General features: G+C 53.9%; 50 protein-coding genes (1 of these 50 cut by a window edge). 17 read left to right on the top strand and 33 right to left on the bottom strand.

What is annotated here, in order from left to right:
• From HV477_RS13055 to fkpA, 9 genes are all read right to left on the bottom strand, one after another.
• The coding region (locus tag HV477_RS13055) for a GTP-binding protein (RefSeq protein WP_000031677.1) at window positions 1-270 on the bottom strand (270 nt) is incomplete at its 3' end.
• Window positions 271-341: 71 nt separating this feature from the next.
• On the bottom strand, window positions 342-2,456 hold the full coding sequence (gene fusA, locus HV477_RS13050) for an elongation factor G (protein ID WP_000124693.1): 2,115 nt from the start codon (window positions 2,454-2,456) through the stop codon (window positions 342-344).
• A gap of 96 nt (window positions 2,457-2,552) precedes the next feature.
• Window positions 2,553-3,023 (bottom strand): 30S ribosomal protein S7, encoded by a 471-nt coding sequence (gene rpsG / locus HV477_RS13045; RefSeq protein ID WP_175065041.1) that lies wholly within the window; start codon window positions 3,021-3,023, stop codon window positions 2,553-2,555.
• Window positions 3,024-3,118: 95 nt separating this feature from the next.
• Entirely contained in the window at window positions 3,119-3,493 is a 375-nt protein-coding gene (gene rpsL / locus HV477_RS13040; RefSeq protein ID WP_000246815.1) for a 30S ribosomal protein S12, read from the bottom strand.
• Between the two features lie 125 nt (window positions 3,494-3,618).
• On the bottom strand, window positions 3,619-3,906 hold the full coding sequence (gene tusB / locus HV477_RS13035) for a sulfurtransferase complex subunit TusB (RefSeq protein WP_000903398.1): 288 nt from the start codon (window positions 3,904-3,906) through the stop codon (window positions 3,619-3,621).
• Window positions 3,907-3,913: 7 nt separating this feature from the next.
• Window positions 3,914-4,270 carry a sulfurtransferase complex subunit TusC gene (gene tusC, locus HV477_RS13030; RefSeq protein WP_000820705.1) on the bottom strand — a complete coding sequence of 119 codons (357 nt, stop codon included), beginning with the start codon at window positions 4,268-4,270 and terminating at the stop codon, window positions 3,914-3,916.
• The gene (gene tusD, locus HV477_RS13025) at window positions 4,270-4,656 is read right to left on the bottom strand and encodes a sulfurtransferase complex subunit TusD (protein ID WP_001268011.1); all 387 of its coding nucleotides are present in this window, start codon (window positions 4,654-4,656) and stop codon (window positions 4,270-4,272) included. Before tusD ends, tusC begins: the two co-directional genes overlap by 1 nt.
• A complete protein-coding gene (locus HV477_RS13020) occupies window positions 4,656-5,378 on the bottom strand; it encodes a transcriptional regulator (RefSeq protein WP_000091471.1) in 723 nt (240 codons plus the stop codon). Before HV477_RS13020 ends, tusD begins: the two co-directional genes overlap by 1 nt.
• Before the next feature lie 276 nt (window positions 5,379-5,654).
• Window positions 5,655-6,473 (bottom strand): FKBP-type peptidyl-prolyl cis-trans isomerase, encoded by an 819-nt coding sequence (gene fkpA / locus HV477_RS13015; RefSeq protein WP_000838225.1) that lies wholly within the window; start codon window positions 6,471-6,473, stop codon window positions 5,655-5,657.
• A 219-nt stretch (window positions 6,474-6,692) separates the two neighbouring features.
• On the opposite strand from fkpA, the gene HV477_RS13010 reads away from it, so the two are divergent.
• Window positions 6,693-6,911 carry a protein SlyX gene (locus HV477_RS13010; RefSeq protein WP_001152701.1) on the top strand — a complete coding sequence of 73 codons (219 nt, stop codon included), beginning with the start codon at window positions 6,693-6,695 and terminating at the stop codon, window positions 6,909-6,911.
• A gap of 188 nt (window positions 6,912-7,099) precedes the next feature.
• On the opposite strand, the gene slyD is transcribed toward HV477_RS13010, so the two are convergent.
• The 4 genes from slyD to kefG form a co-directional block, all read right to left on the bottom strand.
• Complete coding sequence (gene slyD / locus HV477_RS13005) at window positions 7,100-7,690, bottom strand: peptidylprolyl isomerase (protein WP_000861341.1); 591 nt, start codon at window positions 7,688-7,690, stop codon at window positions 7,100-7,102.
• A gap of 94 nt (window positions 7,691-7,784) precedes the next feature.
• Window positions 7,785-7,985, bottom strand: coding sequence for a YheV family putative zinc ribbon protein (locus tag HV477_RS13000; RefSeq protein ID WP_001007735.1), 201 nt, complete (start codon window positions 7,983-7,985; stop codon window positions 7,785-7,787).
• 10 nt (window positions 7,986-7,995) lie between these two features.
• Window positions 7,996-9,801, bottom strand: a complete 1,806-nt coding sequence (gene kefB / locus HV477_RS12995; protein ID WP_000398133.1) for a glutathione-regulated potassium-efflux system protein KefB — start codon at window positions 9,799-9,801, stop codon at window positions 7,996-7,998.
• Window positions 9,801-10,352, bottom strand: coding sequence for a glutathione-regulated potassium-efflux system ancillary protein KefG (gene kefG / locus HV477_RS12990; protein WP_000081820.1), 552 nt, complete (start codon window positions 10,350-10,352; stop codon window positions 9,801-9,803). The genes kefB and kefG overlap by 1 nt, the downstream gene beginning before the upstream one ends.
• 264 nt (window positions 10,353-10,616) lie before the next feature.
• Between kefG and HV477_RS12985 the strand changes: the two genes are divergently transcribed.
• Window positions 10,617-12,524, top strand: a complete 1,908-nt coding sequence (locus tag HV477_RS12985; protein ID WP_000634758.1) for an ABC transporter ATP-binding protein — start codon at window positions 10,617-10,619, stop codon at window positions 12,522-12,524.
• A gap of 162 nt (window positions 12,525-12,686) precedes the next feature.
• On the top strand, window positions 12,687-12,908 hold the full coding sequence (locus tag HV477_RS12980; RefSeq protein ID WP_001054039.1) for a LysR family transcriptional regulator: 222 nt from the start codon (window positions 12,687-12,689) through the stop codon (window positions 12,906-12,908).
• A gap of 1 nt (window position 12,909) precedes the next feature.
• Here HV477_RS12980 and HV477_RS12975 read toward each other — a convergent pair whose 3' ends face one another.
• Window positions 12,910-13,221, bottom strand: a complete 312-nt coding sequence (locus tag HV477_RS12975) for a monooxygenase (RefSeq protein WP_000047689.1) — start codon at window positions 13,219-13,221, stop codon at window positions 12,910-12,912.
• Between the two features lie 197 nt (window positions 13,222-13,418).
• Between HV477_RS12975 and HV477_RS12970 the strand changes: the two genes are divergently transcribed.
• Genes HV477_RS12970 through HV477_RS12960 form a run of 3 tightly spaced genes read left to right on the top strand, consistent with a single transcriptional unit; the run spans window position 13,419 to window position 15,622 of the window.
• The gene (locus HV477_RS12970) at window positions 13,419-14,486 is read left to right on the top strand and encodes a hydrolase (RefSeq protein WP_001214115.1); all 1,068 of its coding nucleotides are present in this window, start codon (window positions 13,419-13,421) and stop codon (window positions 14,484-14,486) included.
• Window positions 14,483-14,701 carry a YheU family protein gene (locus tag HV477_RS12965; RefSeq protein WP_000586568.1) on the top strand — a complete coding sequence of 73 codons (219 nt, stop codon included), beginning with the start codon at window positions 14,483-14,485 and terminating at the stop codon, window positions 14,699-14,701. The genes HV477_RS12970 and HV477_RS12965 overlap by 4 nt, the downstream gene beginning before the upstream one ends.
• A gap of 51 nt (window positions 14,702-14,752) precedes the next feature.
• Entirely contained in the window at window positions 14,753-15,622 is an 870-nt protein-coding gene (locus HV477_RS12960) for a phosphoribulokinase (RefSeq protein WP_001274690.1), read from the top strand.
• 95 nt (window positions 15,623-15,717) lie between these two features.
• Here HV477_RS12960 and HV477_RS12955 read toward each other — a convergent pair whose 3' ends face one another.
• Complete coding sequence (locus HV477_RS12955; protein ID WP_001148919.1) at window positions 15,718-16,122, bottom strand: OsmC family protein; 405 nt, start codon at window positions 16,120-16,122, stop codon at window positions 15,718-15,720.
• A gap of 307 nt (window positions 16,123-16,429) precedes the next feature.
• Here HV477_RS12955 and crp point away from each other — a divergent pair, with 307 nt between their 5' ends.
• Together crp and HV477_RS12945 are read left to right on the top strand one after the other, a co-directional pair.
• The gene (gene crp, locus HV477_RS12950; protein WP_000242758.1) at window positions 16,430-17,062 is read left to right on the top strand and encodes a cAMP-activated global transcriptional regulator CRP; all 633 of its coding nucleotides are present in this window, start codon (window positions 16,430-16,432) and stop codon (window positions 17,060-17,062) included.
• Between the two features lie 48 nt (window positions 17,063-17,110).
• Window positions 17,111-19,198: a YccS/YhfK family putative transporter gene (locus HV477_RS12945; protein WP_000269311.1), complete on the top strand. Its 2,088-nt coding sequence runs from the start codon at window positions 17,111-17,113 to the stop codon at window positions 19,196-19,198.
• 42 nt (window positions 19,199-19,240) lie between these two features.
• Here the strand turns inward: HV477_RS12945 and HV477_RS12940 are convergent, their stop codons facing one another.
• From HV477_RS12940 to ppiA, 5 genes are all read right to left on the bottom strand, one after another.
• Window positions 19,241-20,458, bottom strand: a complete 1,218-nt coding sequence (locus tag HV477_RS12940) for an aspartate aminotransferase family protein (protein ID WP_001582879.1) — start codon at window positions 20,456-20,458, stop codon at window positions 19,241-19,243.
• Window positions 20,459-20,543: 85 nt separating this feature from the next.
• Window positions 20,544-21,107, bottom strand: coding sequence for an aminodeoxychorismate synthase component 2 (gene pabA / locus HV477_RS12935; RefSeq protein WP_000601878.1), 564 nt, complete (start codon window positions 21,105-21,107; stop codon window positions 20,544-20,546).
• 31 nt (window positions 21,108-21,138) lie between these two features.
• Window positions 21,139-21,741: a putative adenosine monophosphate-protein transferase Fic gene (locus HV477_RS12930; protein ID WP_001280666.1), complete on the bottom strand. Its 603-nt coding sequence runs from the start codon at window positions 21,739-21,741 to the stop codon at window positions 21,139-21,141.
• Complete coding sequence (locus HV477_RS12925; protein ID WP_001620545.1) at window positions 21,731-21,898, bottom strand: YhfG family protein; 168 nt, start codon at window positions 21,896-21,898, stop codon at window positions 21,731-21,733. Before HV477_RS12925 ends, HV477_RS12930 begins: the two co-directional genes overlap by 11 nt.
• A gap of 108 nt (window positions 21,899-22,006) precedes the next feature.
• Window positions 22,007-22,579, bottom strand: coding sequence for a peptidylprolyl isomerase A (ppiA, locus tag HV477_RS12920; RefSeq protein WP_000920482.1), 573 nt, complete (start codon window positions 22,577-22,579; stop codon window positions 22,007-22,009).
• 276 nt (window positions 22,580-22,855) lie between these two features.
• Here ppiA and tsgA point away from each other — a divergent pair, with 276 nt between their 5' ends.
• From tsgA to HV477_RS12885, 7 genes are all read left to right on the top strand, one after another.
• A complete protein-coding gene (tsgA, locus tag HV477_RS12915; RefSeq protein ID WP_079898849.1) occupies window positions 22,856-24,037 on the top strand; it encodes an MFS transporter TsgA in 1,182 nt (393 codons plus the stop codon).
• Between the two features lie 316 nt (window positions 24,038-24,353).
• Window positions 24,354-26,897, top strand: a complete 2,544-nt coding sequence (gene nirB, locus HV477_RS12910) for an NADPH-nitrite reductase large subunit (RefSeq protein ID WP_000049248.1) — start codon at window positions 24,354-24,356, stop codon at window positions 26,895-26,897.
• On the top strand, window positions 26,894-27,220 hold the full coding sequence (nirD, locus tag HV477_RS12905) for a nitrite reductase small subunit NirD (RefSeq protein WP_000084817.1): 327 nt from the start codon (window positions 26,894-26,896) through the stop codon (window positions 27,218-27,220). Before nirB ends, nirD begins: the two co-directional genes overlap by 4 nt.
• Before the next feature lie 183 nt (window positions 27,221-27,403).
• The gene (gene nirC / locus HV477_RS12900) at window positions 27,404-28,213 is read left to right on the top strand and encodes a nitrite transporter NirC (protein WP_000493576.1); all 810 of its coding nucleotides are present in this window, start codon (window positions 27,404-27,406) and stop codon (window positions 28,211-28,213) included.
• Between the two features lie 11 nt (window positions 28,214-28,224).
• Window positions 28,225-29,598 (top strand): siroheme synthase CysG, encoded by a 1,374-nt coding sequence (gene cysG / locus HV477_RS12895; RefSeq protein ID WP_079898850.1) that lies wholly within the window; start codon window positions 28,225-28,227, stop codon window positions 29,596-29,598.
• A 326-nt stretch (window positions 29,599-29,924) separates the two neighbouring features.
• Window positions 29,925-35,819, top strand: coding sequence for an autotransporter adhesin BigA (gene bigA / locus HV477_RS12890; RefSeq protein ID WP_131535271.1), 5,895 nt, complete (start codon window positions 29,925-29,927; stop codon window positions 35,817-35,819).
• Window positions 35,820-36,011: 192 nt separating this feature from the next.
• Window positions 36,012-36,182: a YhfL family protein gene (locus HV477_RS12885; protein WP_000472323.1), complete on the top strand. Its 171-nt coding sequence runs from the start codon at window positions 36,012-36,014 to the stop codon at window positions 36,180-36,182.
• Between the two features lie 144 nt (window positions 36,183-36,326).
• Here the strand turns inward: HV477_RS12885 and trpS are convergent, their stop codons facing one another.
• The 12 genes from trpS to HV477_RS12825 form a co-directional block, all read right to left on the bottom strand.
• Window positions 36,327-37,331, bottom strand: coding sequence for a tryptophan--tRNA ligase (trpS, locus tag HV477_RS12880; protein ID WP_000165562.1), 1,005 nt, complete (start codon window positions 37,329-37,331; stop codon window positions 36,327-36,329).
• Entirely contained in the window at window positions 37,324-38,082 is a 759-nt protein-coding gene (gph, locus tag HV477_RS12875; protein ID WP_175065040.1) for a phosphoglycolate phosphatase, read from the bottom strand. Before gph ends, trpS begins: the two co-directional genes overlap by 8 nt.
• Window positions 38,075-38,752: a ribulose-phosphate 3-epimerase gene (gene rpe / locus HV477_RS12870; RefSeq protein ID WP_000816287.1), complete on the bottom strand. Its 678-nt coding sequence runs from the start codon at window positions 38,750-38,752 to the stop codon at window positions 38,075-38,077. Before rpe ends, gph begins: the two co-directional genes overlap by 8 nt.
• A 17-nt stretch (window positions 38,753-38,769) precedes the next feature.
• Window positions 38,770-39,606, bottom strand: a complete 837-nt coding sequence (gene dam / locus HV477_RS12865) for an adenine-specific DNA-methyltransferase (RefSeq protein ID WP_000742132.1) — start codon at window positions 39,604-39,606, stop codon at window positions 38,770-38,772.
• Between the two features lie 180 nt (window positions 39,607-39,786).
• Window positions 39,787-41,064 carry a cell division protein DamX gene (gene damX, locus HV477_RS12860; RefSeq protein ID WP_079898852.1) on the bottom strand — a complete coding sequence of 426 codons (1,278 nt, stop codon included), beginning with the start codon at window positions 41,062-41,064 and terminating at the stop codon, window positions 39,787-39,789.
• A gap of 97 nt (window positions 41,065-41,161) precedes the next feature.
• On the bottom strand, window positions 41,162-42,250 hold the full coding sequence (aroB, locus tag HV477_RS12855; protein ID WP_079898853.1) for a 3-dehydroquinate synthase: 1,089 nt from the start codon (window positions 42,248-42,250) through the stop codon (window positions 41,162-41,164).
• A gap of 56 nt (window positions 42,251-42,306) precedes the next feature.
• Entirely contained in the window at window positions 42,307-42,828 is a 522-nt protein-coding gene (gene aroK / locus HV477_RS12850; RefSeq protein ID WP_000818621.1) for a shikimate kinase AroK, read from the bottom strand.
• A 464-nt stretch (window positions 42,829-43,292) separates the two neighbouring features.
• On the bottom strand, window positions 43,293-44,531 hold the full coding sequence (gene hofQ, locus HV477_RS12845; RefSeq protein WP_023165842.1) for a DNA uptake porin HofQ: 1,239 nt from the start codon (window positions 44,529-44,531) through the stop codon (window positions 43,293-43,295).
• Complete coding sequence (locus HV477_RS12840) at window positions 44,446-44,847, bottom strand: HofP DNA utilization family protein (RefSeq protein ID WP_000868832.1); 402 nt, start codon at window positions 44,845-44,847, stop codon at window positions 44,446-44,448. The genes hofQ and HV477_RS12840 overlap by 86 nt, the downstream gene beginning before the upstream one ends.
• Entirely contained in the window at window positions 44,837-45,310 is a 474-nt protein-coding gene (locus HV477_RS12835) for a hypothetical protein (protein ID WP_079898854.1), read from the bottom strand. Before HV477_RS12835 ends, HV477_RS12840 begins: the two co-directional genes overlap by 11 nt.
• Window positions 45,294-45,833, bottom strand: coding sequence for a PilN domain-containing protein (locus HV477_RS12830; protein ID WP_079898855.1), 540 nt, complete (start codon window positions 45,831-45,833; stop codon window positions 45,294-45,296). The genes HV477_RS12835 and HV477_RS12830 overlap by 17 nt, the downstream gene beginning before the upstream one ends.
• The gene (locus HV477_RS12825) at window positions 45,833-46,612 is read right to left on the bottom strand and encodes a hypothetical protein (RefSeq protein ID WP_058108031.1); all 780 of its coding nucleotides are present in this window, start codon (window positions 46,610-46,612) and stop codon (window positions 45,833-45,835) included. The genes HV477_RS12830 and HV477_RS12825 overlap by 1 nt, the downstream gene beginning before the upstream one ends.
• Before the next feature lie 120 nt (window positions 46,613-46,732).
• On the opposite strand from HV477_RS12825, the gene mrcA reads away from it, so the two are divergent.
• Complete coding sequence (gene mrcA, locus HV477_RS12820; RefSeq protein ID WP_000673819.1) at window positions 46,733-49,285, top strand: peptidoglycan glycosyltransferase/peptidoglycan DD-transpeptidase MrcA; 2,553 nt, start codon at window positions 46,733-46,735, stop codon at window positions 49,283-49,285.
• 95 nt (window positions 49,286-49,380) lie between these two features.
• On the opposite strand, the gene nudE is transcribed toward mrcA, so the two are convergent.
• Window positions 49,381-49,944 (bottom strand): ADP compounds hydrolase NudE, encoded by a 564-nt coding sequence (gene nudE, locus HV477_RS12815; protein ID WP_000045725.1) that lies wholly within the window; start codon window positions 49,942-49,944, stop codon window positions 49,381-49,383.
• Between the two features lie 322 nt (window positions 49,945-50,266).
• Between nudE and igaA the strand changes: the two genes are divergently transcribed.
• Window positions 50,267-50,761: the 5' portion of an intracellular growth attenuator protein IgaA gene (igaA, locus tag HV477_RS12810; protein ID WP_079898856.1), read on the top strand. Its footprint extends 1,638 nt past the window's final position; only the first 495 of its 2,133 coding nucleotides appear in the window; its start codon is at window positions 50,267-50,269; its stop codon lies off the right edge, out of view.

The raw sequence follows: 50,761 nt of genomic DNA, 5'->3' as shown, positions 1-50,761 counted from the left end.
TTTAACATAGTCGGCGTGCCCCGGGCAGTCTACGTGTGCGTAGTGGCGGGTCGGGGTATCGTATTCAACGTGAGAAGTGTTGATGGTGATACCACGCGCTTTTTCTTCCGGAGCGTTATCGATCTGGTCGAATGCACGAGCAGCACCGCCGTAGGTTTTAGCCAGTACGGTGGTGATTGCAGCGGTCAGGGTAGTTTTACCGTGGTCAACGTGGCCGATGGTGCCGACGTTAACGTGCGGTTTTGTACGTTCAAATTTTTCTTTAGACACGGCTATATTCCTTACTATAGCGCTCTCCCCTTCAGGAGAGAGCACGGGATTTTGGTTTTTAACCCTGCGGCTTATTTACCACGGGCTTCGATTACGGCCTGAGCAACGTTGTTCGGCGCATCATCATACTTCAGGAATTCCATAGTGTACGATGCGCGACCTTTGGTCAGAGAACGCAGCTGAGTTGCATATCCGAACATTTCAGACAGCGGTACTTCAGCGTGGATCTTAACGCCTGTAACTTCAGATTCCTGACCTTTGAGCATACCACGACGGCGGCTAAGGTCGCCGATAACGTCACCGGTATTCTCTTCAGGTGTTTCTACTTCAACCTTCATGATCGGCTCAAGCAGAACTGGTTTTGCTTTCTTAAAGCCTTCTTTAAAGGCGATAGACGCAGCCAGTTTAAACGCCAGCTCAGAGGAGTCAACGTCATGGTAAGAACCGAAGTGCAGACGCACACCGAGATCAACTACCGGATAACCCGCCAGCGGGCCAGATTTCAGCTGCTCCTGGATGCCTTTATCAACGGCCGGGATGTATTCGCCAGGAATTACACCACCTTTGATGTCGTTGATGAACTCGTAACCTTTCGGGTTAGAGCCCGGCTCCAGCGGGTACATGTCGATAACAACATGACCATACTGACCGCGACCACCAGACTGTTTCGCGTGTTTACCTTCGATGTCGGTAACTTTCGCGCGAATCGCTTCGCGGTAAGCAACCTGAGGTTTACCCACGTTCGCTTCAACGTTGAATTCACGCTTCATACGGTCAACGATGATATCCAGGTGAAGTTCACCCATACCAGCGATGATGGTCTGGTTAGATTCTTCATCAGTCCATACGCGGAATGACGGGTCTTCTTTCGCCAGACGGCCCAGAGCCAGACCCATTTTTTCCTGGTCAGCTTTGGTTTTCGGTTCTACCGCGATGGAGATTACCGGCTCAGGGAATTCCATACGTTCCAGAATGATCGGGTTTTCCGGATCACACAGGGTGTCACCGGTAGTCACGTCTTTCAGGCCGATAGCAGCCGCGATGTCGCCCGCGCGAACTTCTTTGATCTCTTCACGTTTGTTAGCGTGCATCTGAACGATACGACCGAAACGCTCACGTGCGGTTTTCACGGAGTTCAGTACGGTATCACCAGAGTTAACCACACCGGAGTACACACGGAAGAAGGTCAGGTTACCCACAAACGGGTCGGTAGCGATTTTGAACGCCAGCGCAGAGAACGGCTCGTCGTCGCTTGCGTGACGCTCAGCCGGAGTATCTTTACCGTCGTCCAGAATACCGTTGATCGCAGGTACGTCTACCGGGGATGGCAGGTAATCAATTACCGCATCCAGCATCGCCTGAACACCTTTGTTCTTAAATGCAGAACCACAGGTTACCAGGATGATTTCGTTGTTCAGAACGCGCTGACGCAGAGCTTGTTTGATCTCTTCTTCAGTCAGTTCTTCACCACCCAGGTATTTTTCCATCAGCTCTTCAGAAGCTTCTGCGGCGGACTCGATCAGGTTCTGGTGCCATTCGTTAGCCAGGTCCTGCATGTCAGCCGGGATATCTTCGTATTCGAAGGTAACGCCCTGGTCGGCATCGTTCCAGTTGATGGCTTTCATTTTCACCAGGTCAACAACGCCGGTGAAACCTTCTTCAGCACCAATTGCCAGCTGCAGCGGAACCGGGTTCGCGCCCAGACGGGTTTTGATCTGACCAACAACTTTCAGGAAGTTCGCGCCCATGCGGTCCATTTTGTTAACGAACGCAATGCGCGGAACTTTGTATTTGTTTGCCTGACGCCATACGGTTTCAGACTGCGGCTGAACACCACCAACTGCGCAGTAAACCATTACCGCACCATCGAGAACACGCATGGAACGTTCTACTTCGATAGTGAAGTCAACGTGCCCCGGGGTGTCGATGATGTTGATGCGATGCGGTTCATACTGCTTAGCCATACCAGACCAGAATGCAGTAGTCGCTGCGGAGGTGATAGTAATACCACGCTCCTGCTCCTGCTCCATCCAGTCCATGGTAGCTGCGCCGTCATGAACTTCACCGATTTTGTGGTTTACACCGGTGTAGAACAGAATACGTTCGGTAGTAGTGGTTTTACCGGCGTCGATGTGCGCACTGATACCGATATTACGGTAGCGTGCGATGGGTGTTGTACGAGCCATTTGATTCCTCGTTGATATCTTTAGGCGTTCAGTTAAGTTATCCAAAACGGGCGACTTACCTGAAGCGCCCGCCTGGTGACTATGACTCCGAAGGGATTACCAACGGTAGTGTGCGAACGCCTTGTTGGCTTCTGCCATACGGTGAACGTCTTCACGTTTCTTAACTGCAGTACCTTTGTTTTCTGCAGCGTCAAAAAGTTCGTTCGCCAGGCGCAGAGCCATGGATTTATCACCGCGTTTACGAGCAGCTTCTACGATCCAACGCATTGCCAGAGCATTACGACGGACCGGACGGACTTCAACTGGTACCTGATAAGTAGAACCACCTACACGGCGGGATTTAACTTCTACAGTCGGGCGAACGTTTTCGAGAGCGACTTCGAAAGCTTCCAGTTCAGATTTACCAGAACGCTGAGCCAGGGTCTCCAGCGCGCTGTATACGATTGATTCTGCAGTAGATTTTTTACCATCTACCATCAGGATATTGACAAATTTAGCCAGCAGTTCTGATCCGAACTTCGGATCCGGCAGAATTTTACGCTGACCAATGACGCGACGACGTGGCATGGAAATACTCCGTTGTTAATTCAGGATTGTCCAAAACTCTACGAGTTTAGTTTGACATTAATTTAAAACGTTTGGCCTTACTTAACGGAGAACCATTAAGCCTTAGGACGCTTCACGCCGTACTTAGAACGAGCTTGCTTACGGTCTTTAACGCCGGAGCAGTCAAGCGCGCCACGAACGGTGTGGTAACGAACACCCGGGAGGTCTTTAACACGACCGCCACGGATCAGGATCACGGAGTGCTCCTGCAGGTTGTGACCTTCACCACCGATGTAGGAAGTCACTTCAAAACCGTTAGTCAGACGAACACGGCAAACTTTACGCAGTGCGGAGTTCGGTTTTTTAGGAGTGGTAGTATATACACGAGTACATACGCCACGTTTTTGCGGGCATGCTTCCAGCGCAGGCACGTTGCTTTTCGCAACTTTGCGAGCACGTGGTTTGCGTACCAGCTGGTTAACTGTTGCCATTAAATAGCTCCTGGTTTTAGCTTTTGCTTCGTAAACACGTAATAAAACGCCCTCACACAATATGAGGACGCCGAATTTTAGGGCGGTGTCGAAAAGGTGTCAAGAAATATACAACGATCCCGCCATCACCAGGCCATCTGGTTGGCATACTTAACCGTGAGTCTGACAAACTCAGTATAGTCAACCCTGACGACACTGTCTGAAATTTGACCACCCAGGCCACGGGCGTCAATGTCTTCTTTCAAGGCATAGACCGTTATGGGGGCATCGCGCAGACTTTCAAGGAAGCGGTTACCTTCAATCGCGACGGTAACGCCATCCTGGAGCAACAAAAGCGCATCGCCCTCTTTTAGCAGGCGCAGCAAAGCGGGAAAATCAACGCCCGAGGCGCAATGAGGTAAGGTATGCAGCATAAACGCCTCAGAATCTCAGGATGACATCATAGTTGCCAAGCTCGCGGCGTAACGCCACGGGTTCCAGCGGCGTGGCGTCTACCACAAAATTAACGTTCTCCAGACCACGCTCGCGCAGCGATGCCGCGCAGATCCAGCATTGATCAATATCGTACAAATCAAAGAGCTTGAAAGTAGCAATATAGTCACGCGCCAACACAGCGTCTGGTTTTTGTCCCGGTAATAACTGAAAGACGCCGTCGCTGATAAAAAAGACGCCCAGCGCTTCCGTTAGCGCTGACGTCGCCAGCAGCGCATCCAGCCCTTCACGGCCTGAGGCGCTGCCGTGCGGCGCGGTGGAAAAGACAAATGCAATACGTTTCATTAAAACTGCACCACCCGATCGCAGGTGAGAGATGCCTCCGCCAGCGCGCCCAGCCCGCTTAGCGTAAAGCCCGGCTGAAGATTGGCGGACGGCAACTCCAGTCTGCCAGCTTCAGTTTCATCAATAATACCGCGACGAAGCGCCGCCGCGACACAGATGTTCAGCGCTACACCATGCTGCGTATTCAATTTCTGCCAGGCGCGTACCAGATCATATTCATCGCTCGCCGGTGAGGTCAGGAGATTGGCGTTATAGACACCTTCCCGATAGAAAAAGACGCTGGCTAACTCATGCCCCTCATTGAGCAGCGCGTGGGCGAACTGCAATGCGCTGCTGGCCTGCTGGGTGCCATATGCCGGCCCGGTGACCATAATGGCATAACGCATTATTTATCCTGCCCCTGAAAATCGCCGCTTTTGAACTGGCGAATATAGAGGTAAACCGTGTGTTTTGAGATATTCAGACGATCGGCTACCTGGTTAATGGCGTCTTTAATATCGAAAATGCCTTTTTCGTACAGGTTAAGGACGATCTGACGATTTTTCGCATTGTTAGAAACATTACGATCGGCATTCACTTCTTCGATCGTGAACTCCAGCGTCTGGGTGACTAAATCTTCGACTGAGGAGGCAAAATTAACCGCTGAGCCGACTTCCGGCGTTTCCGGCGGAATAAAGGTATTCATAATCTGTGAAAATGGCACATCAAGATTCATGTTGATGCACAGTAGACCAATGACGCGCTGCTCGCGGTTGCGAATGGCAATCGTCAACGACTTCATCAAGACACCGCTTTTCGCGCGCGTGAAATAGCATTTCGACACGCTACTGTCCGCCCCTGTCATGTCGTGCAGCATGCGCAACGCCAGGTCGGTAATCGGCGAGCCAATTTTACGGCCCGTATGTTCGCCATTGGCAATACGAATGGCTGAACATTTTAGATCCTGCAAAGAGTGCAATACGATTTCACAATGGGAACCTATAAGCATCGCTAACCCGTCCACTACCGCTTCGTAGGATTTCAGAATATCGAAGTCGGTTTGCTCGAAGGGACGCTGATCCAGCAAATCAAGTTCACTGGTTTCGTTGGTTAAAAGCGACCTGGACATGAAAAAAAACACTCCTTTTCAGGAGCCTGTCGTTATGTTTTCAGGGCAGGCTCATTATTTACGCGGATGATTAAATTAATACAGTGAGGGTTCATCTTTCCAGTACTAATTTGCTCGTCTATTTCAGACTACGTGTGCGTTGGCGGTCATTCAGCCTACGGTCTCGCCCTTAACGACCAGCGCAAGCGCCGTTATCCGCAAATCAAATTATGGTGAGTAATATATCCGGCCTGAATAAAAAAAACCGCCGCTATTACAAGCGGCGGCTCTCAGTTTTTATTTTTTAGCAGCATCTGCGGCTTTAGCGTCAGCCGCATCGGCAGGTTTAGCATCCGCTTTCGGCGCTGGTTTGATATCCAGCAGCTCTACGTCGAATACCAGGGTGGAGTTCGCCGGGATACCCGGAACGCCCGTTTTACCGTAGGCCAGCGCCGGTGGGATAACCAGCTTGATCTTGCCGCCTTTCTTAATATTTTTCAGGCCTTCAGTCCAGCCAGGGATAACGCCGTCCAGACGGAAGGAGAGCGGTTCGCCGCGCGTGTAAGAGTTATCAAACTCTTTACCGTCGATCAGCGTACCTTTGTAGTTCACCACAACGGTATCGCTATCTTTCGGCGCCTCGCCTGTGCCTTCTTTCTCTACTTTGTAAAGCAGACCGGTAGAGGAGGTTTTCACGCCTTTCTCTTTAGCAAAAGCGTCGCGGAACGTTTTACCTTTTGCTTCGTTATCGGCAGCGTCTTTTTCCATCTTCGCCTGAGCAGCGCTCTTCACACGTGCTTCAAACGTCTGCAGCGTTTGCTCAATTTCCTGATCGGACAGTTTGCTCTTATCGGCAAAGGCATCCTGAACGCCGGCAATCAACTGATCTTTATCCAGTTTGATGCCCAACTTTTCCTGCTCTTTAAGCGAATTTTCCATGTAACGACCCAGCGAGGCGCCCAGCGCATAAGCCGCTTTTTGATCGTCGTTTTTAAATGCTGCTTTGCTATCAGCGGTAGCTGCCGGTTTCGCCGCATCAGCAGCAAAAGTGATCGGTGCGTGCATAGCAACGGCCATCGTAGTTGCCAGCAGCGTGGCTTTAAACAGTGATTTCATCCATATCTCCAGGGCCGGGGCATCTCGCCCCATGTTAACTTACGTAAGAAGCGTACTATAAATCGTTGCAGAACAAATCAACATACGAACACGCCCTATTATCACTTCTTTTCAGACTCTTTTTGTTTAAATTAGTTTCGTAGGGCGCGTAATGGTTGCTGTGAAAGCCGGTAAAGTTAAGTAGAATCCGCCGACGGAGACAACATAAAGAGGTACATCATGCAGGATATCACGATGGAAGCTCGTCTGGCTGAACTGGAAAGCCGTCTGGCGTTCCAGGAGATTACCATAGAAGAACTAAACCTGACGGTAACCGCACATGAAATGGAGATGGCGAAGCTGCGCGATCATCTGCGTTTGCTCACGGAAAAGTTAAAAGCCAGTCAGCCGTCAAATATCGCCTCTCAGGCAGAAGAAACGCCGCCGCCGCATTACTGAGACGAAAAAAAAGCGGGGTTAACCCGCTTTTTTTGTGCCCGATGATTTATCGAACCAATGATAATACCCTAAGGATTTCGAGTCACAGCAAGGCGGCAAGCTTGAAAATTCCCCGGGAGCATAGATAACTATGTGACCGGGGTTTGAAAGCGTAGCCAACACCGCGGTGGCTTGAAAGACGACGGGGATTAATGGCAACCGCAGCCGCCTTTACCACCACCGCCGCAGCAGCCTTCGCCGCCGTGCTCGTGACCATGGTCATGACCATGACCGCCACAGCAGCCATCTTCACCGTGATCGTGGTGGTGATCGTGCGCGCCGTGAACATGACCGTGAGCCAGTTCTTCTTCAGTCGCTTCACGAATCGCAACAACTTCTACGTTAAATTTCAGATTCTGGCCAGCCAGCATGTGGTTACCATCAACCACAACGTGATCGTCTTCCACTTCGGTAATCTCTACCGGTACCGGGCCCTGGTCGGTTTCCGCCAGGAAACGCATCCCTACCTGCAGTTCATCAACGCCCATAAAGACGTCTTTAGGCACACGCTGCACCAGATTTTCGTCATACTGACCGTAAGCGTCGTTCGCGCCAACAGCGACATCAAATTTGTCGCCAACTTCATGGCCTTCCAGCGCGGTTTCCAGACCAGAGATCAGGGAGCCGTGACCGTGCAGGTAATCCAGCGGCGCACTCACCGGAGACTCATCAACCAACACACCGTCTTCTGTACGTACCTGATAGGCCAGGCTGACCACCAGGTCTTTTGCTACTTTCATGATATCTCCTGAGCATGGGAAGAATAGTGGCGCAGATTGTAGCGGAATTCTGCAGCCGTGTACCCCTTAGCTTAAAAAAACCTGCGGCATATCGCTAGTCCGGATGAAAAATCCCGATCACTTGCTCTTCTTTGCGAACATGCTCGCGAACGTCTTTATCCGCTTCCCGCATTTGATGCCCGCACTTAACGCATTCAACAATATCGACATTATTTTCACGCCACATCGCCATTGTGTCCTGCGCCTGACAGGCCGGACATTTCGCGCCTGCAATAAAACGTTTACGGATTGCCATTGTTTTACCCCTACTCAAATTCATCCCAGCCATCCAACTGGCGCCGTTCCTGTTGCATTTCGCGCTGAAAAATCTCCTCCAGCTCGCGTCGGGCCTCTCTGGCGCGCGAAATCTGTACCATGTCGCTATGCTCCGGGATCAGCTCCCGCAACATTCGCATATCCAGCCGGCGAAAATGCAACTGCGCGCGTTGCGCCTGATGCGGATGCATACCTAACGACACCAGAGTTTTACGTCCCAGTTCCAGCGCGCTGGAAAACGTTTCACGGGAAAACTGCGTGACGCCAGCCTGTAATAACTCATGGGCCTCCACACGTCCACGCGCTCGCGCAAGAATATGCAGATGAGGAAAATGCTGCTGACACAGCGCCACCAGCTTCATCGTGTCTTCCGGTTCATTACACGTGATGACTATCGACTCCGCCGCTTCCGCGCCCGCAGAACGCAGCAGCTCGACTTGTGTAGCGTCGCCGTAATACACTTTATAACCATATTTGCGCATCAGATTAACGGCGCCGATATCGCGTTCCAGCACGGTGATACGCATCTTATTCGCCATCAATAAGCGAGCGATCACCTGACCAAAACGGCCAAAGCCGACGACAATCACCTGGGGCTTATCATCCTCAACCCACGGCTTTTCATCATTCTCTTCCGGGCCATTAAGACGGCGCGATAACCACTTATCAATCCCTTTCATCAGTAGCGGCGTGGTCATCATTGATAACGTGACAGTCACCAATAATAACGCCATCTGATCGCCCTGAAACAGGCGCTGAGAAGAGGCGGTAGAAAAGAGCACAAAAGCGAACTCGCCCCCCTGACTCAGCACGCTGGCAAACTGCATCCGTTCAGAACTTCTTATTCCATATAGCCGCGCCAGCAGATACAGCGTCAGCATTTTTATGACGACCAGAATAACAACGCTCGCCGCCACCCACAGTAAATGGGTATAAAGTACGCCGAGATTTAGCGACATACCGACGGAGATAAAGAACAGCCCAAGCAGTAAACCTTTAAAGGGATCGATAGCGTTTTCCAGCTCATGCCGGTATTCACTCTCTGCCAGTAAAACGCCGGCAATGAAGGTTCCCAGGGCCATCGACAGTCCCAGCGCGTCCATAAATAAGGCGGCGCTCAACACCAGCAACAGCGTCGCGGCAGTGAAGACCTCCCGCACGCCGGACGCAGCAATAAAACGAAATACCGGGCGCAACAGGTAACGACCGCCAATCAGCATTACCGCGAAGGCCAGTACCTTCATTGCCACTTTAAACCAGTCGAAATGCTCGTCGGCCGAACCCGCCAACAAAGGCACCAACGCCAGCGCGGGGATCACCGCTAAATCCTGAAACAGTAAGACGGAAAACCCTAACTGCCCGGACTCGCTACGGTTCATGCCTTTCTCGCGCATCAGTTGTAGCGCCATCGCCGTCGAAGACATCGCCAGGCCAATCCCGCCGACGACCGCCGCCTGCCATAAGAAATCAGCAAGCATCAATAATCCCGCCAGCACTGCCGCGCTTAACAGCACCTGAGCAGCGCCGACGCCGAAGATAGAGCGCCGCAGTTGCCAAAGCCGGGACGGATTGAGTTCGAGACCAATGATAAACATCAGAAACACGACGCCCAGTTCGGAAAAGTGCAGGATCTCGTCAACATCGCTGATAAATCCCAGCCCCCACGGGCCAATCGCAATTCCCGCCAGCAAATACCCTAATACCGCGCCGATGCCCAGCCTGGCGGCTAACGGCACCGCCGCTACCGCCGCGAAGAGGAACAACACTCCCGCTGTCAATAAATCAGCACCTTCCATCAATAGCCTCCCGCGCTCACAGGATTCGCCAGCCACTCGCCATAGGCTTTCGCATGACTGGCCAGCGTCTGCGGCGACTGGCGGCGCGCCCAGTACACAATAATGGGCGGCATCCAGTGCATCCGGCACATGGCCGCGGTCAGTTCAAAGGGGCGGAGTACATCGCTCATTGGATAGCGGTTTAGCGCGTCATACCGGTAAGCGCTCTCCGGCTCGCCGGTCGTAATCACGCTACGCCAGTACTTTCCCACCAGTTGGTTTCCCCCTGGTCCGCTGGCGAACCCCCGACTCAAAACGCGATCAAGCCATTCTTTCAGTAAAGCCGGACAGCTATAGGTGTAAAGGGGATGCTGAAAAACAATGACGTCGTGCTCACGTAACAGGGCTTGTTCATAGGGCGTGTCGATAAAAAAATCAGGATAGCGCGCATAAAGATCGTGCACGGTTACGTTATTGTGCTGTATGGCCGGTTTAAGCAGTACCCGGTTAGCAACCGAGTCCTGAGATTCCGGATGGGCATACAACAGCAAGACTTTCGCTGGCTGAGACATCAATCCCCCTCCCGGTTGTTTTGGGTCGATACATGCCATTCTTCAGGCCGCTTTTACGTTGACAGCGTTTGTTCAACTCAGGAACTTACTCCATGTCCGCCGCTGGGGATTAATGAGAGATATTCTTGTCCCTCACCAAAGGCGCCTGAATGATTTTGTGTATCGTTGTTGTTTTGAGCTACCATTGCGCTCCAGCGCGGCGGTACGCCCGAATATTACATTATCATAATGATAAATTAACATAGTCTGAACATACGGCGCCTTATGATTGTTTTCTCCTCGTTACAAATTCGTCGCGGCGTGCGCGTCCTACTGGACAATGCCTCGGCTACCATTAATCCAGGCCAGAAAGTCGGCCTGGTGGGTAAAAACGGCTGCGGTAAATCTACCCTGCTGGCATTGCTAAAAAATGAAATCAGCGCCGATGCCGGGAGTTTTACCCTGCCCGGAACCTGGCAATTAGCGTGGGTGAATCAGGAAACACCTGCGTTGCCTCAGCCAGCGATTGAGTATGTCATTGACGGCGACCGTGAATACCGGCATCTGGAGGCGCAGCTTAACGACGCCAACGAACGTAACGACGGGCATGCTATCGCCTCCATACATGGCAAGCTGGACGCCATCGACGCATGGACCGTTCGTTCGCGCGCCGCCAGCCTGCTACACGGTCTCGGCTTCTCTAACGATCAGCTGGAACGTCCGGTCAGCGACTTTTCCGGCGGCTGGCGGATGCGCCTTAACCTGGCTCAGGCGCTGATTTGCCGCTCCGATTTACTGCTGCTCGACGAACCGACCAACCACCTCGATCTGGATGCCGTTATCTGGCTGGAAAAATGGCTGAAGAGCTATCCGGGCACCCTGATTCTGATCTCCCACGATCGCGACTTTCTTGACCCGATAGTGGATAAAATTATCCATATCGAACAACAGACTCTGTTCGAGTACACCGGCAACTACAGCGCGTTTGAAGTTCAGCGCGCCACGCGCCTGGCGCAACAGCAGGCGATGTATGAGAGTCAGCAGGAGCGTGTGGCGCATCTGCAAAGCTACATCGACCGTTTCCGCGCTAAAGCGACCAAGGCCAAGCAGGCGCAAAGCCGTATCAAGATGCTGGAGCGTATGGAGCTGATTGCGCCGGCTCATGTCGACAACCCGTTCCATTTCAGCTTCCGCGCGCCGGAAAGCCTGCCGAACCCGCTGCTGAAGATGGAAAAAGTCAGCGCAGGTTATGGCGATCGCATCATTCTGGAATCCATCAAGCTGAACCTGGTGCCCGGCTCGCGTATCGGCCTGCTGGGTCGCAACGGCGCGGGGAAATCGACGCTGATCAAGCTGCTGGCGGGCGAACTGGAACCGTTGCACGGTGAAATCGGCCTCGCCAAAGGCATTAAGCTCGGCTACTTCGCCCAGCACCAACTGGAGTTCCTGCGCGCCGATGAATCCCCGCTGCAACATATGGCGCGTCTGGCGCCGCAGGAACTGGAGCAGAAGCTGCGCGACTATCTCGGCGGCTTCGGTTTCCAGGGCGACAAAGTAACGGAAGAGACGCAACGTTTCTCCGGCGGCGAGAAAGCGCGCCTGGTACTGGCGCTGATCGTCTGGCAGCGTCCAAATCTGCTGCTGCTCGATGAACCGACCAACCACCTGGATCTCGACATGCGTCAGGCGCTCACCGAAGCGCTGATTGATTTCGAAGGCGCATTGGTCGTCGTGTCGCACGACCGCCACCTGATTCGCTCCACCACTGACGACCTCTATCTGGTTCACGACAAAAAGGTCGAACCGTTCGACGGCGACCTGGAGGATTATCAGCAATGGCTGAGCGACGTGCAGAAACAGGAAAACCAGGCCGACAACGCGCCGAAGGAAAACAACGCCAACAGCGCTCAGTCACGCAAAGATCAGAAGCGTCGCGAAGCCGAGCTACGCACTCTGACGCAACCGCTGCGTAAAGAGATTACCCGTCTGGAAAAAGAGATGGAAAAGCTCAACGCCCAACTGGCGCAGGCGGAAGAGAAGCTTGGCGACAGCAGCCTGTATGACCCAAGCCGTAAAGCGGAGATGACCGAGTGTCTGCAACTGCAGGCCAGCGCCAAATCCGGGCTGGAAGAATGTGAAATGGCATGGCTTGAGGCGCAGGAGCAGCTTGAGCAGATGATGCAGAACGACTAAGAGCCTATCCCATTAGGCTATTTTATTCGCCATTTTAGGGCCGGGCAGTGCTCGAAATCCTCACGTACTATGTGTACGCTCCGGTTTCTGCGCGCTGTCCGGCCCCAAACTGGCTTCAACAATTACGCCTACTGGGATAGGCTCTAACGCACGTGGCGGACGATGAACCTGTCAATTACCGATGACATTACCTTCCGCAAGCTCACCATCTTAATGATGCTTGTGGAGAAGGGTAACATCGCCCGCACCGCCGAGGCGCTGCACACGCTGGAAGAGAACGTTCGTGGTCCGCTGTTCGTCCATAAAGGCCTCTTAGGTACTCGCCCCGGTATAAAGATTACCGTTGCGGTCGGCAGCACCGGAACAGAAGCCTGCGTTATGTGATTTAGCGGCAAAGGTTGCCGTGATTTATTTTCGTCAGCGCGTCGTTCACGCCAAATAATTTAAACGTCACCTCATCAACGCCAAGATTTTTCAGACGCGCAGTGTGTTTTTTAATATAAGCCTGCGCCGTTTCTTCGGATTCAAACAAGTAAATGCCGCCAGCTTGCTGGTTTTTCTCGCTTTCTGTCCAGATTTTCCAGATGAAGCCCGGCTCCTCATTGATAGACTCCGCCAGCCCGACCAGTTGCTGAGTCATCTCCTCGCCAAAAGGGCCGCTAAAGTTAAAATGGATCTGTAAAAGTGTCTTCGACATGCCTTCTCCTTGAGTCACATAACTATCGTGTTGCCACACTACCACGATTAATTCGGCTGATGCAGGGGTTCACGCGATTTCTGTGGGGTATTGCGCGCGCCTTGCATACCGCCCCCTCTGGTGAAATGAGGCGCAATTTTATTTCGCCAGACGACCAATTGAACGTAAAATCACATATTGACTAATCTGTGAACCTTATGCGCGGTATAGTATTGTTTCCAATTATCAATTGTTCTGGTGCTATGGTTGAGATCACGTCCACAGAAATGACCCCGCCTGTCAATGACTCGCATGAATTTATTCCCATGCGTGGCATTCGTAATCGCCATTTACAAACTATGCTGCCGCGCTTAATCCGCCGCAAAGTGAAGTTCAACGCCCACTGGCAGCGGCTGGAGCTACCGGACGGCGATTTTGTCGATCTGGCATGGAGCGAAGAACCGCAACAGGCAAAGCATAAACCGCGGCTGGTGGTCTTTCACGGTCTGGAAGGCAGCCTGAACAGCCCCTATGCCCACGGGCTGATTGAGGCGGCGCAAAAGCGCGGCTGGCTGGGCGTGGTGATGCACTTTCGCGGCTGTAGCGGCGAACCCAACCGTCTGAATCGTATTTACCACTCCGGTGAAACGGAGGACGGAGCCTGGTTTTTACGCTGGCTACAGCGGGAGTTCGGCGCCGTTCCGACAGCCGCCGTGGGCTATTCGCTCGGCGGTAATATGCTGGCGTGCCTGCTGGCGAAAGAAGGCCGCGATATTCCCATCGAGGCGGCGGTGATTGTTTCTGCGCCCTTTGTTCTCGAAGCCTGTAGCTACCACATGGACAAAGGGTTTTCCCGCGTCTATCAGCGTTATTTGCTTAATCTGTTAAAAGCGAATGCGTCACGCAAGCTGGCGGCGTATCCCGGGTCGCTGCCGGTGAATCTGGCGCAACTGAAATCAATGCGCCGAATTCGCGAGTTTGACGACCTGATCACCGCGAAAATTCACGGCTTTGCCGACGCCATCGACTACTATCGTCAGTGTAGCGCCATGCCGTTGCTTAACCAGATTGCTAAACCGACGCTGATTATTCACGCTAAAGACGATCCGTTTATGGATCATCACGTGATCCCTAAAGCGGAAGATCTGCCCCCGCAGGTGGAGTATCAGCTGACTGAGCATGGCGGACACGTAGGATTTATCGGCGGTACGCCGCTGCGCCCTGAAATGTGGCTGGAACGCCGAATTCCTGACTGGCTGACAACGTACCTGGAGGCGTCATCATGATCATTCCCTGGCAGGGGCTCGCCCCCGACACGCTGGACAACCTGATCGAAAGCTTTGTGTTGCGCGAAGGCACCGATTATGGTGAACATGAACGTTCGCTTGAACAAAAAGTCGCTGACGTAAAACGCCAACTGCAATCCGGCGAGGCCGTGCTGGTATGGTCTGAATTACATGAAACGGTCAATATTATGCCGAAAAAGCAGTTTCGCGAATAAAACGCCTTTGCCGACAATACATTATTACTAAAGCTCAATCATGGAGTTGCCATGTCAGCCAAACATCCGGTGATAGCAGTAACAGGGTCAAGCGGCGCGGGGACCACCACCACCAGCCTCGCGTTTCGTAAAATTTTCGCGCAGTTAAATCTGCACGCCGCCGAGGTGGAAGGCGACAGTTTTCATCGTTACACCCGCCCGGAAATGGACATGGCGATCCGCAAAGCGCGTGACGCCGGGCGGCATATCAGCTATTTCGGGCCTGAAGCCAATGACTTCAGCCTACTGGAACATACCTTTATTGAGTACGGGCAGACGGGTAAAGGCCAGTCGCGTAAATATCTGCATACCTATGATGAAGCCGTACCGTGGAATCAGGTTCCCGGCACGTTTACGCCCTGGCAGCCGCTTCCCGAACCGACCGATGTGCTGTTTTATGAAGGACTGCACGGCGGCGTCGTCACCCCGCAACATGATGTCGCGCGTCATGTTGATCTGTTGGTTGGCGTGGTGCCTATCGTCAACCTTGAGTGGATTCAGAAACTGATTCGCGACACCAGCGAGCGCGGACACTCCCGTGAAGCGGTGATGGATTCCGTGGTGCGTTCCATGGACGACTACATCAATTACATTACGCCGCAGTTCTCGCGTACCCATATCAACTTCCAGCGCGTACCGACCGTCGACACGTCCAATCCGTTCGCCGCAAAGGGTATTCCCTCGCTGGATGAGAGTTTTGTGGTGATCCATTTTCGCAACCTGGAAGGGATCGATTTTCCCTGGCTCCTGGCGATGCTCCAGGGCTCGTTTATTTCTCACATTAATACATTAGTGGTGCCGGGCGGCAAAATGGGGCTGGCGATGGAGCTGATTATGTTGCCGCTGGTGCAACGATTAATGGAAGGCAAAAAAATCGAATAACCGCGGTGAAATGCCCGATGGCGCTACGCTTATCGGGCCTACGAGATAAAAACGGGTAGGCCGGATAAAGCCACGCCGCCATCCGGCATCACATGTTACGCCGCAATCACTTCATACGAATGGGTAATATTGACCGCTTTTTCCAGCATTAGCGCCACCGAGCAATATTTTTCCGCGGAGAGATCGACAGCGCGCGCGACGGCAGCCTCTTTCAGATCGCTGCCGGTAACGATAAAATGCAGATTAATGTGCGTAAACAGGCGCGGCGCGTCTTCCCGGCGCTCGGATGTCAGCTTCACTTCGCAGTTGGTGACATTCTGACGGCCCTTTTGCAGGATTGATACCACATCAATAGCGCTACATCCGCCAGCCGCCATTAATACCATCTCCATCGGACTCGGCGCTTTGTCACCGGAGTTGCCATCCATTAAAATCTGGTGGCCGGAGGAGGACTCTCCGAGGAACGTGAGCCCTTCAACCCACTTTACACGCGCTTGCATATTTCGTAACTCCAATGTTTCAATTTTCCTGAAAGATTACGCGCATACAACAAAAGTCGCAATGGAAGGCGACCTGGGTCATGCTGAAGCGAGACACCAGGAGACACACGGCGAAAGCTATGCTAAAACAGACAAGATGCTACAGTAATACATTGACGTACTGCATGTATGCAGAGGACATCACATTACAGGCTACAATCTATTTTCGTAGCCCCCTTCCCAGGTAGCGGGAAGTATATTTTTGCAACCCCAGAGACAGTGCCGTTTTCTGGCTCTGGAGACAGCTTATAACAGAGGATAACCGCGCATGGTGCTTGGCAAACCGCAAACAGACCCGACTCTTGAATGGTTCTTGTCTCATTGCCACATTCATAAGTACCCGTCAAAGAGCACGCTGATTCACCAGGGTGAAAAAGCAGAAACGCTGTACTACATCGTTAAAGGCTCCGTGGCAGTGCTGATCAAAGATGAAGAAGGGAAAGAAATGATCCTTTCTTATCTGAATCAGGGTGATTTTATTGGTGAACTGGGCCTGTTTGAAGAAGGCCAGGAACGCAGCGCCTGGGTACGTGCGAAAACCGCATGTGAGGTCGCTGAAATTTCCTACAAAAAATTTCGCCAATTAATCCAGGTCAACCCGGATATTCTGATGCGCCTCTCTTCCCAGATGGCTCGTCGCTTACAAGTCACCTCTGAAAAAGTAGGTAACCTCGCCTTCCTTGACGTCACCGGGCGTATCGCTCAGACGCTGCTGAATCTGGCGAAACAGCCCGATGCCATGACGCACCCGGATGGGATGCAGATCAAAATCACCCGTCAGGAAATCGGCCAGATCGTCGGCTGCTCCCGCGAAACCGTTGGTCGTATTTTGAAAATGCTGGAAGATCAAAACCTGATCTCCGCGCATGGCAAGACCATCGTCGTCTACGGCACCCGTTAATTCCGTCAGAATGGCGCGTTTTATCATGCGCCATTTTTGTTTGCATCGATGTGGCGAAGACTGATTTATCACCCAGAGATTAATTACGCACTACGGCAAACGCTGGTGCTGTGTCTGCCTGTGGCTGTCGGTTTATTGATAGGCCAGCTACACCTGGGCTTGCTTTTCTCTCTCGTTCCCGCCTGCTGCAACATTGCAGGTCTGGATACCCCGCACAAACGTTTTTTTAAACGCCTGATCATCGGCGCGTCGCTGTTCGCCGGATGCAGTCTGGTAACGCAACTTCTGCTGGCGGAATCCATCCCCCTGCCGTTGATCCTGACCGGGCTGACGCTGGTGCTTGGCGTGACGGCGGAAATTAGCCCGCTTCACGCGCGGCTACTGCCAGCGTCGCTGATTGCCGCCATCTTTACCCTGAGTCTTGCGGGATACATGCCCGTCTGGGAGCCGCTGCTCATTTATGCGCTGGGCACGCTATGGTACGGCGTGTTTAACTGGTTTTGGTTCTGGCTATGGCGCGAACAGCCGCTGCGCGAGTCATTGAGTTTGTTATACCGTGAACTGGCCGATTATTGTGAAGCGAAATACAGCCTGCTCACCCAACATATCGATCCGGAAAAAGCGCTGCCTCCCCTGCTGATACGCCAGCAAAAAGCGGTCGATCTCATTACCCAGTGTTACCAACAGATGCATATGCTTTCGGCGCACAACAATAATGATTACAAGCGTCTACTACGGGCTTTTCAGGAAGCGATGGATTTGCAGGAACACATCTCCGTCAGCTTGCATCAGCCGGAAGAGGTACAGAAACTGGTAGAACGCAGCCATGCGGAAGAGGTGATTCGCTGGAATGCGCAAACGGTCGCCGCCCGTCTGCGCGTGCTGGCGGATGACATTCTTTATCATCGTCTGCCGACGCGCTTCTCCATGGAAAAACAGATTGGCGCTCTGGAGAAGATCGCCAATCAGCATCCTGAAAATCCGGTAGGCCAGTTCTGCTATTGGCACTTCAGTCGAATCGCCCGTGTGCTGCGTACTCAGCGACCGCTGTACGCCCGCGACCTGATGGCCGATAAACAGCGTCGTTTGCCGCTACTTCCGGCGCTGAAAAATTATATGTCTCTTAAATCGCCGGCGCTACGCAACGCCGGACGCATCAGCGTGATGATGAGCATCGCCAGTCTGATGGGCAGTGCGTTGCACCTGCCTAAACCGTACTGGATACTCATGACGGTGCTGTTTGTCACCCAAAACGGCTATGGCGCGACACGCGTGCGTATTCTGCACCGTTCGGTCGGAACGCTGGTCGGCCTGGTGATTGCCGGCGTCACGCTGCACTTACATATTCCCGAAAGCATTACGCTGGCGGTCATGCTGGTACTAACGCTGGCAAGTTATCTGATTATTCGTAAAAACTACGGCTGGGCGACGGTCGGCTTTACGGTGACGGCGGTATACACCATCCAGTTACTGACGTTAAACGGAGAGCAGTTTATTGTGCCGAGGCTGATCGATACGCTGATTGGCTGTTTAATTGCCTTTGGCGGCATGGTCTGGCTGTGGCCGCAATGGCAAAGCGGGCTATTACGTAAAAACGCCCATGATGCGCTGGAAGCCGATCAAGAAGCTATCCGACTGATCCTCAGTAACGATCCGCAGGCCACCCCGCTCGCTTATCAAAGAATGCGGGTCAACCAGGCGCATAACACGTTATTCAACTCGTTAAATCAGGCAATGCAGGAACCCGGATTCAATACCCACTATCTGTCGGATATGAAACTATGGGTCACGCACAGCCAGTTTATTGTCGAGCATATCAACGCCATGACGACGCTGGCGCGGGAACACACCATGCTGACGCCGGATCTGGCGCAGCGCTATCTGGAATCTTGCGAGATTGCGATTCAGCGCTGCCAGCAGCGCCTGGAGTACGACAGGCCAGGCGGCTCCGGCGATGTCAACATTCTGGAGTCGCCGGACATGCCGTCACATGGCTTATTGAGCACTCTGGAACAACATTTACAGCGCATCATTGGCCATCTGAACACCATGCACACCATTTCGTCGATGGCCTGGCGTCAGCGTCCGCATCACGGTATCTGGCTGAGTAAGCGGCTACGGGATACAAAAGGTTAAGACCGACTGCCGGATGCGCTACGCTTATCCGGCAATCCGCCATCAGGCAACCACCTTTCCTACCGCCTGCGCAAAGCGCTGCATTCCTTCATTGATATCCGCCTCTTCCACCACCAGCGACGGGGCAAAACGCATCACGTCTGCTCCGGCATTGAGCACCATCACACCGGCCTCCGCGCCTGCGTACAGAAAATCGCGCGCCCGACCTTTATACTTCGGCTTCAGTTCCGCGCCAATCAGCAGCCCCATGCCGCGAATATCGCTGAAAATGTCAAATTGCTCGTCAATCGCCTGCAAATGTTGCACAAACTGTTGCCGCTTAGTGTGAATGCCTTGTAGTACCTCTGGCGTATTAATAATATCGAATGCCGCGCCAGCCACCGCACAGGCCAGCGGATTGCCGCCATAGGTTGAACCATGCGAACCAACATGGAAGGCCGAGGCGATCTCCTGCGTGGTCAGCATGGCGCTCACCGGAAAACCGCCGCCTAACGCTTTGGCGCTGGTGAGGATATCCGGCGTGACGCCGTAGTGCATATAGGCAAACAGGTCTCCGGTGCGCCCCATCCCGCACTGCACTTCATCAAACACCAGCAACGCCTGATGCTCGTCACACAGGTCGCGTAACCCTTTGAGGAATTCCGGTGTAGCCGCCTGCACGCCGCCTTCACCCTGAATCGGCTCGACCACCACCGCGCAGGTGTGGTCATCCATTACCGCTTTCACCGCATGAAGATCGTTGAAGGGAACGTGAACAATATCGGCGGGTTTCGGCCCAAAGCCGTCGGAATATTTCGGCTGCCCGCCTACAGAGACGGTAAACAAGGAACGGCCATGAAAAGCGTTATGGAAGGCAATGATTTTCGTTTTGAACGGGCTATGGCGCACGCAGGCATAATGACGCGCCAGTTTAAAAGCGGTTTCGTTCGCTTCGGTGCCAGAATTCATAAACAGCACGCGCTCGGCAAACGTGGCGTCGATCAGTTTACGTCCCAGACGCAACGCCGGTTCATTGGTAAAAACGTTACTGGTATGCCACAAGGTTTCCCCCTGGGATTTCAGCGCCTCGACCAGCGCCGGATGGCAATGGCCCAGCGCAGTCACTGCAATCCCGCCGGCGAAATCGATATACTCTTTGCCCTGCTGATCCCATACGCGGCTGCCTTTACCTTTGACCGGAATAAAGTCCGCCGGTGCATAAACAGGCAGAATCACCTCATCAAAAGTTGCGCGCGTAATAGCCGTTTGTTCAGTTGCCATATCATTACCACCCGGTTAAGCAGAAAATTCAGTGAAATTATACTCACAAAATATGAATAAAAAATCACTCAATGACAACCATTAATCAACGTTGAAGAAAATTTTCCAGTAGCGCGTGTCCCTGTTCGCTAAGAATACTTTCCGGGTGGAACTGCACGCCTTCCAGATCCCACTCGCGGTGGCGAATGCCCATAATCTCCTGCGTTTCGCTCCAGGCGGTGATCTCAAAACACTCTGGCAACGTGGCAGGGTCGACAATCAGCGAGTGGTAACGTGTCACGGTTAACGGGCTGGGCAATCCCCGAAACACGCCCTGTCCATTATGCGTAACAGGTGACGTTTTACCGTGCATCACTTTCGCTGCCCGCACCACCGACGCGCCAAAGGCCTGCGCCATCGCCTGATGACCCAGGCAAACGCCCAGCATCGGAATACGTCCGGCATAATGGCGGATGACCGCCAGTGAAATGCCAGCGTCATTTGGCGTACAGGGGCCAGGAGAGATAACGATTTTTTGCGGGTTCAAAGCGTCAATGTGCGCCAGCGTCAGCGCATCATTGCGCCGAACCTGCACTTCCGCGCCCAGTTCACAAAAATACTGGTAGAGGTTCCAGGTAAAGGAATCATAGTTATCGATAAGCAGGATCATGGCGGCTCCGGGTCAGTAGAACCGCCCTATTTTACTCAGTTTCGCGAGCTTCGCTTATCGCTTTCTGAAAAATCGCCCGCAAAGCGGAGAGATCGCCCATCGCGCCGCTCTGGTTCGCCTGCTTCCATGTTTCAACCGCAATACCTTGCCAACTCAGCGCGTAGCCTGCATGTAGCGCCAGTTGTTCAAAGAAGATGCGCTGCGCCAGCCCGCTCCCCAAACGAAACGGATGAAGCACATTAATTTCACAGTAGTAATGCGCCAGCCGCTCGACAAACTTCTCGTGCGCCAGACCAACCAGGTAGCCCTCTTCTTCCAGATCCTGCATCAGAGCGTTGCCCTCTTTTTCGATATAGGCAAAGTGGCAGAAACGGGTATCGCCCTGGTAAATATCGACCTCCCGCAGTTGCCCTGCCCAGTCGAAAATATCCTGATAGAGCTGGCGATGAATCGCGCACAGATGAGGCAAGCCGCGTATCAGCGGCCCCAGTTCAATCGTGGCGGCACGGAGCGCGGTCATTTCATATGCCGCTTGCGCCAGTCGCTGGGCCTGATGAATCCCCAGCCGATTACGCATCACATTCAACCCCGGATAGAGGTACGGATCGCGCCCTTCGCCAAATTTATCGCTCATAGTGCCTCCGAAGCTCGTCAAGACGTGCCAGCGCTTCATCGGCGGTCAGGGTTACTAAGGGGATCTCAATACCTTCGAGACGGCAGCTTTGCTGGAAGTTAACGTTGCGCCGCTGTTCCCAAAAGCGTGACTTTTGTTTATCGGTAAGTTTCTTCACCTGGCCTCCCTGAATATGCCTGTGCTTGACCACAAGTATAAACAGCAATTTCAGGTTACGCTGAGACAGGGAGAAAACGCGGGCGGCTCGCACCCGCGCAGGCATGTTTTATGGCAGGACTTTCGCGGAAAGGATAACGACTGGTTTTGTCGGCACATTCTGATAAGGCCCGACATCGTGCGTCGGTACCTGTGAGATTTTATCGGCGACATCCATACCTTTTACCACTTTACCAAATACCGCATAGCCAAAGTCGCGCTGGCCGTGGTCGAGAAAAGCGTTATCCGCGACGTTAATAAAGAACTGGCTGGTGGCGCTGTCTTTATCTGCGGTGCGAGCCATCGCGATCGTGCCGCGAGTATTACGCAGACCGTTGTCGGCTTCATTCTTAATCGGCGGATTCGGTTTCTTCTGCTGCATCTGCTCGTTAAAACCACCACCCTGAATCATAAAGCCAGGAATAACGCGGTGAAACGTAGTGTTGTTATAGAAACCACTGTTGACGTAATCGACAAAGTTTTTCACAGAAACCGGCGCTTTCTGGCTGTTCAGCTCCAGCTCAATATTCCCGGCGGAGGTGGTTAACAGCACATGAGGATCACCTTTTGCTGCCAACGCTACGGGAGAAAGAGCAGAAAGAGCGAAAACAGCTGCGACAGCCGCCAGAGTCGATTTGAGCATGAGATTTCCTTAAAGAGAGCAGAAATAAAGCAAGTGGAATGATTCTAAAGAGCCTTCCTGGGCCAGGCCAGCCCTTTACCTAATTTTACGTACATGAAACAAATGTAACGTTACGACGCAACGCCTTGTCCTTGCAATATGATGTGACAAACATCACATTAAAAAATGTAATGAACATTACTATCACTAATAATTATTTAAATGCATCACAAAAGCGCCTAAAATCTGCCCGCTTAACGCGCCCTCCACGCGCTTCACTTCTCTTCAAGGCCAGACATGACTAACAGCAACCGCATCAAGCTCACATGGATCAGCTTTCTTTCCTACGCCCTGACCGGGGCGCTGGTGATTGTCACCGGGATGGTGATGGGAAATATCGCAGACTATTTTCAGCTGCTCGTTTCCAGCATGAGTAACACCTTTACTTTCCTGAATGCCGGGATTTTGATCTCGATCTTCCTCAATGCGTGGCTGATGGAAATCATCCCGCTGAAAACACAGCTACGCTTTGGTTTTATCCTGATGGTGCTGGCGGTGGCCGGGCTGATGTTCAGCCATAGCCTGGCGTTGTTCTCAGCGGCGATGTTTGTGCTGGGGCTGGTCAGCGGGATCACCATGTCGATTGGCACCTTCCTGATTACGCAACTGTATGAAGGGCGTCAGCGCGGTTCCCGACTGCTGTTTACCGACTCCTTCTTCAGCATGGCGGGGATGATTTTTCCTATGGTCGCCGCCTTCCTGCTGGCGCGTAGTATTGAGTGGTACTGGGTCTACGCCTGCATCGGCCTGGTCTACCTGGCGATTTTCATCCTGACCTTCGGCTGTGAATTTCCGGCGCTGGGTAAACATGCGCAGCACTCTCAGGCGCCTGTCGTCAAAGAAAAATGGGGCATTGGCGTACTGTTTCTGGCCGTCGCCGCGCTGTGCTATATCCTCGGTCAATTAGGCTTTATCTCCTGGGTGCCGGAATACGCCAAAGGCCTCGGCATGAGCCTGAATGACGCCGGGGCGCTGGTGAGTGATTTCTGGATGTCCTATATGTTTGGCATGTGGGCGTTCAGCTTTATCCTGCGCTTTTTCGATCTGCAACGCATTCTGACCGTACTGGCGGGTATGGCGGCGGTACTGATGTATCTGTTTATTACCGGCACGCAGGCGCATATGCCGTGGTTTATTCTGACGCTGGGCTTCTTCTCCAGCGCCATTTATACCTCCATCATTACGCTGGGATCGCAGCAAACGAAAGTGGCCTCGCCTAAGCTGGTTAACTTTATTCTGACCTGCGGCACTATCGGAACGATGCTGACCTTCGTCGTCACCGGCCCGATTGTGGCGCACAGCGGTCCACAGGCGGCGTTACTCACCGCGAATGGTCTGTATGCGGTGGTCTTTGTGATGTGCTTTGCGCTCGGCTTTGTCTCCCGTCATCGCCAGCATAGTTCGCCAGCGGCGCATTGATAATGATTGCCGGATGGCGACGCGATGCGTCTTATCCGGCCTACAGCGTAAGCTATTGGTAGGCCGGATAAGGCGACGTCGCCCTCCGGCACTCTATCCCCTCCTGACGGGGTAGGCCTGTTGGCCTAAAAACCCCTCATTTTGTATGTTATTTGTACAAACCTGAAAAGCCTGACAATTCCGCCACTTATAAAAATCCAGACAAATCAGCCATATACCCATTAAGAGGTATATAAAGGTGAATTTGATTTACATCAATAAGCGGGGTTGCTGAATCGTTAAGGTAGGCGGTAATAGAAAAGAAATCGAGGCAAAAATGAGCAAAGTCAGACTCGCTATTATCGGTAATGGTATGGTCGGCCACCGCTTTATTGAGGATCTCCTTGATAAATCCGACGCTAGCCTGTTCGACATTACCGTGTTCTGTGAAGAACCCCGTAAAGCCTATGACCGTGTCCACCTGTCATCCTACTTCTCTCACCACACCGCGGAAGAGCTCTCTCTGGTGCGTGAAGGATTTTACGAGAAGCACGGCGTAAAGGTACTGGTTGGCGAACGCGCAATTACCATTAACCGTCAGGAGAAAGTGATTCACTCCAGCGCGGGTCGTACCGTTTATTATGACAAGCTGATCATGGCGACCGGTTCCTATCCGTGGATTCCGCCGATTAAAGGCTCCGAAACCCAGGATTGCTTCGTTTACCGTACCATTGAAGACCTCAACGCTATCGAAGCCTGCGCCCGCCGCAGCAAGCGCGGGGCGGTGGTCGGCGGCGGTCTGCTGGGGCTGGAAGCCGCTGGCGCGCTGAAAAACCTCGGCGTGGAAACGCACGTCATTGAATTTGCGCCAATGCTGATGGCGGAACAACTCGATCAAATGGGCGGCGAGCAGCTACGTCGCAAGATCGAAAGCATGGGCGTGCGTGTACACACCAGTAAAAACACGCAAGAGATTGTTCAGCAGGGTAACGAAGCGCGTAAGACTATGCGTTTTGCCGATGGCAGCGAGCTGGAAGTCGATTTTATCGTCTTCTCTACCGGTATTCGCCCCCGCGACAAGCTGGCTACCCAGTGCGGTCTGGCCGTCGCGCAGCGCGGCGGGATCGTGATTAACGACACCTGCCAGACGTCCGACCCGGATATCTACGCTATCGGCGAGTGCGCCAGTTGGAACAACCGCGTTTACGGTCTGGTCGCACCAGGCTATAAAATGGCCCAGGTCGCCGTTGACCATATCCTCGGCAGTGAAAACGCCTTTGAAGGGGCGGATCTCAGCGCCAAGCTGAAGCTGCTGGGCGTGGACGTCGGCGGCATCGGCGACGCGCATGGCCGCACGCCGGGCGCGCGTAGTTACGTTTACCTCGATGAAAGCAAAGAAGTCTACAAACGTCTAATTGTCAGCGAAGATAACAAAACGCTGCTCGGCGCAGTACTGGTCGGCGACACCAGCGATTACGGCAATTTGCTGCAACTGGTACTGAACGCCATCGAACTGCCGGAAAACCCGGATTCGCTGATCCTGCCGTCGCACGCGGGCAGTGGTAAACCCGCTATCGGCGTGGATAAACTGCCGGACAGCGCGCAGATCTGCTCCTGCTTCGATGTGACTAAAGGCGATCTGATCGCCGCTATCAATAAAGGCTGCCATACCGTGGCGGCGCTGAAAGCGGAAACCAAAGCCGGAACCGGCTGCGGCGGCTGCATCCCGCTGGTGACGCAGGTACTGAACGCCGAACTGGCGAAACAGGGTATTGAAGTCAACAACAACCTGTGCGAGCACTTTGCTTATTCTCGTCAGGAACTGTTCCACTTAATCCGCGTGGAAGGTATCAAAACCTTTGAAGAACTGCTGGCGAAACACGGTAAAGGCTACGGCTGCGAAGTGTGTAAGCCGACCGTCGGTTCGCTGCTGGCGTCGTGCTGGAACGAATACATCCTCAAGCCGCAGCACACGCCGCTGCAGGATACTAACGATAACTTCCTGGCGAATATTCAGAAAGACGGCACCTACTCGGTGATCCCGCGCTCGGCGGGCGGTGAAATCACCCCGGAGGGTCTGGTGGCCGTGGGGCGTATCGCCCGCGAGTTTAACCTCTATACCAAAATCACCGGTTCTCAGCGTATCGGCCTGTTTGGCGCGCAAAAAGACGATCTGCCGGAAATCTGGCGTCAGTTGATTGAAGCCGGTTTCGAAACCGGTCACGCGTACGCCAAAGCGCTGCGGATGGCGAAAACCTGCGTCGGCAGCACCTGGTGCCGCTACGGCGTGGGCGACAGCGTCGGTTTCGGCGTCGAGCTGGAAAACCGCTACAAAGGCATTCGTACCCCGCACAAAATGAAGTTCGGCGTCTCCGGCTGTACCCGTGAATGTGCGGAAGCGCAGGGCAAAGATGTCGGCATTATCGCGACAGAAAAAGGCTGGAACCTGTACGTCTGCGGTAACGGCGGCATGAAACCGCGTCATGCGGATCTGCTGGCAGCCGATCTCGATCGCGACACGCTGATCAAGTACCTCGACCGCTTTATGATGTTCTACATCCGTACTGCCGACAAACTGACCCGTACCGCGCCGTGGCTGGATAATCTGGAAGGCGGCATCGAGTATCTGAAATCGGTCATCATCGACGATAAGCTGGGCCTGAACGAACATCTGGAAGAAGAGATGGCGCGCCTGCGTGCAGCGGTGGTCTGCGAGTGGACGGAGACCGTCAACACGCCAGCGGCGCAGGTTCGTTTCAAACACTTCATCAACAGCGACAAACGCGACCCAACTGTCCAGGTTGTGCCTGAACGCGAACAGCATCGTCCGGCCACGCCGTATGAACGCATCCCGGTCACTCTGGTGGAGGAAAACGCATGAGCCAGTGGCAAAACATCTGCAAAATTGATGACATCCTGCCGGGAACCGGCGTCTGCGCGCTGTCAGGCGGCGAGCAGGTGGCGATTTTCCGTCCTTACCATAGCGATCAGGTGTTTGCGATCAGCAATATCGACCCGTTCTTTGAGGCCAGTGTGCTGTCTCGTGGGCTGATTGCGGAACACCAGGGCGAACTGTGGGTCGCCAGCCCGTTGAAAAAGCAGCGCTTCCGCCTGAGCGATGGGCTGTGCATGGAAGATGAGCAGTTCTCTGTGAAACAGTACGACGCGCGGGTAAAAGACGGCGTGGTGCAGTTGCGCGGTTAATTATTTTTGGGAGGCGCAACGCCTCCCCTTTTTTGACGTACTTGTAGGTCTTTTATTGGTAGGCCTGATAAGCGTAGCGCCATCAGGCAATTGCAAAAGCACATTGCCGGATGGCGGCATAAATGCCTTATCCGGCCTACGGTTACGATTTCTTTTTATTTTTTGTACTTCAAGGATAATCAAATGTTTACAGACACTATCAATAAGTGTGCGGCTAACGCTGCGCGCATCGCACGCCTGTCGGCGAATAATCCGCTCGGCTTCTGGGTCAGTTCGGCAATGGCCGGGGCTTATGTCGGTCTCGGCATCATTCTTATTTTCACCCTCGGCAATCTGCTCGACCCGTCCGTGCGTCCTTTGGTGATGGGAGCGACCTTCGGTATCGCCTTAACGCTGGTCATCATCGCCGGTTCCGAACTGTTTACCGGCCACACCATGTTCCTGACGCTGGGCGTCAAAGCAGGCACCATCAGCCACGGTCAAATGTGGGCTATCCTGCCGCAAACCTGGCTCGGCAACCTGGTCGGTTCCGTGTTTGTCGCCCTGCTTTACAGCTGGGGAGGCGGCAGTTTGTTGCCGGTCGATACCAGCATCGTTCACTCAGTCGCGCTGGCGAAAACCACCGCGCCCGCCACGGTACTGTTCTTCAAAGGCGCGCTGTGTAACTGGCTGGTTTGTCTGGCAATCTGGATGGCAATCCGCACCGAAGGCACGGCAAAATTTCTTGCTATCTGGTGGTGTCTGCTGGCGTTTATCGCTTCCGGCTACGAGCACTCCGTCGCGAATATGACGCTGTTCGCCCTCTCCTGGTTTGGTCATCACAGCGACGCCTATACCCTGTCCGGAATCGGACACAACCTGTTATGGGTCACTCTGGGTAATACTTTGTCCGGCGTCGTGTTCATGGGATTGGGTTATTGGTATGCTACGCCGAAATCGGAGCGTCCTGTTCCGCAAAAAACCAACCAAATTAAGGTTACAGCCAACCATTAAGGGGTAATGTCGTGGACCATTTGCCTATATTTTGTCAATTACGCGACCGCGACTGTCTGATCGTCGGCGGTGGCGATGTCGCAGAACGCAAAGCACGGTTATTGCTGGAAGCAGGCGCACGTTTAACGGTCAATGCGCTGACCTTTATTCCACAGTTCACCGTATGGGCAAATGAAGGCATGTTGACTCTGGTTGAGGGACCGTTCGACGAAACGCTTCTCGACTCGTGTTGGCTGGCGATCGCGGCCACTGACGACGATACCGTCAACCAGCGCGTCAGCGACGCGTCGGAGTCACGCCGTATCTTCTGCAACGTGGTGGATGCGCCGAAAGCCGCCAGCTTTATCATGCCCTCCATTATTGACCGCTCGCCGCTGATGGTCGCCGTCTCCTCGGGCGGCACTTCCCCGGTGCTGGCGCGTCTGCTGCGCGAGAAACTGGAATCGCTGCTGCCGCAGCATCTGGGGCAGGTCGCGCGCTATGCCGGGCAACTCCGCGCCCGAGTGAAAAAGCAGTTTGCCACCATGGGCGAACGTCGTCGCTTCTGGGAAAAATTTTTCGTCAATGACCGGCTGGCGCAGTCGCTGGCGAATGCCGATGAGAAAGCGGTTAACGCGACAACCGAACGCCTGTTTAGCGAACCGCTGGATCACCGTGGCGAAGTCGTGCTGGTCGGTGCCGGACCGGGCGATGCCGGGCTGCTTACGCTGAAAGGATTACAACAAATCCAACAGGCGGATATCGTGGTTTACGATCGCCTCGTTTCCGACGACATTATGAACCTGGTACGCCGCGATGCCGATCGGGTCTTTGTGGGGAAACGCGCGGGTTACCACTGCGTCCCACAGGAGGAAATCAACCAGATCCTGCTGCGTGAAGCGCAAAAAGGTAAACGCGTGGTACGCCTGAAAGGCGGCGATCCCTTTATCTTTGGTCGCGGCGGCGAAGAGCTGGAAACGCTGTGTCATGCCGGTATTCCTTTCTCAGTAGTACCGGGGATTACCGCGGCTTCTGGCTGCTCCGCCTACTCCGGTATTCCGCTAACCCATCGCGATTACGCACAGAGCGTACGTCTGGTCACGGGTCACCTGAAAACCGGCGGCGAGCTGGACTGGGAAAACCTGGCGGCAGAAAAACAGACGCTGGTGTTCTACATGGGGCTGAATCAGGCAGCGACTATCCAGGAAAAACTGATCGCATTCGGTATGGAGGCCAATATGCCGGTTGCGCTGGTGGAAAACGGTACCTCCGTAAAGCAACGCGTCGTTCACGGTGTGCTGACGCAGCTCGGTGAATTAGCGCAACAGGTTGAAAGCCCGGCGCTGATTATCGTTGGTCGCGTGGTAGCCTTACGCGATAAATTAAATTGGTTCTCTAATCATTAATTAAAATAAAGCCCTGTTATTCAGGGCTTTATTTTACAACTACTCGTAATCTAAAATTATTTTTACTTAAAATTGAATTAAGCAATCCATTTTAAATACACCAAACGAATTTAAATAGCAATTATATTGCGTAAAAACCCTTTCATTCGTCAAATTCACCCGTTATTCATTCACCCAATAAATAATATCGTTAAGCCTTCAATTTGACCTAACCTGGTTATCGGGTGATAAAATAAACACTAAATCATAATTTTCTTCTGGCTATTTCATCATTGCCTGTATCGCTATCCGCATATGTTTAGTACGCAAGGAAATATTAATTAAGGATGAACTCTATGCAAAAGAAAAAACTTATTTCTATCGCTATCGCTTTAACGCTGCAAAGTTATTACATTCCGGCCATCGCCGCAGAGAATAACGATGATGAAAAAGAATGTCCCAGTAATATCGCCTCCCTGCCTAAAGAAAAACGCGCAAAACTCTCACCGACCTGCCTTGCTACATTACCTGAAAATGATAATCACTGGGGCTGGGTTGCTGGCGGCGTTGCCGCACTGGTCGCGGGTGTGGCTATTGGCGTTGAAAATAACGGTGGCGGAGATTCTACTCATTCTTATATTCCCCCTACGCCCGACGATGGCGGCAATGTCACCCCGCCTGACGATGGCAGCGATGACGATGTGACCCCGCCCGATGATAGCGGCGATGACGATGTAACCCCGCCCGACGATAGCGGCGATGACGATGTAACCCCGCCCGACGATAGCGGCGATGACGATGTAACCCCGCCCGATGATAGCGGCGATGACGATGTAACCCCGCCCGATGATAGCGGCGATGACGATGTGACCCCACCCGACGATAGCGGCGATGACGATGTAACCCCACCCGACGATAGCGGCGATGACGATGTAACCCCGCCCGACGATAGCGGCGATGACGATGTAACCCCGCCCGACGATAGCGGCGATGACGATGTAACCCCGCCCGACGATAGCGGCGATGACGATGTAACCCCGCCCGATGATAGCGGCGATGACGATGTGACCCCGCCCGATGATAGCGGCGATGACGATGTGACCCCGCCCGATGACGACGACACGCCCCCGGATGACTCTGTTATAACCTTCAGCAACGGCGTCACCATCGATAAAGGCAAAGACACCCTGGCCTTCGATAGCTTCAAACTGGATAGCGGCAGCGTTCTCGAGGGTGCCGTGTGGAATTATTCAGAACAGAACAACCAGTGGCAGCTCACCACCCTGGACGGCAAAACGCTGAACGTCACCGGTTGGGACGTGACCGACGCTAATGCCGCCGTGATTGAAGGCACCCAGGAAAATGGTCTCTACTGGAAGTATGACAGCCGGGGCTATCTGATCCTTGCCGACGATAAAACCACCGTTATCAGCGGCGACGGCGAATCGCATACCTCCGATCGCGGCATGGATATCAGCGGCCAGGATCGCACCGGCGTGATTATTTCCGGCAATCGAACCGTCAACACGCTCACCGGGGGTTCCAGTGTGACCGACGGCGCCATCGGCATGGTGATCACTGGCGATGGCACCACCAACACCATTTCGGGCCACTCAACGGTGGACAACGCCACCGGCGCGCTGATTTCCGGCAACGGCACCACCACCAATTTCGCCGGTGACATTGCCGTGAGCGGCGGCGGCACCGCCATCATCATCGACGGCGACAACGCCACGATTAAGAATACTGGTACCTCCACCATCAACGGCACAGGCTCCACCGGCACCGTCATTGACGGCAATAACGCCCGCGTCAACAATGACGGTGATATGACCATCACCGATGGCGGCACCGGTGCTCACATCACCGGCGATAACACAGTTATCGATAACGCCGGGGATACCACCGTCAGCGGCGCAGGCTCCACGGCGCTGCATATCGACGGCGACAATGCGCTCATTATCAATGAAGGTAATCAGACTATCTCCGGCGGCGCCATTGGTACGCAGATTAACGGCGACGGCGCCCGTATCGCCAATACCGGCGATATCGCCGTCGATGGCGCAGGTTCTGCGGCGGCGATTATTAATGGCGACAACAGCAGCCTGACCCAGGCGGGCGACCTGCTGGTCACCGACGGCGCGATGGGTATTATCACCTACGGCAGCGGCAACGAAGCCAAAAATACCGGCAACGCCACCGTGCGTGACGCAGACTCAGTGGGTTTTGTGGTCGCAGGCGAACAAAACACCTTCAAAAACAAGGGGAATATTGATATCACCCTTAACGGCACCGGCGCGCTGGTGAGCGGTGATACGTCGCAGGCGACGCTGGATGGCGATATTAATGTCACCGCAACAGAGGACGGCGATAACGTTTATCGTGGCGCGACGGGCCTCGACATGACGGGGGATAACAACACGCTGAATATTGTCGGCAGCGTCACGGTCAACGGCGACTATGACAAAGACAGCGTGATGGCCGGCAGCAGCGATACCCTTCTGGGGATGTCTATCAGCGGCAGCAATAATGCGGTGGACCTGACCGGCACGCTCAATATTAACGTCAGCGATATGAGCAACGTGGACGGGCAATATCTGAATACCGTTGGCCTTGATGTGGCGGGTGATGGCAATACCGTGGACTTAGCCGGCGGTATTAATATCAACTACACCGAAGATGCTGATGGCCTCGAATCGGCCGTTACCGGTATAAATATCAGCGGAGACAGTAGCGTAACGCTAAGCGGTGAATCCACGCTCAATATCGCCACCGTCCCCGGCGGTGCGGTGACGCTGGCGAATGTGAGAAATGGCGGCAACTTAACGTTAGATCAAAACTCAACGATTAATATCAATGAAACGGTTATTTCTTCTAATTATTACATGACGCAGGCCCTGTTAACCGCCAGCGGCGAGGGCTCCTCAATCAATAATCAGGGCACTGTCGTTGACGATGGCGCCGTCGCTTTATTACTGGCGGATAGCGGCGCACAGGCACAAAACAGCGGCAAAATTACCGCGTATGCCACAACAGGGACGTCCAGCCGTAATGCGATCGCCGCGGCTAACGGCCAGGGTTCCACCGTTAATAATGAAGCGGAAGGGACAATCACCTTAGTTTCATCATTAACTCCGTTTTCGAGCACCGGCGCGGGCAACTTCCCACTAATCTGGTTCAAAAATACCCTGTACGCCATGCTGGCAGAGGATTACGGCGAGGTGAGCAACGACGCCGGCGCCACCATATATTTGCAGGGCGCAGGGGTATACGGCGTATCCGCCAGTAAAGGTACTGCGCTCAATGCGGGTGATATCTACCTGGACGGCTTTGTCCCGACGCTGGATGAGGAAAACAATATCACCGGCAAAACTTACTGGGCGCCACCGAGCCTTTATGTCACCAGCGCCGCGATGGTCGCAGGCACCACCGACAGCGGTTATGGCGACGCCACCGCCATCAACACCGGTAAGATTACCGTTAATAACGCCGGGTTCGGCATGATGGCGCTTAATGGCGGCAGCGCCATTAACCAGGGCGTGATCACCCTGACCGCCGATGAGGGCGTGACTGGACAGGAAAACGAGTTGGTCGGCATGGCGGCGCTGAACGGCGGCGTCGTCATCAACGATACCACCGGCGTGATTAACATTGACGCCGATTACGGTCAGGCGTTTCTGAGCGACAGTTCCAGCTACATCATCAATAACGGCTCCATCAACCTCAACGGCAGCCCGATGGATGAGACTGATTCACACATGGGCGGTACGCCAACGGATAAAATCTGGATCCAGTCCCTGCCCGGCAGCGGCGACATCGACACGCAAACCTCTGACAAGGGGTTCTTCACCAACGGCACGCTGGCCAACTACGGAACTGAAACCCTGAACGGGGATGTGGATGTTAATGGCGGCTGGCTGTACAACGAGGCCGGTGCCTCGCTCACCGTCAACGGTAGCCTGACGATTTACGGCGGGGCTAACGCGCTGGCCAACTACGGGACGCTGGACGCGGACACTATCTCCACCTGGCACAGCCTCTTTAATGAAAAGGGCGGCAGCATCACCACCGATCTGTTAACCCTTAACGGCGACATCACCCTTTACAATGATGGTGATTTTACCGGCTCCATCGCGGGTGACAGCTACAAGCAGGAAATCGTTAACACCGGCAACATGACGGTGGCGGAAGACGGCAAATCGCTGGTCAGCGGCAGCTTCTACTTCTATAACCAGCAGGGCGCAACGCTTACCAACAGCGGCAGCGCGGTGGAAGGCGGCGAGAACACCATCATCAACATGACGCGCGTTGACGATTCTATCTCTCAGGTTAACAGTGGCACTATCACCGCCACTAACGGCTACAGCGCCATCACCACGACCAACGGCAGTAACAGTCCCAAATGGATCTGGAACACCGCAACCGGCGTGATTAACGGTATTAACCCGGATGCGCCGCTGATCAATCTGGGCCGTGGCTATAACTTCGGCAACCAGGGCACCATCAACGTGCAGGGCGATAACGCCGTGGCGATTAGCGGTGGTACCAGCAGCTATGAGATTAACCTGGTCAACAGCGGCACCATCAACGTCGGAACCGAGCAGGGCAAGGAGGACGGCACCAACGGCACCGGGCTTATCGGCATCAAAGGCAACGGTAAAGCCACCACCATTAACAACACCGCAGACGGCGTGATCAACGTTTACGCCGATGATTCGTATGCGTTTGGCGGCCAGACCAAAGCCATCATCAACAACGGCGAAATCAACCTGCTGTGCGACAGCGGCTGCGACATCTACGCCCCTGGCACCACCGGTACGCAAAACGACCACAACGGTACGGCGGATATTGTGATCCCGAATGCGTCCACCGCTCCGACCGAGGGTAATATCCCCACGCCGCCAGCGGATCCCAACGCGCCGCAGCAGCTCTCCAACTATATTGTCGGCACCAACGCCGACGGCAGTTCCGGTACGCTGAAAGCCAACAATCTGGTGATTGGCGACAACGTGAAGGTGGATACCGGCTTTACCAGCGGCACGGCGGATACCACCGTGGTGGTGGATAACGCCTTCACCGGCAGCAATATCCAGGGCGCGGACAACATCACCTCCACCAGCGTGGTGTGGAACGCCCAGGGCAGCCAGGACAGTGACGGCAACTTTGACGTCACCATGACCAAAAACGCCTATGCCGATGTGGCGACCGACGGTAGCGTGTCTGACGTGGCGCAGGCGCTGGACGCCGGTTACACCAACAACGAGCTGTACACCAGCCTTAACGTTGGCACCACCGCTGAACTCAACAGTGCGCTGAAACAGGTGAGCGGCAGCCAGGCCAATACGGTATTCCGTGAAGCCCGGGTATTAAGCAACCGCTTCAACATGCTGGCCGACGCCGCGCCGCAGATTAAAGACGGCCTGGCGTTTAACGTGGTGGCGAAAGGCGACCCGCGCGCCGAGCTGGGCAACGACACCCAGTACGACATGCTGGCGCTGCGTCAGAAACTGGACTTAACCGAAAACCAGAACCTGACGCTGGAATACGGTATCGCCCGTCTGGACGGCGATGGTTCGCAAAAAGCGGGCGACAACGGCCTGACCGGCGGCTACAGCCAGTTCTTTGGTCTGAAGCACAGCATGGCGTTTGATGAAGGTCTGGCGTGGAATAACAGCCTACGTTATGACGTACACAACCTCGACAGCAGCCGTTCTGTCGCCTATGGCGATGTTAACAAAATTGCCGATTCCGATGCTCGTCAGCAGTACATGGAATTCCGTAGCGAGGGGGCGAAAACCTTCTCCCTGATGGACGATGCGCTGAAAGTGACGCCGTATGCCGGGGTGAAATTCCGTCACACCATGGAAGATGGTTACAAAGAGCGCAACGCTGGCGATTTTAACCTGTCGATGAACTCTGGCAGCGAAACAGCGGTAGACTCTATTGTCGGCCTGAAGCTGGATTACGCCGGGAAAGACGGCTGGAGCGCCACCGCTACCCTGGAAGGCGGCCCGAACCTGAGCTACAGCAAGAGCCAGCGTACAGCGTCATTACAGGGTGCGGCGGGTCAATCGTTCGGCGTGGATGACGGTCAAAAAGGCGGCGGCGTTAATGGTCTGGCAACCATCGGCGTGAAATATAGCAGCAATGATACCGCGCTACATCTGGATGCATACCAGTGGAAGGAGGACGGTATCAGCGATAAAGGCTTTATGCTTAACGTTAAGAAAACATTTCGTTAAATAAACGACATTATATAACACTAATACAGGCCGCTTATTATTAAGCGGCCTTTTTAAATCATATCCCCTGGTAAAGATAAAGTCCTTATTTGGACTACCTGTATAGTTTAATAATTGCTATCGTACTATACGCTAAATAGATCTTATATTTATTCCACCAGTAGTGCTCGTTTTATCAACAAGGATTTTGAAATGTTTAAATTTGTAAAAATTGCCGTTGTGGCAGGGGTTCTGGCGACGCTTACCGCCTGTACTGGTCATATCGAAAACAAAAAAAATAACTGCAGCTACGATTATTTGCTGCACCCTGCAATTTCTATTTCTAAAATTATTGGCGGTTGCGGCCCGGCTGCCGATCAATAATAGAAACGACTGCGCAGATACAAAAAAAACCGGGATTTCCCGGTTTTTTTACAGTTCTGATAAACGGTACGGCACAGGTGCCTTGTCCAACTTACGTTCGTTGGTAGGCCCGATAAGCTAGCGCCATCGGGCACGCAATAACCCTTACGGTTTCGCCACAAAACCAATGGCTTCGTAAACGGCTTTCAGCGTTTCGGCCGCACGTGCGCTGGCTTTTTCCGCCCCGTCTTTCATCACCTTCTGCAAGAACGCTTCGTCGTTGCGGAAACGGTGATAGCGCTCCTGCAACTCAGACAACATTCCGGAAACCGCCTCCGCCACTTCACCTTTCAAATGGCCATACATTTTACCTTCAAACTGTTTTTCCAGTTCAGGAATGCTCTGACCGGTCACGGCGGAAAGAATATCCAGCAGGTTAGAGACACCCGCTTTCTCTTTCACATCATAACGCACTACCGGCGGCTCGTCGGAGTCAGTGACCGCTCGTTTGATTTTCTTCACTACCGATTTCGGATCTTCCAACAGGCCGATTACGTTATTACGGTTATCGTCCGATTTGGACATTTTCTTCGTCGGCTCCAGCAACGACATCACGCGCGCGCCGGATTTTGGAATAAACGGTTCCGGTACTTTGAAAATATCACCATACAGCCCGTTAAAACGCTGGGCGATATCACGGCTCAGTTCCAGATGCTGCTTCTGATCTTCGCCTACCGGCACCAGATTGGTTTGGTACAGCAGGATGTCTGCCGCCATCAGCACCGGGTAATCAAACAGACCGGCGTTAATGTTTTCCGCATAGCGCGCAGATTTATCTTTAAACTGCGTCATACGGCTCAGCTCGCCGAAATAGGTATAACAGTTCAGCGCCCAGCCAAGCTGCGCATGTTCCGGCACATGGGACTGAACGAAAATAGTGCTCTTTTCAGGATCAATACCACATGCCAGGTACAGCGCCAGCGTATCCAGCGTCGCTTTACGTAGCTGCTGCGCGTCCTGACGCACGGTAATAGCATGTTGGTCTACGATGCAGTAGATGCAATGATAGTCATCCTGCATGTTTACCCACTGACGCAATGCCCCCATATAGTTACCAATGGTCAATTCACCTGAGGGCTGTGCGCCACTAAAAACGATGGGCTTAGTCATTTTTTATTTCCTGGTTATCGCTATGCGGAAGCCCAAGTGCGGGCAAAAGATCGTTAAAACTGTCATAAATGACGTCCGGCTCGCTAAGGGCGATCGCTTCGCCATAATTGTAGCCGTATGTCAGGCCAACCGAAGGGCAGCCCGCCGCTTTTGCAGCCTGAATATCATTACGCGAATCGCCGACAAAAAGCATCTGCTCCGGCATCATGCCCAGCCGGCTTGCCACCAGCAACAGCGGCTCCGGATGCGGCTTCTTATTTTGCACATCATCGCCGCCGATAACCACACTAAAGTATTTGGCGATATCAAGCGATTCCAGCAACGGCGCGACGAACGGCGTCGGCTTATTCGTCACCAGACCTAATGACAATCCGCTGGCGTGCAGCGCGCCCAGCGTGTCGGCGACATGCGGAAATAAAAAAGTGCCCTCTTCCACCACTTCGCCATAATACCTGTCGAACAGTTTACGCAGAATGCGTACCTGTTCCTCGGCAGGAATATCTTCATCAACGGGCGGTTTCCCCATCGTCTTACGCAGCGTGGCGCGCTCTTGGCGAGCCCAGGTCAGCGCGCGTTCCATCAATACGTCTGCGCCGTTACCAATCCAGGTAATCACGCGCTCCTCGCCCGCGACCGGCAGTTCCAGCGCATACAGCGCCATATCCACCGCCGCGGCAAGACCCGGCGCGCTATCCACCAGCGTGCCGTCAAGATCAAAGGCGACGCCCCGAATATTCTGCAACTTATCCATGAGTTACCTTTGCCAGCTCACTGCGCATTTCATCAATCACTTTTTTATAGTCGGGTTTATCGAAAATTGCCGACCCCGCAACAAACATGTCCGCACCTGCTGCGGCGATCTCGCCGATATTGTTCACCTTCACGCCGCCGTCCACTTCCAGGCGAATGTCGTAACCGGACGCATCAATGCGGCGACGCACTTCGCGCAGTTTATCCAGCGTCTGCGGAATAAAAGACTGGCCGCCGAAGCCTGGGTTCACGGACATCAGCAGGATCACATCCAGTTTGTCCATGACGTAATCGAGATAACTGAGCGACGTTGCCGGGTTGAATACCAGCCCCGCTTTACAGCCGTGTTCTTTAATCAGCTGTAGCGTGCGGTCAACATGTTCGGAGGCTTCCGGGTGAAAGGTAATGATGCTCGCGCCAGCGGCGGCAAAGTCGGGCACGATACGGTCGACTGGCTTGACCATCAGGTGGACATCAATAGGCGCGGTAATACCGTACTGACGCAGGGATTTCAGCACCATCGGGCCGATAGTCAGGTTCGGCACATAGTGATTATCCATGACGTCAAAGTGTACAACATCAGCACCAGCAGCCAGCGCTTTGGCGGTGTCTTCACCCAGGCGAGCAAAATCAGCCGACAGAATTGAGGGGGCAATCAAATACTGTTTCATCCGCTTCTCCTTGAGAATTATTTTCTTGCAGGCGTTGCGACTCCTGGTTGGTACAGAGCCAGCAGTTCGTCCACCTTTTTACGTGTGCCGCCGTTGCTGCTTATACTGCGTCTAACTTTGACGACATGCAATTTTGCGAGTTGATACCACTCGCGTGTGAGCGCCGTATCATGGTTGGAAATGAGCACCGGTATCCGGTTACTGACCAGATTCTCAGCGATTTCCGCCAGATGCGCTTGTTGCGTCAGGCTAAAACTATTGGTGTGATACGCTGTGAAGTTAGCCGTGGCGGACAACGGCGCATAAGGCGGATCGCAATAGACCACCGACGACTTGTCCGCACGCGCCATACTGTCTGCGTATGACTCACAGTAAAAGAACGCATTCTGCGCTTTTTCTGCAAAGTGGTACAACTCCGCTTCCGGGAAGTAAGGTCTTTTATAACGACCAAACGGTACATTAAATTCCCCGCGTAAGTTATAGCGACAGAGTCCGTTATAACCGTAGCGGTTCAGATATAAAAACAGTACCGCCCGACGAAAGGGGTCCTGGCAGGTGTTGAACTCCTCGCGGAGTTGGTAATAGACCTCAGCCTGGTTAGTTTCAGGCATAAACAGCTCGCGCGAAGCCTGTACATACTCGTCAGTACGTAACTTCACGATGTTATAGAGGCTAATAAGGTCGCTGTTGATATCGGCGAGGATATAACGAGAAAAGTCGGTGTTAAGAAACACCGATCCGGCACCCACAAAAGGTTCGACAAGGCACTCGCCTTTTGGCAAATGTCGTTTGATATCATCAAGCAGAGGGTATTTTCCCCCTGCCCACTTCAAAAAAGCGCGATTTTTTTTCATGCTGACTAACTAATTACACCTTCTCCGGCTGTGGAGAAAGCTCCGACAGCATCCTGCGCTTTAGGCTGTGCCGCGTTGCTTTACGGCGCATTTGACGGTAGCAAATGCGCCCCTCGCGCCTGTCCTGAACAAAAATAGCTGTCAGCGACACTCACAGGCAATTGCAGGACACAGCCTGGATTATTTCAGATCGGCCTGAACCTGATGCAACGGTTTTGCCCACGGGTTTTTCGCCTGCACATCGGCAGGTAAGGTGGACACCGCACGTTTAGCATCTTCTTTCGAAGCATACATCCCCGTTACCAGCACATACCACGGTTGTCCATTACGCGTCGTCTCGTATACCACATAATTTTTCAGGTTCTCTTTCTTCGCCCAACCGTTCAGGTTGTCGTAATTTGAAGAACTACTGAGCTGCAATGTGTAGTGGCTGGATGGCGCGCTCTTTAACGCGCCAACGTTGCCGGCGCTTTTCCCGCCGCCTGCGACAGGCGTCGTCGAGGCTTGCGCTGGCTTCGCGGTTTGTACCGGCGCAGCGCTTGCCGTCGCTGTCGGCGCAGCCGTCGTGGTGGTCGCTTTCGGCGTCGCGGCTGGCGCTGCCGGTTCCGTACGTTTCACTGGCGCGACCGGTTTCTTCGGTTCCGCAGTCGTGGTTTTCGCCGTGGTCTGCGGTTTCTTAGGTTCAATGACGGCCTGTTTACGTTCCGGACGCGTGGTATGACGCTCGGTAGGTTCGCTAACCGCCACCTGACGCGTCGTGCTGCCATTGCGAACTGGCGCGACGGTTGCAGGCTCTGTCGGCAACGTAGAGTTCACCGCAACATTGTTCATCTGCTCTGGATTCTGCGTCAGCGCATTATTCAGATCGCCCTGTACTTCCACGCGCTGCTGACCGTCAGCGACCACAGGTGACTGTCCCTGCGTCGGCGTTGAAGAAATCGGCGGCAACGAAATATCCTGCGACGTATTGCCCGCGGTTTGTTCTGCGGAGGTGGCGCCCGGCGCAGGCTGGGTCGCATTCGCCTGATCGGCGGCGTTACCGGAAAGATCGATACTCTTTTCGCCAGAGGCCGACGGCTCGCTGGAAGACGTTGAGGGGGCTTTCAGCGCGGAGCCGATACCGATAATCAACAGCAGCAGCACCAGTACGCCAACGCCCATCATCATGTATTGACGAGAGGCTGGCTTATGGGCCGCTTTTTTACGCTTACGTGGACGGCGTTCAACACGCTCTTCGTCCACCGTATCGTCTTCATCGGATTCGTACTCTTCTTCAACTTCAGGTTCTTCACTACGCGCTTTACGCGTACGCGTCGGACGGCGATCGTCGGCATCCAGATCAACGTCATCAAAGTTGATCTGCGGCTCATTATCGCGTTCTGAAGATTGACGAGAACGACCAGTACGACGATCGCTGGGATCGGGTTTCAGCTCGTCTTCTGGTTTGAATTCATCCATTTAACACCCCACTCAAAGGTTAATGCTTACGACATTGCACATAACCTGAAGCTAAAAGACTGACATCTACGCAATATCAGTCTGACCTTTCTTGTTGTTACGCCTGCTGACAGTCAGCAATCGCGCTAAGAACGACTTCGTGCGACACTCCGCCGCGCACTTCACTTTTCCCTATGGCCAGCGGAAGCACTAAACGCAGCTCCCCCGCTAACACTTTTTTATCTCGCAGCATGTGCGGCAAATAGTCCTGCGCGGACATCTCGCAAGGGCCATTGACTGGCAACCCGGCCCGTTCGAGTAGCGCGATGATGCGCTGCGTATCAGCAGAACTGAACTGCCCCAAACGCTCGGATGCGCGCGCAGCCATCACTATACCTGCGGCAACGGCTTCACCATGTAACCAATTGCCATATCCCATTTCCGCTTCAATGGCGTGGCCAAAGGTATGTCCAAGATTCAGTAAAGCACGTAAGCCCGCTTCACGCTCGTCGGCGGCAACAACTTCGGCTTTCAGCTCGCAACAACGACGAATACAATACGCCATCGCCGGGCCGTCCAGACGCAATAGCGCATCCAGATTACCCTCAAGCCAGGTGAAGAAGTCCGCGTCGAGTATAATGCCGTATTTGATCACCTCTGCCAGTCCCGATGCCAGTTCGCGTGCGGGAAGCGTTTTCAGGCAATCAAGATCGACAACCACAGAAGCGGGTTGGTAAAACGCGCCAATCATGTTTTTGCCAAGGGGATGGTTGACGGCGGTCTTCCCGCCCACGGAAGAATCAACCTGCGACAGTAAGGTAGTTGGCACCTGGATGAAACGTACGCCTCGCTGGTAGCTGGCCGCCGCAAAACCGGTGAGATCGCCAATCACGCCGCCGCCAAGCGCGACCAACGTGGTATCACGACCATGCGGTTTTTTCAGTAACGCCGTAAACACCGTATCCAGCACCGTCAGGCTCTTATACTGCTCGCCGTCAGGAAGAATCACGCTGTCTACGTTAACGCCCGCCCGTTCGAGTACGCCGCGAACCTTGCCCAGATAAAGCGGCGCCAGGGTTTCGTTGGTCACTAACATGACCTGATCGCCTGATTTCAGCGGCAAGAATGAAGCTGGTTCGTTAAACAAACCAGCCGCGATGGTGATCGGGTAACTACGTTCCCCGAGAGTGACTGTAATCCTCTCCATGACGCGACATCCACCTTAGTTACTTGTGCCCGCTTACCCAGCGTATTCTGCTTGAATTAGTTGCTTTCCAGCATATGAATAATCTGGTTTGCCACAACCTTAGCGCTTTGATCGTCGGTGCGAATGGTGACGTCGGCAATCTCTTCGTACAGCGGATTGCGTTCGTTAGCCAGCGCTTCCAGAACTTCGCGAGGCGGTGCTTCAACCTGCAACAGCGGGCGTTTTTTATCACGCTGCGTGCGCGCCAGTTGTTTTTCGATGGTCGTTTCAAGGTAGACCACGACGCCACGCGCGGAGAGACGGTTACGCGTTTCACGCGATTTTACAGAGCCACCGCCGGTTGCCAGCACAATACCCTGTTTTTCCGTCAATTCGTTGATAACTTTTTCTTCACGATTACGGAAGCCGTCTTCACCTTCAACATCGAAGACCCAGCCCACATCAGCTCCGGTTCGTTTCTCAATCTCTTGATCAGAATCGTAAAATTCCATATTGAGTTGTTGAGCTAACTGGCGCCCAATAGTGCTTTTTCCGGCACCCATAGGCCCAACCAGAAAGATATTGCGTTTCTCTGCCATTTTTTCGGTACTACTAAGACTATTCGTTAATGGTAAACCCGCTTCACAGACACCCAGCGCAGCAGGACATGAACTGAAACCTCATAAGATATTGCGAGAGTCAGACTGAAAATTATCTCAATACTCAAGCGGGTTTGGCAACTGAATAAATCACCAAGCCTGATTGTTGCAAAACCCGAGTTAGCGTTGCCGGATGGCGACCAGAACAACATATCCGGCCTACAAATTGCTCTACTTTCAAACAATTGTGCGCAATCCGCAGAACCAATACGTCTGCATCAGCGGACATTCAGCCGTTTATCATCGGTCTTATGCACACCTTCGGCAAGGCAAAGCGCATTAATCAATGCGTAAGCAACGAAAAGCACGACTCTCAAATCGGTACTCCTTGTATGCTAAATACATCCGCACGTCAAATCCCGCAGATGCGTTCAGTGCAAAAACAGCGCTTTTTTATGCATAAATTATTCTGTCGCCACCAGTCTGGGGGTGATAAACACCACTAATTCGCGTCGCTCGTCCTCTTTGCCGTCATGGCGGAAGAGCTGACCAAGCCAGGGAATATCCCCCAACAGCGGCACGCTATCGCTACCCGATTTATTTTTTCGCGAAAAAATACCGCCCAGCGCCAGCGTCTCGCCGCTTTTTACCTCTACCTGCGTTTCAATTTCCTGTTTATCTATCGCCAGCACTTCGCCGTCAGCCTGTTGTAGTACCTGACCGGGGACATTCTGGCTGATATGTAACTTCAGGCGGATGCGCCCTTTTTGCAAAACGGTGGGCGTCACCTCCATTCCCAGCACCGCTTCTTTAAATTCCACGGAGGTCGCGCCGCTTTCGCCGCTGGAAACCTGATAAGGAATTTCGCTGCCTTGCTTGATACTGGCTGGCTGCAGATGGGAAGCCAGCAGCCGGGGGCTGGCGATAATATCCAACTGCTGCTTTTGCTCCAGCGCTGACAGCTCCAGATCCAGCAAGCGTCCGTTAATGCGCCCGATGTTAAACCCGACGCGTGAGGTGGCGGCGGCGACGGATAAATCACTGGAAAGCGTCGTCACGTCACCCACCGCGCCCGCTTGCGTCGCGTCAGCCAGCGTCCACTTTACGCCCAGTTCCCGTAGACTCTTTTCGTTAATGGTGACGATATGCGCCGCCAGCTCCACCTGCGCCACCGGCAGATCCATTTGCGATACCCATTTTTCCAGCTCCGCCAGGGCCGCGCGGTTATCGCGTAACAGCAGGCGGTTGGTGCGCTTATCTACCATGATGGTTCCCTTCGCGCTCAGGAGTTTCTCGCCCGCTTTCGCCAGTTCGGCGGCATCGGCGTATTGCAGGCTAATGCTGCGGTTTTCCAGCGGTAAATTAGCCTGAAGCCTTAACCGCTCGGCATCCTGCCGCGCACTGTGCTCTTTCTGCCAGGCCTGTGAATGAACATGGAGAATATTCCCCTCCTGACGCAGCACCAGCCCCGCGCTATTGACCACCGTCTGAAGCGCCTGTTTCCACGGCACATCCGTCAGATGTAGCGATAATGTCCCGCTGACGTCCGGCGACACCACCAGATTCTGCCGCTCCTGTTCGGCTAAAGCCTGCAAAACCTGCACCACAGGGACGTCATCAACCACCAGCGTCACTTTCGCCGCTTTTCCCGCCTGCGCGGCGGGCATCAAGGCTATCAGTATTATGGCTATCCATCGCTTCATTGTCCGCTCCCTGACGTAGCCACCGCCACTGCGGCGGCGCACAATTTTTACCGGTCGTTAACGTTAAGGCTTCCGCCGTCAGGCGGACAATCGTCCAACCGTTTTCCAGCGTCTGCCCTTCTTCCACTCGTCGCCATTTTTGCTGACTGTCTTTAAGAATGCCTGTCCATCGCTCGCCTTTACGCACCGCGCCCTGATATCGCCACTGCGAGAGTTCCGCTATCCGGCAGCGATCTTCCGGCGGGCGGAAGGGATCGCGCATTCCCGTCAACGTCAGCAAACAAAAACAGAGCAATACACCGCGGCTAACCTTCATTCGCCAGGCGCTCCAGTTGCAGCGTCATCAATAATTCCGCCCCCTCTTTACGCAATGAAAACCGACTTACGATCATCTCGCTTTCGGCCAACCGGACAAACAGCGACGGCACCGCATCCCAGGACGTTTTCAGCGCCATTTCTCCCCCCTGCGCCGATGGCTGCCAGTGCAGCAAACGCAAGGGAGGCGCCTGGAAATCTAACGGCGAAAAAGGACGCGGGTTTTCAACGGAACGCCCGAAAAGCGGTTCAGCCGCGACGCTCAGACGGCGCAGATTACGCCACTGTTGCCGGGCGGCCTCGCGCTGTTGGCTTAACCGCGCATGTTGCGTATGCAGCGTCTTCCAGCCGGGATAGCCCACAGATAACGCGACCGTCAGCGTCAGGCACAGCACGCCTGCACACCAACCAAAAACCCGGCCACGGCGCGACATCCCGTACCAGATATCAAAGAGCGCGTTCACGGGCGGCGCTCCTCGTTAACTGATAATGGAACTGCCAGCGCCCTTGCGCATCCTGCTGCGTGGCGCCCGTGCGGTTTAGCGGAAAACTGACATAGTGACGAAGCGATGTCTCAAGCGTGAGCAGGGCGTCAAACGTTCTCGCCAGCCCTTCCAGCTCTAGCGTCTCTTGCTGATAATTGAGGCTTGTCAGCCATGCCTGCTCTGGCAACAGGTTGGCAAGGTCAGTCAAGATAGATTGCCAGGCTTGCGTCAGTTCACGCTGCGCCTGACGTTGTAATCGCGCCTGTTGCTGCCGCTGACGCTGCTGCAACTGCGGTATGTTCGCCGCAAGCGCCGTCGTGTGTCCGTTTTCCGCCGTCAGTAGCAGTTCATTAATCCTCCCCTCCTGCCAAAAAACCAACCGGGCGATCATCGCGAGGCTTGCTATCAGCAGCAGGGACGCGCCCCATACCACGCACCACAGCCGCAGACGCGCTACGTAATGTTGGCGCCGCCAGGGGAGCAAATTGACAGAATGCGCCATCAGCGTATCTCCCCTATGGCTAAACCCAGCGCAATCGCAAAGCGATAACCGTCCGGCGGAACCGGCGGTTGGCGGACGGTAACGGCGCGCCAGGGGTCGAATTCGTCTTCGGCGCATAACGAAATATGTTCCGGCATGACGGATAACGTCGCGGCAAGGTCATGCAGCGTCGTCGCCTCGCGCGCCGATTTACGCCCCCACGCATAGCGCGTCGCCCACAGCCACTGGCTCTCATCGCGCCAGACCAGACATTGCCGCCCCGAAGGTATAAACGGCAGCAAGCGCTGTAACGCGCAGGCATCGGGCGTTACAGCAGCGATGCGCACATTGAGCGTTTGCGCCAGCGTTAACAGCTCTGAAATTTCTTTGCTTTGCACGGCGGTAACGTTGAACGCAGGGCTTAGCGCATCGTCCTGAAAGTCGAAACGCAATAAGTCCGGATCCATATCCAGCTCACGCGCCATCGTTTGTGAAAGCCATGCGACTTGCTCACGTTCCCGCAGACGCATCGGCGGATGTGGAAAAGCGCGTTGCAATGTCCGATTTGCGGGAAAAGAGAGATAAATACGGTGACGTAGCGGCAGCTCGCGGCTCCAGGGTCGCAGTACGTGAGCCAGCGATTGCGGGTCAGGAATCGTACCCTCTGCCGTGGAGACGTTCATCAGCGGCAGTCGCCACCAACGTTGCAGGGACCAGCCCGATGCGCCGCGAATAACGGCGATGGCCAGCGCTTCATGCTGCTGAATATGCAATCCTATTTGCCAGGTTTTAAAAGCCATAACGGTCGATCTCCTTATCACCCGTCGCGTTAACGGGTATATCAATGCGTCTGGCTTGCCTTTATACTACCGCGCGTTTGTTTATAAACTGCCCAAATGACACTAAATGGGAAATCTCCAGTGAAGTTCGTAAAGTATTTATTGATCCTTGCAGTATGTTGCATCCTGCTGGGAGCAGGCTCGATTTATGGCCTTTATCGCTATATTGAGCCACAGCTACCTGACGTCGCGACATTGAAAGATGTGCGTTTGCAAATTCCGATGCAGGTTTACAGCGCGGATGGCGAACTTATCGCGCAATATGGCGAAAAACGTCGTATTCCCGTTACGCTCGATCAAATTCCGCCGGAAATGATCAACGCCTTTATCGCCACCGAAGATAGCCGCTTTTATGAGCATCACGGCATTGACCCGGTAGGTATTTTCCGTGCGGCCAGCGTCGCGCTCTTCTCCGGTCACGCATCGCAGGGAGCAAGTACCATTACCCAGCAACTGGCGCGAAACTTCTTCCTTAGCCCCGAACGCACGCTGATGCGCAAGATCAAGGAAGCGTTTCTGGCGATTCGTATTGAGCAGTTGCTGAATAAAAATGAGATCCTCGAACTCTATCTGAACAAGATCTATCTCGGCTACCGCGCCTATGGCGTTGGCGCGGCGGCACAGGTCTACTTTGGTAAGACGGTTGACCAGCTTAGTCTAAGCGAAATGGCGGTTATCGCCGGGCTACCTAAAGCGCCTTCTACCTTTAACCCGCTCTATTCGATGGATCGGGCGGTGGCGCGCCGTAACGTAGTGCTTTCGCGAATGTTAAGCGAGGGATATATCACTCAGGCGCAGTACGATCAGGCACGTAGCGAACCTATCGACGCAAATTATCACGCGCCGGAAATCGCCTTCTCCGCGCCTTATCTGTCGGAAATGGTGCGCCAGGAAATGTATAACCGTTATGGCGAAAGCGCCTACGAAGATGGTTATCGTATTTACACGACCATCACCCGCAAAGTGCAGCAGGCCGCGCAACAGGCGGTGCGTAATAACGTGCTGGACTATGACATGCGCCACGGTTATCGCGGCCCGGCGAATGTGCTATGGAAAGTGGGCGAAACGGCGTGGGACAGTAAAAAAATTACCGATACGTTGAAAGCGTTGCCGACCTACGGACCGCTGCTTCCCGCCGTGGTCACCAGCGCTAATCCGCAAGAGGCGACCGCTGCGCTTGCCGACGGTACGTCCGTTTCGCTACATATGGAAGGAATGCGTTGGGCGCGGCCTTACCGCTCGGATACACAGCAGGGGCCGACGCCGCGTAAAGTTACCGATGTCGTCCAGACAGGTCAGCAAATCTGGGTTCGTCAGGTGGATAACGACTGGTGGCTGGCGCAGGTACCGGAAGTGAACTCCGCGCTGGTTTCGCTTAACCCGCAAACTGGCGCGGTACTGGCGCTGGTCGGCGGTTTCGATTTTAATCAGAGTAAATTTAACCGCGCGACGCAAGCTTTGCGTCAGGTGGGGTCGAACATCAAACCGTTCCTCTACACCGCCGCAATGGATAAAGGGCTGACGCTCGCCAGTATGCTCAACGATGTGCCGATTTCCCGCTGGGACGCCGGGGCAGGTTCAGACTGGCGTCCGAAAAACTCCCCGCCGCAGTACGCCGGACCGATTCGTTTACGCCAGGGGCTGGGGCAGTCGAAAAACGTGGTGATGGTACGCGCCATGCGCGCCATGGGCGTCGACTATGCGGCGGAGTATCTGCAACGCTTCGGCTTCCCGGCGCAGAATATCGTGCATACCGAATCGCTGGCGCTGGGCTCCGCCTCCTTCACGCCGATGCAGGTTGCGCGCGGTTATGCGGTGATGGCGAACGGCGGTTTCCTGATCGACCCGTATTTCATCAGCAAGATTGAGAACGATCAGGGCGGCGTGATCTTCGAAGCGAAACCGAAAATCGCCTGCCCGGAGTGCGATATCCCGGTCATTTACGGCAATACGCAGAAATCCGACGTGCTGGAAAACACCAATGTGGAAGAGGTCGCGGTTTCGCAAGAGCAGCAAAACAGCGCCGTACCGATGCCTGAGCTGGAACAGGCAAACCAGGCGCTGGTCGCGCAAAACGGCACGCAGGAGTACGCGCCGCATGTGATCAATACGCCGCTGGCGTTTCTGATTAAAAGCGCGCTGAACACCAATATCTTCGGCGAACCCGGCTGGATGGGTACCGGCTGGCGTGCGGCGCGTGACCTTAAACGTCGCGATATCGGCGGCAAAACCGGTACAACCAACAGCTCGAAAGACGCATGGTTCTCCGGCTATGGCCCTGGCGTCGTCACTTCCGTATGGATCGGCTTTGACGATCACCGCCGTGATTTAGGCCGCACCACCGCTTCCGGCGCGATCAAAGATCAAATCTCCGGCTATGAGGGCGGCGCGAAGAGCGCGCAACCTGCATGGGACGCCTATATGAAAGCCGTGCTGGAAGGCGTGCCGGAACAGCCGCTAACGCCGCCGCCGGGCATCGTCACGGTGAATATCGACCGCAGTACCGGACAACTGGCGAGCGGCGGTAACAGCCGTGAAGAGTATTTCATCGAAGGCACGCAGCCGACACAACAGGCGGTACACGAGGTGGGAACCACCATTATTGATAATGGTGAAACACACGAACTGTTCTGATCAAAAAAGGCGCTCCGGCGCCTTTTTTATTGTGTTTAGCGGATGACGGCGAACGGGGAGACAAACTTTCCGTTGGCTTGATCAACGCCGCGCCATCAGGCAATTCGGCCCTGCGCTTTCAACCACTCGCGTACCAGAAACAGCGCGCTGACGTTGCGGGCCTCGTTAAAATCGGGGTCTTCCAGCAGATCCATTAAATGCGCCAGCGGCCAGCGTACCTGCGGCAATGGCTCAGGCTCGTCGCCTTCCAGCGACTCCGGATAGAGATCTTCCGCCACCACGATATTCATTTTGCTGGAAAAATAAGAGGGCGCCATGCTGAGTTTTTTTAAGAAGGTCAGGTTATGCGCGCCAAACCCGACCTCTTCTTTGAGCTCCCGGTTCGCCGCTTCAAAAACGGTCTCGCCCGGGTCGATCAATCCTTTCGAGAAGCCCAGCTCATAGGATTCGGTTCCCACCGCATACTCACGAATAAGAATCAGATGCTCATCAACGATCGGCACAATCATTACCGCCTCACGGGTTGATGGTCGCATACGTTCATACACGCGACGCACGCCGTTGCTGAACTCCAGATCCACGCTTTCTACGTTAAACAGTCGGGATTGTGCGACGGTTTCCACTTTCAGAATGGTGGGTTTTTGTAATGATTTGCTCATTGTGAGAATCTTTGCAGTGTAATCTGTGGTCATTGTGCGACATACCGCACGGTTTCGGCAATGCGAATTGCCGTTTATTTACATTTATGTAACGTAATAAAAATTAATTCTTATTTCAAATTAAAAGTCAATAGGTTGAAATAACTCCAGGAATTTGCTGATATTCCGTTTTTGGTGGTATTGCTATGATTTGCCTTCACTGGGATGCGCTTTACAATGCTCAAGTTCAACTCCACGCTTGCCGATAGCCAACCACAGAAAAATGTTTATTGGACAGGGTGCGACTGACCACGCCTGACAGACTTAGTAAGATGGGGAAAGCATGAGCACCATTCTGATTTTTATAGCTGCTTTGCTGGCCTGCTCTCTACTGGCAATATGGCGGTTCCGGGTAAAGTCCAGACGAGGGAGTTTACCGTGGATCAGCGCCTTTCAGGACGCGCAAACGCGTAAACTGTTGCCCGAAGAGCGCAGCGCGGTAGAAAACTATCTCGATAACCTTAGCCAGATCCAGCAAGTTCCGGGGCCGACAGGCGCCAGTGCTGCGCCCATCTCGCTGACGCTGAACGCGGAAAGCAACAGTGTCGTGATACTGACCCACTCCATCACCCGCTACGGCATTACCACTGACGATCCTAATAAATGGCGCTACTACCTCGACTCCGTCGAAGTCCATCTGCCGCCTTTCTGGGAACAGTACATCAATGATGAAAACAACGTTGAGCTGATCCTCACGGATACGCTGCCGCTGGTGATCTCTTTAAACGGCCATACGCTGCAAGAGTATATGCAGGAGTCGCGCGGCTACGCGCTACAG

The sequence above is a fragment of the Salmonella sp. SG203 genome, from assembly GCF_013350575.1.
Lineage (GTDB): Bacteria > Pseudomonadota > Gammaproteobacteria > Enterobacterales > Enterobacteriaceae > Salmonella > Salmonella enterica.
This window is presented reverse-complemented; position numbering and strand designations above follow the sequence as displayed.

Bases quoted from the DNA above. Each gene is read 5' to 3' on its own strand.
- ppiA (WP_000920482.1), bottom strand. From the start codon at position 22,579: ATGCTCAAATCGACTCTGGCGGCTGTCGCAGCTGTTTTCGCTCTTTCT.
- HV477_RS12980 (WP_001054039.1), top strand. From the start codon at position 12,687: ATGAACCTGTCAATTACCGATGACATTACCTTCCGCAAGCTCACCATC.
- pabA (WP_000601878.1), bottom strand. From the start codon at position 21,107: ATGATCCTGCTTATCGATAACTATGATTCCTTTACCTGGAACCTCTAC.
- nudE (WP_000045725.1), bottom strand. From the start codon at position 49,944: ATGAGCAAATCATTACAAAAACCCACCATTCTGAAAGTGGAAACCGTC.
- tusC (WP_000820705.1), bottom strand. From the start codon at position 4,270: ATGAAACGTATTGCATTTGTCTTTTCCACCGCGCCGCACGGCAGCGCC.
- aroB (WP_079898853.1), bottom strand. From the start codon at position 42,250: ATGGAGAGGATTACAGTCACTCTCGGGGAACGTAGTTACCCGATCACC.
- hofQ (WP_023165842.1), bottom strand. From the start codon at position 44,531: ATGAAGCGATGGATAGCCATAATACTGATAGCCTTGATGCCCGCCGCG.
- kefG (WP_000081820.1), bottom strand. From the start codon at position 10,352: ATGTCTCAGCCAGCGAAAGTCTTGCTGTTGTATGCCCATCCGGAATCT.
- rpsL (WP_000246815.1), bottom strand. From the start codon at position 3,493: ATGGCAACAGTTAACCAGCTGGTACGCAAACCACGTGCTCGCAAAGTT.
- HV477_RS13010 (WP_001152701.1), top strand. From the start codon at position 6,693: ATGCAGGATATCACGATGGAAGCTCGTCTGGCTGAACTGGAAAGCCGT.
- dam (WP_000742132.1), bottom strand. From the start codon at position 39,606: ATGAAAAAAAATCGCGCTTTTTTGAAGTGGGCAGGGGGAAAATACCCT.
- HV477_RS12955 (WP_001148919.1), bottom strand. From the start codon at position 16,122: ATGCAAGCGCGTGTAAAGTGGGTTGAAGGGCTCACGTTCCTCGGAGAG.
- nirD (WP_000084817.1), top strand. From the start codon at position 26,894: ATGAGCCAGTGGCAAAACATCTGCAAAATTGATGACATCCTGCCGGGA.
- slyD (WP_000861341.1), bottom strand. From the start codon at position 7,690: ATGAAAGTAGCAAAAGACCTGGTGGTCAGCCTGGCCTATCAGGTACGT.
- tusB (WP_000903398.1), bottom strand. From the start codon at position 3,906: ATGCTGCATACCTTACCTCATTGCGCCTCGGGCGTTGATTTTCCCGCT.
- gph (WP_175065040.1), bottom strand. From the start codon at position 38,082: ATGGATAAGTTGCAGAATATTCGGGGCGTCGCCTTTGATCTTGACGGC.
- nirB (WP_000049248.1), top strand. From the start codon at position 24,354: ATGAGCAAAGTCAGACTCGCTATTATCGGTAATGGTATGGTCGGCCAC.
- rpsG (WP_175065041.1), bottom strand. From the start codon at position 3,023: ATGCCACGTCGTCGCGTCATTGGTCAGCGTAAAATTCTGCCGGATCCG.
- rpe (WP_000816287.1), bottom strand. From the start codon at position 38,752: ATGAAACAGTATTTGATTGCCCCCTCAATTCTGTCGGCTGATTTTGCT.
- HV477_RS12825 (WP_058108031.1), bottom strand. From the start codon at position 46,612: ATGGCTTTTAAAACCTGGCAAATAGGATTGCATATTCAGCAGCATGAA.
- HV477_RS12960 (WP_001274690.1), top strand. From the start codon at position 14,753: ATGTCAGCCAAACATCCGGTGATAGCAGTAACAGGGTCAAGCGGCGCG.
- HV477_RS13020 (WP_000091471.1), bottom strand. From the start codon at position 5,378: ATGTCCAGGTCGCTTTTAACCAACGAAACCAGTGAACTTGATTTGCTG.
- HV477_RS12830 (WP_079898855.1), bottom strand. From the start codon at position 45,833: ATGGCGCATTCTGTCAATTTGCTCCCCTGGCGGCGCCAACATTACGTA.
- HV477_RS12885 (WP_000472323.1), top strand. From the start codon at position 36,012: ATGTTTAAATTTGTAAAAATTGCCGTTGTGGCAGGGGTTCTGGCGACG.
- HV477_RS12975 (WP_000047689.1), bottom strand. From the start codon at position 13,221: ATGTCGAAGACACTTTTACAGATCCATTTTAACTTTAGCGGCCCTTTT.
- crp (WP_000242758.1), top strand. From the start codon at position 16,430: ATGGTGCTTGGCAAACCGCAAACAGACCCGACTCTTGAATGGTTCTTG.
- HV477_RS12930 (WP_001280666.1), bottom strand. From the start codon at position 21,741: ATGAGCGATAAATTTGGCGAAGGGCGCGATCCGTACCTCTATCCGGGG.
- HV477_RS13000 (WP_001007735.1), bottom strand. From the start codon at position 7,985: ATGGCAATCCGTAAACGTTTTATTGCAGGCGCGAAATGTCCGGCCTGT.
- trpS (WP_000165562.1), bottom strand. From the start codon at position 37,331: ATGACTAAGCCCATCGTTTTTAGTGGCGCACAGCCCTCAGGTGAATTG.
- tsgA (WP_079898849.1), top strand. From the start codon at position 22,856: ATGACTAACAGCAACCGCATCAAGCTCACATGGATCAGCTTTCTTTCC.
- HV477_RS12965 (WP_000586568.1), top strand. From the start codon at position 14,483: ATGATCATTCCCTGGCAGGGGCTCGCCCCCGACACGCTGGACAACCTG.
- fkpA (WP_000838225.1), bottom strand. From the start codon at position 6,473: ATGAAATCACTGTTTAAAGCCACGCTGCTGGCAACTACGATGGCCGTT.
- HV477_RS12840 (WP_000868832.1), bottom strand. From the start codon at position 44,847: ATGAAGGTTAGCCGCGGTGTATTGCTCTGTTTTTGTTTGCTGACGTTG.
- HV477_RS12985 (WP_000634758.1), top strand. From the start codon at position 10,617: ATGATTGTTTTCTCCTCGTTACAAATTCGTCGCGGCGTGCGCGTCCTA.
- fusA (WP_000124693.1), bottom strand. From the start codon at position 2,456: ATGGCTCGTACAACACCCATCGCACGCTACCGTAATATCGGTATCAGT.
- tusD (WP_001268011.1), bottom strand. From the start codon at position 4,656: ATGCGTTATGCCATTATGGTCACCGGGCCGGCATATGGCACCCAGCAG.
- bigA (WP_131535271.1), top strand. From the start codon at position 29,925: ATGAACTCTATGCAAAAGAAAAAACTTATTTCTATCGCTATCGCTTTA.
- HV477_RS12945 (WP_000269311.1), top strand. From the start codon at position 17,111: ATGTGGCGAAGACTGATTTATCACCCAGAGATTAATTACGCACTACGG.
- HV477_RS12940 (WP_001582879.1), bottom strand. From the start codon at position 20,458: ATGGCAACTGAACAAACGGCTATTACGCGCGCAACTTTTGATGAGGTG.
- damX (WP_079898852.1), bottom strand. From the start codon at position 41,064: ATGGATGAATTCAAACCAGAAGACGAGCTGAAACCCGATCCCAGCGAT.
- kefB (WP_000398133.1), bottom strand. From the start codon at position 9,801: ATGGAAGGTGCTGATTTATTGACAGCGGGAGTGTTGTTCCTCTTCGCG.
- aroK (WP_000818621.1), bottom strand. From the start codon at position 42,828: ATGGCAGAGAAACGCAATATCTTTCTGGTTGGGCCTATGGGTGCCGGA.
- HV477_RS12970 (WP_001214115.1), top strand. From the start codon at position 13,419: ATGCGCGGTATAGTATTGTTTCCAATTATCAATTGTTCTGGTGCTATG.
- nirC (WP_000493576.1), top strand. From the start codon at position 27,404: ATGTTTACAGACACTATCAATAAGTGTGCGGCTAACGCTGCGCGCATC.